General features: G+C 29.8%; 49 protein-coding genes and 5 pseudogenes (2 of these 54 running past the window's edge). 22 read left to right on the top strand and 32 right to left on the bottom strand.

The annotated features are described in order from the left end of the window. Nucleotides 1-1,470 carry the 3' portion of a ClC family H(+)/Cl(-) exchange transporter gene (locus H9L18_RS01540; protein ID WP_126795700.1) on the top strand. Its footprint begins 72 nt before the window's first position, so the window shows 1,470 of its 1,542 coding nt (coding positions 73-1,542); the start codon falls outside the window, past its left edge; the stop codon is at nucleotides 1,468-1,470. A 41-nt stretch (nucleotides 1,471-1,511) separates the two neighbouring features. Here the strand turns inward: H9L18_RS01540 and H9L18_RS01535 are convergent, their stop codons facing one another. Further along, on the bottom strand, nucleotides 1,512-3,290 hold the full coding sequence (locus tag H9L18_RS01535) for a glycerophosphoryl diester phosphodiesterase membrane domain-containing protein (RefSeq protein ID WP_126795698.1): 1,779 nt from the start codon (nucleotides 3,288-3,290) through the stop codon (nucleotides 1,512-1,514). 108 nt (nucleotides 3,291-3,398) lie between these two features. Beyond that, a complete protein-coding gene (locus H9L18_RS01530; protein ID WP_126795696.1) occupies nucleotides 3,399-4,025 on the bottom strand; it encodes a Crp/Fnr family transcriptional regulator in 627 nt (208 codons plus the stop codon). Between the two features lie 114 nt (nucleotides 4,026-4,139). Between H9L18_RS01530 and H9L18_RS01525 the strand changes: the two genes are divergently transcribed. After that, nucleotides 4,140-5,081: a nucleoside hydrolase gene (locus H9L18_RS01525; protein ID WP_126795694.1), complete on the top strand. Its 942-nt coding sequence runs from the start codon at nucleotides 4,140-4,142 to the stop codon at nucleotides 5,079-5,081. A gap of 52 nt (nucleotides 5,082-5,133) precedes the next feature. Here H9L18_RS01525 and H9L18_RS01520 read toward each other — a convergent pair whose 3' ends face one another. Genes H9L18_RS01520 through H9L18_RS01500 form a run of 5 tightly spaced genes read right to left on the bottom strand, consistent with a single transcriptional unit; the run spans nucleotide 5,134 to nucleotide 8,685 of the window. Then, nucleotides 5,134-5,733 (bottom strand): alpha/beta hydrolase, encoded by a 600-nt coding sequence (locus H9L18_RS01520; protein ID WP_126795692.1) that lies wholly within the window; start codon nucleotides 5,731-5,733, stop codon nucleotides 5,134-5,136. Nucleotides 5,734-5,746: 13 nt separating this feature from the next. Further along, the gene (locus tag H9L18_RS01515) at nucleotides 5,747-6,355 is read right to left on the bottom strand and encodes a flavin reductase family protein (RefSeq protein ID WP_126795690.1); all 609 of its coding nucleotides are present in this window, start codon (nucleotides 6,353-6,355) and stop codon (nucleotides 5,747-5,749) included. Then, entirely contained in the window at nucleotides 6,342-7,259 is a 918-nt protein-coding gene (locus H9L18_RS01510) for a VOC family protein (protein ID WP_126795688.1), read from the bottom strand. Before H9L18_RS01510 ends, H9L18_RS01515 begins: the two co-directional genes overlap by 14 nt. Before the next feature lie 6 nt (nucleotides 7,260-7,265). Next, nucleotides 7,266-8,231, bottom strand: a complete 966-nt coding sequence (locus H9L18_RS01505; RefSeq protein ID WP_126795686.1) for a ring-cleaving dioxygenase — start codon at nucleotides 8,229-8,231, stop codon at nucleotides 7,266-7,268. A 19-nt stretch (nucleotides 8,232-8,250) separates the two neighbouring features. After that, nucleotides 8,251-8,685, bottom strand: a complete 435-nt coding sequence (locus tag H9L18_RS01500) for a MarR family winged helix-turn-helix transcriptional regulator (protein WP_126795684.1) — start codon at nucleotides 8,683-8,685, stop codon at nucleotides 8,251-8,253. Nucleotides 8,686-9,133: 448 nt separating this feature from the next. Here H9L18_RS01500 and H9L18_RS01495 point away from each other — a divergent pair, with 448 nt between their 5' ends. Further along, nucleotides 9,134-9,775: a cyclic nucleotide-binding domain-containing protein gene (locus tag H9L18_RS01495; protein WP_126795682.1), complete on the top strand. Its 642-nt coding sequence runs from the start codon at nucleotides 9,134-9,136 to the stop codon at nucleotides 9,773-9,775. Here H9L18_RS01495 and H9L18_RS01490 read toward each other — a convergent pair whose 3' ends face one another. The 6 genes and pseudogenes from H9L18_RS01490 to H9L18_RS01465 all read right to left on the bottom strand — a co-directional run bounded on the left by H9L18_RS01490 (nucleotide 9,776) and on the right by H9L18_RS01465 (nucleotide 17,214). Next, nucleotides 9,776-10,255, bottom strand: coding sequence for a 2-thiouracil desulfurase family protein (locus H9L18_RS01490; protein ID WP_126795680.1), 480 nt, complete (start codon nucleotides 10,253-10,255; stop codon nucleotides 9,776-9,778). 112 nt (nucleotides 10,256-10,367) lie between these two features. Further along, nucleotides 10,368-13,247 (bottom strand): DEAD/DEAH box helicase, encoded by a 2,880-nt coding sequence (locus H9L18_RS01485; RefSeq protein WP_126795678.1) that lies wholly within the window; start codon nucleotides 13,245-13,247, stop codon nucleotides 10,368-10,370. A gap of 1 nt (nucleotide 13,248) precedes the next feature. Further along, nucleotides 13,249-13,656: a (deoxy)nucleoside triphosphate pyrophosphohydrolase gene (locus H9L18_RS01480; protein WP_126795676.1), complete on the bottom strand. Its 408-nt coding sequence runs from the start codon at nucleotides 13,654-13,656 to the stop codon at nucleotides 13,249-13,251. Between the two features lie 118 nt (nucleotides 13,657-13,774). Beyond that, nucleotides 13,775-14,614, bottom strand: coding sequence for a response regulator transcription factor (locus H9L18_RS01475; RefSeq protein WP_185847525.1), 840 nt, complete (start codon nucleotides 14,612-14,614; stop codon nucleotides 13,775-13,777). Nucleotides 14,615-15,204: 590 nt separating this feature from the next. Further along, nucleotides 15,205-16,602: pseudogene (locus tag H9L18_RS01470) on the bottom strand (IS3 family transposase). A 333-nt stretch (nucleotides 16,603-16,935) separates the two neighbouring features. Next, nucleotides 16,936-17,214 carry a hypothetical protein gene (locus tag H9L18_RS01465; RefSeq protein ID WP_126795672.1) on the bottom strand — a complete coding sequence of 93 codons (279 nt, stop codon included), beginning with the start codon at nucleotides 17,212-17,214 and terminating at the stop codon, nucleotides 16,936-16,938. A gap of 154 nt (nucleotides 17,215-17,368) precedes the next feature. On the opposite strand from H9L18_RS01465, the pseudogene H9L18_RS01460 reads away from it, so the two are divergent. Next, nucleotides 17,369-18,536 (top strand): annotated as a pseudogene (locus H9L18_RS01460) (IS256 family transposase). A gap of 86 nt (nucleotides 18,537-18,622) precedes the next feature. On the opposite strand, the gene H9L18_RS01455 reads toward H9L18_RS01460, so the two are convergent. Both H9L18_RS01455 and H9L18_RS01450 read right to left on the bottom strand, forming a co-directional pair. Continuing rightward, nucleotides 18,623-19,315 carry an MgtC/SapB family protein gene (locus H9L18_RS01455; protein WP_126795670.1) on the bottom strand — a complete coding sequence of 231 codons (693 nt, stop codon included), beginning with the start codon at nucleotides 19,313-19,315 and terminating at the stop codon, nucleotides 18,623-18,625. Nucleotides 19,316-19,418: 103 nt separating this feature from the next. Continuing rightward, entirely contained in the window at nucleotides 19,419-20,177 is a 759-nt protein-coding gene (locus H9L18_RS01450) for a MerR family transcriptional regulator (RefSeq protein ID WP_126795668.1), read from the bottom strand. A gap of 123 nt (nucleotides 20,178-20,300) precedes the next feature. Between H9L18_RS01450 and H9L18_RS01445 the strand changes: the two genes are divergently transcribed. Next, entirely contained in the window at nucleotides 20,301-22,061 is a 1,761-nt protein-coding gene (locus H9L18_RS01445) for an ABC transporter ATP-binding protein (RefSeq protein WP_126795666.1), read from the top strand. After that, nucleotides 22,045-23,820 carry an ABC transporter ATP-binding protein gene (locus H9L18_RS01440; protein ID WP_126795664.1) on the top strand — a complete coding sequence of 592 codons (1,776 nt, stop codon included), beginning with the start codon at nucleotides 22,045-22,047 and terminating at the stop codon, nucleotides 23,818-23,820. Before H9L18_RS01445 ends, H9L18_RS01440 begins: the two co-directional genes overlap by 17 nt. A 2,006-nt stretch (nucleotides 23,821-25,826) precedes the next feature. Here the strand turns inward: H9L18_RS01440 and H9L18_RS01435 are convergent. The 4 genes and pseudogenes from H9L18_RS01435 to H9L18_RS01420 form a co-directional block, all read right to left on the bottom strand. Further along, nucleotides 25,827-26,171 carry an SPASM domain-containing protein gene (locus tag H9L18_RS01435; RefSeq protein ID WP_126795662.1) on the bottom strand — a complete coding sequence of 115 codons (345 nt, stop codon included), beginning with the start codon at nucleotides 26,169-26,171 and terminating at the stop codon, nucleotides 25,827-25,829. Nucleotides 26,172-26,894: 723 nt separating this feature from the next. Continuing rightward, entirely contained in the window at nucleotides 26,895-27,830 is a 936-nt protein-coding gene (locus H9L18_RS01430) for an NAD-dependent epimerase/dehydratase family protein (RefSeq protein WP_126795660.1), read from the bottom strand. Further along, nucleotides 27,831-28,510: pseudogene (locus tag H9L18_RS01425) on the bottom strand (type 1 glutamine amidotransferase domain-containing protein). Then, nucleotides 28,507-28,842: an ArsR/SmtB family transcription factor gene (locus H9L18_RS01420; RefSeq protein ID WP_126795658.1), complete on the bottom strand. Its 336-nt coding sequence runs from the start codon at nucleotides 28,840-28,842 to the stop codon at nucleotides 28,507-28,509. The pseudogene H9L18_RS01425 and the gene H9L18_RS01420 overlap by 4 nt, the downstream one beginning before the upstream one ends. A 710-nt stretch (nucleotides 28,843-29,552) precedes the next feature. Between H9L18_RS01420 and H9L18_RS01415 the strand changes: the two are divergent. From H9L18_RS01415 to H9L18_RS01405, 3 genes and pseudogenes are all read left to right on the top strand, one after another. Next, nucleotides 29,553-30,188 (top strand): annotated as a pseudogene (locus H9L18_RS01415) (ATP-binding cassette domain-containing protein). Next, the gene (locus H9L18_RS01410) at nucleotides 30,185-30,931 is read left to right on the top strand and encodes a lantibiotic immunity ABC transporter MutE/EpiE family permease subunit (protein WP_126795656.1); all 747 of its coding nucleotides are present in this window, start codon (nucleotides 30,185-30,187) and stop codon (nucleotides 30,929-30,931) included. Before H9L18_RS01415 ends, H9L18_RS01410 begins: the two are co-directional and overlap by 4 nt. Nucleotides 30,932-31,440: 509 nt before the next feature. Then, nucleotides 31,441-32,610, top strand: coding sequence for an IS256 family transposase (locus H9L18_RS01405; RefSeq protein WP_104859673.1), 1,170 nt, complete (start codon nucleotides 31,441-31,443; stop codon nucleotides 32,608-32,610). Between the two features lie 647 nt (nucleotides 32,611-33,257). On the opposite strand, the gene H9L18_RS01400 is transcribed toward H9L18_RS01405, so the two are convergent. Continuing rightward, a complete protein-coding gene (locus H9L18_RS01400) occupies nucleotides 33,258-34,064 on the bottom strand; it encodes a helix-turn-helix domain-containing protein (RefSeq protein ID WP_126795907.1) in 807 nt (268 codons plus the stop codon). Between the two features lie 100 nt (nucleotides 34,065-34,164). On the opposite strand from H9L18_RS01400, the gene H9L18_RS15365 reads away from it, so the two are divergent. The 4 genes and pseudogenes from H9L18_RS15365 (at nucleotide 34,165) to H9L18_RS01390 (ending at nucleotide 36,811) form a co-directional block, all read left to right on the top strand. Then, nucleotides 34,165-34,752: a helix-turn-helix domain-containing protein gene (locus H9L18_RS15365; RefSeq protein ID WP_246433302.1), complete on the top strand. Its 588-nt coding sequence runs from the start codon at nucleotides 34,165-34,167 to the stop codon at nucleotides 34,750-34,752. 32 nt (nucleotides 34,753-34,784) lie between these two features. Further along, nucleotides 34,785-35,402 carry a replication initiation factor domain-containing protein gene (locus H9L18_RS15360; protein ID WP_246433301.1) on the top strand — a complete coding sequence of 206 codons (618 nt, stop codon included), beginning with the start codon at nucleotides 34,785-34,787 and terminating at the stop codon, nucleotides 35,400-35,402. Nucleotides 35,403-35,479: 77 nt separating this feature from the next. After that, nucleotides 35,480-35,662: pseudogene (locus tag H9L18_RS15355) on the top strand (DNA-binding protein); the annotation flags it as partial. A gap of 102 nt (nucleotides 35,663-35,764) precedes the next feature. After that, nucleotides 35,765-36,811, top strand: a complete 1,047-nt coding sequence (locus H9L18_RS01390; protein WP_126795909.1) for a site-specific integrase — start codon at nucleotides 35,765-35,767, stop codon at nucleotides 36,809-36,811. A gap of 246 nt (nucleotides 36,812-37,057) precedes the next feature. Here the strand turns inward: H9L18_RS01390 and H9L18_RS01385 are convergent, their stop codons facing one another. From H9L18_RS01385 to H9L18_RS01365, 5 genes are all read right to left on the bottom strand, one after another. Beyond that, nucleotides 37,058-38,038: a hypothetical protein gene (locus H9L18_RS01385; RefSeq protein WP_126795911.1), complete on the bottom strand. Its 981-nt coding sequence runs from the start codon at nucleotides 38,036-38,038 to the stop codon at nucleotides 37,058-37,060. Between the two features lie 5 nt (nucleotides 38,039-38,043). Continuing rightward, nucleotides 38,044-38,748, bottom strand: a complete 705-nt coding sequence (locus tag H9L18_RS01380) for a hypothetical protein (protein ID WP_126795913.1) — start codon at nucleotides 38,746-38,748, stop codon at nucleotides 38,044-38,046. Then, nucleotides 38,745-39,290, bottom strand: coding sequence for a hypothetical protein (locus H9L18_RS01375; RefSeq protein ID WP_126795915.1), 546 nt, complete (start codon nucleotides 39,288-39,290; stop codon nucleotides 38,745-38,747). Before H9L18_RS01375 ends, H9L18_RS01380 begins: the two co-directional genes overlap by 4 nt. Before the next feature lie 150 nt (nucleotides 39,291-39,440). Further along, the gene (locus H9L18_RS01370) at nucleotides 39,441-40,370 is read right to left on the bottom strand and encodes a HEPN/Toprim-associated domain-containing protein (RefSeq protein WP_126795917.1); all 930 of its coding nucleotides are present in this window, start codon (nucleotides 40,368-40,370) and stop codon (nucleotides 39,441-39,443) included. 59 nt (nucleotides 40,371-40,429) lie between these two features. Then, the gene (locus H9L18_RS01365) at nucleotides 40,430-40,753 is read right to left on the bottom strand and encodes a helix-turn-helix domain-containing protein (protein ID WP_126795919.1); all 324 of its coding nucleotides are present in this window, start codon (nucleotides 40,751-40,753) and stop codon (nucleotides 40,430-40,432) included. Nucleotides 40,754-40,886: 133 nt separating this feature from the next. Here H9L18_RS01365 and H9L18_RS15345 point away from each other — a divergent pair, with 133 nt between their 5' ends. Further along, nucleotides 40,887-43,043 carry a LysM peptidoglycan-binding domain-containing protein gene (locus H9L18_RS15345; RefSeq protein ID WP_126795921.1) on the top strand — a complete coding sequence of 719 codons (2,157 nt, stop codon included), beginning with the start codon at nucleotides 40,887-40,889 and terminating at the stop codon, nucleotides 43,041-43,043. A 23-nt stretch (nucleotides 43,044-43,066) separates the two neighbouring features. Further along, on the top strand, nucleotides 43,067-43,339 hold the full coding sequence (locus tag H9L18_RS01355) for a hypothetical protein (RefSeq protein ID WP_126795923.1): 273 nt from the start codon (nucleotides 43,067-43,069) through the stop codon (nucleotides 43,337-43,339). 70 nt (nucleotides 43,340-43,409) lie between these two features. Here the strand turns inward: H9L18_RS01355 and H9L18_RS01350 are convergent, their stop codons facing one another. Beyond that, entirely contained in the window at nucleotides 43,410-44,582 is a 1,173-nt protein-coding gene (locus H9L18_RS01350; protein ID WP_126795925.1) for a hypothetical protein, read from the bottom strand. 200 nt (nucleotides 44,583-44,782) lie between these two features. Between H9L18_RS01350 and H9L18_RS01345 the strand changes: the two genes are divergently transcribed. The 7 genes from H9L18_RS01345 to H9L18_RS01315 all read left to right on the top strand — a co-directional run bounded on the left by H9L18_RS01345 (nucleotide 44,783) and on the right by H9L18_RS01315 (nucleotide 49,846). After that, on the top strand, nucleotides 44,783-45,103 hold the full coding sequence (locus H9L18_RS01345) for a hypothetical protein (protein ID WP_126795927.1): 321 nt from the start codon (nucleotides 44,783-44,785) through the stop codon (nucleotides 45,101-45,103). A gap of 89 nt (nucleotides 45,104-45,192) precedes the next feature. Continuing rightward, nucleotides 45,193-45,870, top strand: coding sequence for an FtsK/SpoIIIE domain-containing protein (locus H9L18_RS01340; protein WP_126795929.1), 678 nt, complete (start codon nucleotides 45,193-45,195; stop codon nucleotides 45,868-45,870). After that, on the top strand, nucleotides 45,867-46,487 hold the full coding sequence (locus H9L18_RS01335) for an AAA family ATPase (protein ID WP_126795931.1): 621 nt from the start codon (nucleotides 45,867-45,869) through the stop codon (nucleotides 46,485-46,487). Before H9L18_RS01340 ends, H9L18_RS01335 begins: the two co-directional genes overlap by 4 nt. Before the next feature lie 31 nt (nucleotides 46,488-46,518). Beyond that, entirely contained in the window at nucleotides 46,519-46,803 is a 285-nt protein-coding gene (locus H9L18_RS01330) for a hypothetical protein (RefSeq protein ID WP_126795933.1), read from the top strand. 354 nt (nucleotides 46,804-47,157) lie between these two features. Then, nucleotides 47,158-48,237: a Rep family protein gene (locus tag H9L18_RS01325; RefSeq protein ID WP_126795935.1), complete on the top strand. Its 1,080-nt coding sequence runs from the start codon at nucleotides 47,158-47,160 to the stop codon at nucleotides 48,235-48,237. Between the two features lie 24 nt (nucleotides 48,238-48,261). After that, nucleotides 48,262-48,537, top strand: coding sequence for a helix-turn-helix transcriptional regulator (locus tag H9L18_RS01320; protein ID WP_126795937.1), 276 nt, complete (start codon nucleotides 48,262-48,264; stop codon nucleotides 48,535-48,537). A gap of 58 nt (nucleotides 48,538-48,595) precedes the next feature. After that, entirely contained in the window at nucleotides 48,596-49,846 is a 1,251-nt protein-coding gene (locus H9L18_RS01315) for a tyrosine-type recombinase/integrase (protein WP_185847530.1), read from the top strand. Nucleotides 49,847-49,955: 109 nt separating this feature from the next. On the opposite strand, the gene rpsI is transcribed toward H9L18_RS01315, so the two are convergent. The 6 genes from rpsI to H9L18_RS01285 form a co-directional block, all read right to left on the bottom strand. Next, nucleotides 49,956-50,114 carry a 30S ribosomal protein S9 gene (rpsI, locus tag H9L18_RS01310; RefSeq protein WP_376716250.1) on the bottom strand — a complete coding sequence of 53 codons (159 nt, stop codon included), beginning with the start codon at nucleotides 50,112-50,114 and terminating at the stop codon, nucleotides 49,956-49,958. A gap of 205 nt (nucleotides 50,115-50,319) precedes the next feature. Continuing rightward, nucleotides 50,320-51,660 (bottom strand): AAA family ATPase, encoded by a 1,341-nt coding sequence (locus tag H9L18_RS01305; protein WP_126795941.1) that lies wholly within the window; start codon nucleotides 51,658-51,660, stop codon nucleotides 50,320-50,322. A 3-nt stretch (nucleotides 51,661-51,663) separates the two neighbouring features. Further along, nucleotides 51,664-53,076, bottom strand: a complete 1,413-nt coding sequence (locus H9L18_RS01300; protein WP_126795943.1) for a hypothetical protein — start codon at nucleotides 53,074-53,076, stop codon at nucleotides 51,664-51,666. 37 nt (nucleotides 53,077-53,113) lie between these two features. Beyond that, nucleotides 53,114-53,464, bottom strand: a complete 351-nt coding sequence (locus H9L18_RS01295) for a hypothetical protein (protein WP_126795945.1) — start codon at nucleotides 53,462-53,464, stop codon at nucleotides 53,114-53,116. 710 nt (nucleotides 53,465-54,174) lie between these two features. Beyond that, a complete protein-coding gene (locus H9L18_RS01290; RefSeq protein WP_246433300.1) occupies nucleotides 54,175-56,034 on the bottom strand; it encodes a hypothetical protein in 1,860 nt (619 codons plus the stop codon). Between the two features lie 990 nt (nucleotides 56,035-57,024). Beyond that, on the bottom strand, nucleotides 57,025-57,671 hold the 3' portion of the coding sequence (locus H9L18_RS01285; RefSeq protein ID WP_126795949.1) for a hypothetical protein. Its footprint extends 826 nt past the window's final position; only the last 647 of its 1,473 coding nucleotides appear in the window; the start codon falls outside the window, past its right edge; the stop codon is at nucleotides 57,025-57,027.

Genomic DNA, 57,671 nt, shown 5'->3' with positions numbered 1-57,671 from the left:
GGACTAGCTGTTGGATTTGTCGTCAGTCTTTTTCGGTTATGTATCGGTTTTATCAGTACAAAAATTGATGCTATCTATCTTTTTTTAAACCAACATTTACTTTTTTTAATTCCTTGGGTTCTATTTAGCTTATTTATAGCTTATTTTATTGGAAAATTAATTCAAAGTGATCCTGACATAAAGGGAAGTGGTATCCCTCAAGTAGAAGGACAACTTCGCGGTCAGATAACTATTAACTGGTTTTCAGTTCTTTGGAAAAAATTTGTTGGGGGGATTTTAGCAATTGGTATGGGTTTGTTTTTAGGTCGTGAAGGTCCTTCCATTCAACTCGGTGCCGTTGTTGCTCAAGGGGTTACTTCAAAAATGAGTCCCACAAAAGCAGAAAAGAAAATCTTTATCTCAAGTGGAGCGAGTGCTGGTCTTTCCGCTGCTTTTAACGCACCTATTGCTGGCCTTTTATTTGTCTTAGAAGAAGTTCATCATTCTTTTTCACCATTAGTTTTACTAACAGCTTTTTCAGCAACTATTGCGAGTAACTTTGTCTCACTTCACTTCTTTGGACTAAAACCAGCTTTATACATTGGTAAAATTGAAAGCTTGCCACTTAAATATTATTGGACTTTAGTTATCCTTGGTATTTTTGTTGGTTTATTAGGTTTAATGTATCAAAAAATTCTATTAAAAACATCCGAATGGTATAGCAAGTTAACTTTTTTACCATCTTACTTTTATGGTGTTATTCCTCTACTTTTAGTTATTCCTATTGGTCTTTTCTTACCACAACTTTTAGGTGGCGGTCATGATGTTATTATCGATTTAACGAAAACGAATTTTAGTATAAATGCCTTAATCATGCTTTTTTTATTTCGCTTTTTATTTTCGATGGTGTCTTATGGATCTGGATTACCTGGGGGAATTTTTTTACCTATTCTAAGTTTGGGAGCTGTTATTGGTGTGTTCTTTGGTGTCGTACTAGTTCAAACAATTGGGCTAGACGAAATTTATGTCAAAAATTTTCTTATTCTTGCTATGGCTGGGTATTTTGCGGCAATTAGTAAAGCTCCATTGACTGCTATGGTTTTGATTACCGAAATGGTTGGTAGCTTTTCTCACTTAATGTCGATTGGCGTTGTCGTTTTGATTAGCTATATTGTCCTTGATTTCTTCAATGGAAAACCTATTTATGAAGCTTTATTAGAGAAATTAGTGACTTCTGACGAATTTGATATTAGTGGTAAAAAGACGATTATTGAGTTTCCTGTTATCATGGAGAGCGCCTTTGATGAGCAAATGGTTCGAGATATTAAGTGGCCAAAAGACATGTTACTTGCTTCCATCAGAAGAGGAGAATCAGAAATTTTACCTCATGGTGATACACTTATTCATGCAGGAGATGTTCTTATTATCTTAACAGATGAGGGTATTTCTCAACACGTGAAAGATTATTTATTGGTTGAAAGTGAGTTTTAAAAAAGAGATGATAAAAGCGAAAACTTTTATCATCTCTTTCTTTAATTTGGCAACACTGAAATGTAATACATAATCCGGTCTGCATAATTAGGCGAATCCCTAAACTCTTTAATTTCTTGTTTTAATAGAGATAATTCATCTGTGATAATACCATCCACATCCATGAACATCATTTTATTCATTGTATCCGTATCATTAACAGTCCATGCAAAAACATGTTTCTTAGTGCCTCGCGCTTTAACAATAAAGGTTTCATTTAACGTTGTCGCCTCCATTGTATAACCATCTGACGGTGTATTAGGAAAGACAAAATTATAAGGTAAAATATAAGAAACAGGAATTTTAGGCGCTTGTTCTTTTAATGTTGAAATCACGTGATAATCCAAAGATTGAACTTCATGATGATGAGCTAAAATATTCTTTTCATAGGTTTTAATAAAATTAGCCATCATCTTTTTTGAGTCCTGCTTAGATGTTTTAATTTCAATTAACAATTTCTGATTCGCTTTATCTGCCACTTCTAAATACTCATCAAAACTAGCCACCTTAGCTGACATCCCATTTTCATGAACGGTCATTTGGGTTAATTCTTCCAAAGTGTAGGATTGAGGTGTGCCCTTATTTCCAGTTAATACTGATAAGTCAGGGTCATGCATCATCACAAATTTGCCATCTTTTGTTTCTTGAATGTCCATCTCAATAAAATCTGGTTTCAATTGAATGGTTTTTTTCAAAGATGGAATCGTATTTTGAACTCCATTTGGATGAGTCAAACTATCCACTCCTCTATGAGAAACTATCTTCGGTTCTCTTTGAGTTAACCCATTTAAAAAGAAAATATTAAAAACTAAAATACTTAAACTAACCATAGCTAAGATAAAGCCATTCAATACATTCAGCCACCTAAGAGAAACCTGAGATGGTTGCCATTCTTTTTCTTCAACATGAGACAAGATAGTCGGATGATACATCAATAAAGACATAAGTAAGACTGATGTCCACGCACCACCAATCACATCAATCACTTGAACTAAAGATAAATTAATCATTCCACCAATTAATGGATAAGGATCACTTAATGTATCTAGCCAAATTTGAGCAAAATAAATACAAACAAAAATAACATACTTCAAACCAACACTGAATAAACTGAATAGAAAAATACGCCATGAAAAATGCCAAAATTTACCTTTCGTTAATGACAAACTTTTTGAAATAGCTTCTTTAGGTGAAATCTGGGTTAAAATAACCAGTGGTAAAATAAAAATCCACCGAATCGCAAGATAGGCAATGACAATACCAAAAAAAGCTAGTAAGAATGCATACAGTAAATTATTACCTAAAAAATCAATGATGAACGTTGGAATAACCACTTTACTTAGTAATTGAGTTTGAAATATTTCTTGAGATACTGGAATAATCAACATGAAATAAAAGAAGAAAAAACCAAACGAACGCCATGTTTGCCTACGAATCTCCTGCCAACTTTCTTTTACTAAACCAATCAAATTAAATTGGCGCCGATAAATCTGCTGAATGCCTAACAGTAAATAAGAAAACTGGAAATAAACCGTCATAATCAAGGTAATAAATAAGAGCAGCAATAAAAAAATCGCCAATGGTTTTTGAACCAGAACAATCAGATTAGTATAAGATAAATACGGAATATGCTGACTCCTTAAAATAAGGGAGGCTGTATAATCAAACAAGGCAATAACCGCGAACAACATCACATTCATACTAAAAAATAAGGTCAAATAACTTAAACAATGGGAGAAAAACTCTTTTGTTATTTTCTTAAAAAGAGAAAAAGTAGACATGTTAACACCTCCAAGTTAATTTTTAGTCTATTTTCTATATACTGTTCACTATATAGGAAAGAATATTCTTAGCGCAAGGGCCCTAGCCAAAGAAATTTCTAGGCCTTTTTACCTAGATACCTCCTCTAAATGAAGTAATAACTTTTCTTTATTAATTATTGTTAACTGTTTATTTTCCCAAGTGAAAATCCCTGCTTCTTGCCCCTTCAGAAATGCTCGATTCAAATTTCTAAGGCTCGTATTTAGCGTGACTGCAAGTTCTGATTTTTTCAATTGAATCTCTTGATTTTCAGGAAATCTCATTAAATAATGTAACAAATGCTCGTATGTCGTTCCCTGATTTTGTTGAACAATATAATTTGAACTATAGATTAATTTATCATTCAATTCTTCAAATAAATACTCCGTCAACTTAAAATCTGCTTGCATCCACTCCTTGACACTCTCTTTAGGAAGGGTTAATAGCGAAACATCTGATAATGCTGTAATTTCATAAGTTCCCCTTCGCTCGGAGAATAACTCCATCTCGCCAAAACAATTCCCCTGATTTAATTCTTTTAAAAAAATATGATCGCCATTTTCTAAATAAGTTCTCACAGCGACTTTACCCGACACAATAAAATACACCCCTTCGTTAAATGTTTCTGCCGCAAGAATTGTTTGATTTTTAGAGATCGTTAATTTTTTAGTTCTTTTAGTTAACAACTCAGGAATGTGGTCTAAAGGTTGATACATTTCATCTCACCTCTTTTATTTTTTTCCAGTATAACTTATTTTAGGACAGGTGTCCTAGAATTAATCACCTCAAGCTTTTATATTAAAGGCATCAAAACAAATGAGGTGACTAATATGAGAAAAATGATTATTGATACAGATACGGGCAGTGATGACGCAGTTGCTTTAGCTTTAGGATTATTAGCAAGCGAGGTTGATATTTTAGGCATTACAACTGTCTCTGGAAATTGTAACGTGGATCAAGCAACTTTAAATGCTTTAATGACCGTTGAAGTTTGCCAAAAAGAGACACCAGTTTTCAAAGGTTGTCGTCTACCTTTATTAAGAGAAGTACCTGTTGATGCAGTAGATGTTCACGGAAAAGACGGCATGGGAGATCTTGAATTAATTCATCCTACTCGCTTACCCGAAACGACTCATGGCGTTGATTTCATCATTGAGACAGTCAAAAAATATCCTGGTGAAGTAGAGATTGCAATCATTGGACCTGCCACCAATATTGCTTTGGCCATCATGAAAGAACCAGTTATCATGAGACAAGTGAAGCATTACTACATCATGGGAACAGGCGGATTTGGCTTAGGGAATGCCTCAACCATGGCAGAATTTAACGTATACGCTGATGCAGAAAGTTACGTTCCTTTATTAAGAAGTTCCGTTCCTAAAACAATTATTGGTTTTGATATTTGTATAGAAAATGCTCTCTTAGAAAAAGAAATTGAAACTTTAAGAAGTAAAAATCCACTAGGAAAATTCTTGATGGATGCTAATGAAACATTAAGACAATACAACATCAAACGAACAGGGGAAGCAATTATTGATTTACCAGATGCCGTTGCACTTGCAGTTGCCTTATGGCCTGAAGAAATTGTTACTAACTCAAAACAAGTTTACGCAACTGTTACTTACAAAGAAGAACAAACTTACGGCCTTGTTATTATGAATGACCCAAATGATGCCCTAGCTGTTATCCAAACGTATCCAGCTACTAATGCAGAAGTGATTACTCAAATTGACACAGCCTTATTTAAAGAAAAAATGCTTACTTTAATATAAAAAATAGGATAACTGTCACAGCATTTTATGCTCTGCGACAGTTATCCTGTTTTTACTTTTGTTTAACTAACCACTGACTAGCAGATTCTATTTCTTCATAGGTTAATTGATGAGAAACAGACCAAACTTCAGTCATTGAAGCTTTTCTTGAACTAAATATATCTGATACACGGTAACTTTCACTCATCGAAACAATCGGATCTGCTTTACCAAAACTAGCGAAAATGGCTGTTTGTTCTAGCGACTTCGTTTCCTTTATGTCAACTGGATACATTGGATGGAACAAGATTCCCTTTTGATAGCTATCAGGATAATCTAGTAATAACCTAATAGCAATATTTGCCCCATTCGAATAGCCCACCAAAACAATTTCTTCATCTAAAAGAGAATGTTCACGGATTAACTCATTGATTGTTTCATGTAGTTGTTTACTCTGCTCAGCTAAATCGACTTCATCAAAAACACCTTCAGTTAATCGTTTGAAATAACGAGGGTAGCCATTTTCTAAAACATTTCCTCTAATGCCAATTTTGGTTGCATCCGAATCTATTAAATTCCCCACTTCTAATAACGATGTTTCATCCCCGCCCGTTCCGTGAAGTAAAATTAAAACGGGATGTTTCTTTTTACCCTGTTGAATAGTGTATTTCATTGATTTCCCTCCCTTAATCTGGTCTTTTTATTGTTCTTTTTTCTCCTAAAGTTGCATAGTCATTTCCTGCCAAACGACTAACAGGATTTAACAAGTCTGGATCTATCCGTCCTTCATGATACAACTCATCAACAATATGATATTTTTTTATTTTAAGTAATAGTAAATCCGCATTGACTTCTTGGTCACTTTTAATTGGCACATGTTGATATAATTCGACTTCCATTTTGATTTTTAATTCTTCAATCAATGGCACACTGACTTCCTCTGAATTTCCTAAAGTAAAATTAGTTAAGGAAAGCTCACTTTCAGTTGCCTTCAAATTAGCAGCCGTTTGATTAATATCTTCTAAAGAAGTTTCATCTGCGATATGAATGACTGCTTCTTTTTTAGTTACTATATTTCTAGCTGTATCTTTCATCTCACCTGATTTTCTCTGAATAGCCAGTGAAACAATCGGAGGATTTGATGTCACAATATTAAAATAGCTAAAAGGAGCAATATTAACAATAGTCTCTTCAGATATACTTGTTACGACAGCTACAGGTCTTGGAATAATGGAACCAATTAAAAACTTATAATTATCTCGCTCACTTAACTCTTCCGGTCTAATCGATACCATTTGTCTTCCCTCTTTCACTAAGAGATGGTAAATGACTTTCCAACTGTGGACGCAATGATTCAAATTGAGGTGGTAGCATTAAGGTTTCTCCTAAATGCTCTAAGGATTCATTAATCGTAAAACCCGGGCCATCTGTAGCCATTTCAAAAACAATATTGCCTTTTTCAATAAAATAGATAGCGTTAAAATATTGCCTATCTTTAATTTCTGTTACGTTGTACTTTTCTTCATACAAATAATCTTGCCATTGACGATGGCTCGTATCATCTGGAACAGACCAAGCAATGTGATGAACCGTTCCAACACCGAAACGCCCTCTAGCTAAACGTTCTTTAGGGACAATTAAGTGGTGCTTTTCTTCACCTACTGTTTCTAAATGATAGGTTTCTTCCGTCTCACTTAATTGAATTAAACCTAAGTCATCCATCAAGGTTTTAACGGTTTGTTTAGGTGAGCTGGATAATAAAGTGGCGCCATGAAATCCAAGAATTTTCTCATCTTTTCCAACGTCATCCCCTTCAACTAAGGCAAGAGATAAACCATGAGGATCAAAAAATTCAATCGTTGGTTTCAAGAATAATTGTGTCACTTGAAACTCGATATTAAAAGAAGTTAGTCGTTCATTCCAATACCCTAAACTTCCCTTAGGAACTCGAAAAGCGATACGGCCAACTTGCCCACTACCTACTCGACCACGACTTGCTGTTGTCCACGGGAAAAAGGTAATCAAAGTTCCTGGCTCTGCTAAATCATTGCCAAAATAAAGATGATACGTTTCTGGGTCATCAAAATTAACGGTTTGCTTCACTAAACGTAACTTTAATACGCCTTCGTAAAACGAAATATTTTCTCTAGGATCTCCTACAATAGCTGAGATATGATGAATTTTTTTAATTGCTTCCATAAGGCATTACTCCTTTATTTTTGTATCAAATGGTTTAATAACACTTTCAATATAGTCACGTTTATTTTCTAGAAATGGTGCTAACGATAAACTTTCTCCTAAAGTTTCATAAGGTTCATCTTGCATAAAACCAGGCTCATCAGTTGCTAACTCCACTAAAATGTGACCGAGTCTCACATAAAGCGATTCAAAATAATAACGATCAACATAACCTGAATTCGGTAAGCCTAACTCTTCAAATAATTCTTGCCAAACTTTCAGTGAATCACTACTCTTCAATCTAAAAGCTAAATGATGTACTTCGCCGTAACCTTGAGCAGCATCTCTGTCTTCTTCATTATCGACTAAAATAATTTGAGCTCCGTTTCCGCCTTCTCCAACCTCCATCAGGTAACGATTTCCTTCATGCTTAATTTCTTTAAATGAAAAAATCGTCTCCATTAAAGTTTTCAACTGATCCAAGTAACTCACACTAATTTCAACAGTTCCTAATCCGTAAATAGCAAACTCTTCTGGTACAGGCCCCTTTTTCCAAGGTGTTCCTGCCGCTACGCCCTTATTCGTTTCATCTGAAATTAATTGATAAGCTTGTTCGTCCTCATCCCAAAAAGATAATACGTTTCGGCCAAACTCTTCTTTAATTTCCTCATGAGTAACCCCAAACTCTTCAAAACGTTTTTTATAATACTGAATAGCAGCATCACTTGGTACTCTGAAACCTGTTCGACTAATCGAGTTAGTTCCTTTTACCCCTTTTGGATTATTTGGAAAATCAAAAAAGGTCATCGTTGTTCCAGGAGAGCCTGTATCATCTGCGTAGTAAGTATGATACGTATAAATATCATCCTGATTAACTGTTTTTTTAACTAATCTCATCCCTAATATCTTAGTAAAAAAATCATAATTCTTTTTAACATCGCTGGTCATAGCTGTTACATGGTGAATTCCTAATGGTTTATCTTGTTCTCTCATTTTTAATTCCTCTTTTCATTTATTGTTTATCTAACTGACGATTTACTTTTGCTAATAATTTTAATAACTGTTCTAGCTCTTCTTTTTCCAAATTACTAAAACAATTTTCGATTGTCTCAGCATGCTGTGGGAAAATATCTTCCATAAGGATTTTGCCTTTTTCTGAAATTTGAACAAAGGTTACTCGCTTATCTTTTTCAGATACGTGTCTTGTCACATAATTTTTCTTTTCTAACTGATCAATCACATAAGTGGTGCTACTACTAGCTATTAATATTTTTTCTTTAATTCCCTGTGTCGTTTGCTGTCCCTTATGAAAAAGTAGCTCAAGTACTGAAAATTCAGTGATATTAAGGTTATAACTAGATACATCTTCTTTAACAATTCTTTCAAATTTATTGCTTCCACGCATTAAGCTAATAAACGAGCCTAAAGCCATCTCTCTACGATTCATTTTAATGACCTCCTTATAATTATCTCGAATTCGAGATAACTACCTAAAAAAATATAATCTCGATTGGATTGATTTCAGTATAATACGTTACTTACTAAAAGTAAACTGATTAGACTTATCCTGTATTCGACCAAAAAAAGACACCTTTTCTTGAAAAGATGTCTAAACAAAATTCTACTAACATTCTAGATTGTTTTTTATTCTATTTCTTGTTAACGTTAAAGCATGATTAGTTATATAAGTATTTTCAACTTGCCTGTATGTGATTAAGCGGCTTATCTCTTGATTTTCTTTCTTAATCAACCTTACTTTAAAAAGACATAGCATTAAAACACATAAGATTATTTCAATCGTTAAAATAAACATCTTCTCACCTCCTACCTACATACTATGATGAAATAGCTTGTAGGTAGGATGACATATGTCACACTTTTAAGGAGAATTCTATATGTTGGATGAACAAAAATTACTGAACCAATACCATCTTGATATTAATCAGTTAAAGCACTATAAATACGTCCATTTTAATCCTCGAGAAACAATTATTCTTGAAGGAATGGAAAATTTTAACCTTCTAATTGTCTCTTCTGGAAAAGCCAAAGTCTGTTCCACTGCTAAAAATGGAAAAAATTTAATTCTTAGTTATTATTTATCCAGCGGTATTATTGGCGATATCGAATTTCTAACAGATGAACCAAAAGCTACCACAACGATTATTGCACTCTCGCCTTTTTCTTGCCTTTTAGTTCCTTTAAAAGAAAATGCGTCCTATTTAAAAGAGAATACACCTTTCATTAAAGCCTTAGGTAAAGGATTAACAGAAAAGTTACAACGAAGTGCCGAAAATTTTTTATCTACTAGTCTATATACTGGTGAGGAGCGATTATGTTCTTACCTACTCAACTGTTCCTATAAAAATTATTTCCAAGATAATTTAAAAGAAGTAGCTGATACATTAGGACTTAGTTATCGTCACTTACTAAGACTGCTTAAACAATTAGTAGAAGATGGATTAATTGAAAAAACAGAGGACGGTTATTTTATTAAAGAAGAACAAGCCTTAAAAAAACGTTCCATCGATTCTTTTTAATTAATTAAAAAAATTAGGATAGTCCATTTTTACTTCCTCTAGCTCTGTATCAGAGTAAACTTTTAATCCCTTGCTCTTAAAAAAGGCAGTTGCCACACCTATTCCACTGATTTTACATCCTGTGAATGTCCCATCATAAATAAACTGACTGCCACATGATGGGCTATTCTCTTTTACAATTAACACATTGATTCCTTTACTTTTTAAGTTATCATAGGCTTTCTCTGCGCCTGCTAAGTAGATCGACGTTACATCTTCACCATCAATATCAAGCACACGAGCTTTTCCCTCTAAAACATTGTAACCATCTCCACCAATTATTTCAGCTGGTTTTCTTGGAATAGGTAATCCGCCAAGTACCTCAGGACAAATCATTTCAGCTTTTTTATTTTCGACAAGTTCAACCAATTCATCTCTACTTTGACTTTTGCCATCATATCGACAAGCAATACCTCCTAGACAAGCACTTATTCCAATCATTTAATTCCTCCTCATTGATTTAGCTTTCTTTGATTATGACAACTTTAATCTATTATTGGGATGTTTACAATATAAAAAGCATCCCTATTAAAAAGGATGCTTTTTCAAGGACTTATTCTTCAATAACTTTTGTTAAAAACTCATACATATTAGATTCAACTGGTGTAACTAAAGAAAAATCCATTTCAACAATATTCTTATATTTCCCATCATTTGTGGGTTTCTGTTTTTGCTCAATGGTTTTCTGAATAGGCGACATTTCCCCCATATAATAAAAATCTGTTTCATTATCTTTTTTATTATATTTTCGCTTGATAAATAGATGAATTTTCCAGTTTTCTGGATTTTTTAACACCTGGACTTCAGGCGAATCAATCGTTCTAGGTGATTTAGTAAACCATCTAAAGGTGCTTTCATTCAAGAATTCATCTTCATAAGCAATTAAAGAAGCATTGAAATCTTTTCCTTTGTCTAAGGTAACAAAAATAGCAAAATGATTGTTACTAAATGTATAGCCACCAATACCTTGCTCGTTTTGTTTGAAATCCATATTCAATAGACGTAACACATCTTTACGACGATACTTTTTATATAAGCCTAAAGGTTCAGTTACCTCATACTGTTTGGTTTTCTCTAGACCCGTTTGAATGACATCAATCATCAATTTATTAAAATAAGGATTTTGCCAAAATTGTTGTAATTGTTCTGTCGCTTCAATCTTTGTATCAGTCACTTCAAATAATTGAGATGCTTGATATCCTCTTCTTGTTACAGTTTCATAAAAAGATAAGTCTAGTACTTTTAGCATAGATTCAAAGATATCTTCTGTATATGGCACATCTAAATTTAAAAATAATTGTTTTACTTCTTCTAAAGTAATTGAAACTTCCTTTGTTTCAAAAAAGAAGTTTAATACCAACAATTCGTGAGGACGTAAACCTGATAAAAATTCAATTGAGACAAATTTTAATGCTAACATCTCAGCTTCACTAATAGTTCCTTCTGTCTCCCCTAATTTAGCTAAAAATTGATAGTAAATTTTCTCTTTACCAATAATAACCAAAGGATCTACACTACCAAATTTTTCAAAATCTAATAGATAAGGAATACGGTTCAATCGATTTTTTAATGTTATAAAACTTTTCTTGAGTTCTGCCATCGAATCCATTTTTACTTGATCAATAGACGTAAAAATACGATCTTTAGCAATTTCCTCAAAATTAATTGCTGATAGACCTGAAATATAGGTTGCATCAATGGTATCTCTTCGTAGATTGTTTTTATTTCTTGAATGATCTCCTGATAAAGCCATTGGTATCATATAATTATTTTTATAATTACCAATAAAATCAATAACTGTCACAAATTCTTTTGATTCATCTTTTCTCAATCCACGACCTAATTGTTGGATAAAGATAATACTTGATTCAGTATTTCGCAGCATAATAATCTGATTTACTTTTGGAATATCAATTCCTTCGTTAAAGATATCAATCGTAAAAATATAATGAATATCGCCATTTTCTAACCGCTCAACTTCTGATTCTCTAAAATCGGATGAATGATCACCTGATAAATAACTACTAGGTATCCCTCGTTCATTAAAGAGTCTAGACAATTCTTTAGCCTCTTCTTTACGACTACAAAAAACTAATCCCTTCGCGTCATTTCCAGAGCAACCATAATACTTAATTTTATTAATCAAAAAGTTGACTCTTTCTTGCGTCGCCAAGTATTTTAAATCTGTCGTTTCATTTATCAATAGACCTTCTTTTTCATAATCGGTCACACCGAAATAATGAAACGGACAGAGTAAATCTTCCTCTAAAGCTTCTTGTAATCTAATTTCATAAGCAACATTATAATCAAATAATTCAAAAATATTAAAACCGTCTGTTCTTTCTGGTGTTGCAGTCATTCCAAGTAAAAATTCCGGTTCAAAGAAATCAATAATCTTTCGATAAGTCTCAGAACCAGCTTTATGAACTTCATCAATTAAGATATAATCAAAGGCTTCTTTTCCAAGTAATTCCTGATAGTCGTCTTTTGCTACCATTATATTCGTAGCAAATAAATACTTGGCTTCTAAATTTTTAGTGCTTCCTGATAAAATGCCATAATCATTCTCTGGACCACCAATTATTTTTTTAAACGACTCCATAGCTTTAGTTAGAATCTGCTCTCTATGGACGATAAACAACATTCGCTTCGGTTTAAAAGCTAAGACATCTAACGCAGCTAGATAGGTTTTCCCTGTTCCTGTAGCTGAAACAACTAAGCCTTTTTTAGCCTTTGTTTCCCTTAATGCAACCAGGCTATCTAACGCCAATCGTTGCATTTTGTTAGGCGTAATATAAAGAGCGTCACTCTCCACAATCATCTCAGGCGTTTCTTTTAGCATTCGACTTGTTACAATTGGTTGATAAGATTTCTTAAATGTATCAATCCATTCAATCGTTAAAGGCTTTGCTTCTTGCCATTCACTTAGTAGATGCTCTTGAATAGTCGAAATCATTTCACCATTATCATATGACGTCAACTTCACATTCCATTCGTAGTTTTGCTTCAAAGCAGCCATCGTTAAATTAGAACTACCAATAATAAAACTCTGATATTCACCCATATCAAATAAATAGCCTTTTGAATGAAACCCTAGTTTCTCAGAGATTCTGACTTCCACATTTGGAATTTGTAACAAAGAATTAAAGACATCTGGATTATTAAACCCAAGATAAGTTGACGTTAGAATTTTACCAGAAATTCCGGCCTTATCTAAATCAGCAAGTTGAGCCTTAATAGCATTCAACCCACTTTGAGTAATAAAGGCAACTGAAATAAAAAAAGTACGACATTGCCTAAAATCATTTTGTAAAGTCGTTAGTAAATAATCGTTTTTCTCAGGATTATTTACAATAAATTTTGGATTCAATGTTTCGCTTGATTCATCTTTATTAATAAAAGCACGTTTCAATGCCTTTTCTAATACATCCATTTTACTCTTCTCCTATTTCCGTTACCTTTAATTTCTCAACTGTTGGAATATCTGCTGGAGCCCACTCTAATGAATCTAATTCTTGTGGTGATAACCACTTAACTTGCAAATGCTCTGTTAATTGTGGCTCTCCTGATTCCAAATAACAAATAAAAGTAGTTAAATTAACAAAACCAAAATCATATTCATAACGCGTAAAATCAAATGTTTCCTCCACCATTGAAACAGTAATTTTTAATTCTTCTCTTAGCTCTCTTTTAAGCGCTTGAACTTTAGTTTCATTTTCTTCAATTTTCCCACCTGGAAATTCCCACAGATTAGCTAAAGCTCTCCCTGGACCTCTTTGACAGCAAAGGATTTTTTTATCTTTAATGATGATAGCTCCCACAACATCTATTTCTTTTTTCATTGATTTCTTACCTCATACTTTTTTCTATTCTCCTCCAGCATCCCATAAAATAACTAAGTGAGCAAGAAGAATATAAAAAAGCATCCCTATTAAAAAAGGATGCTAAAAATTTATTCCATTAAGCCTCATGAACAACAAAACGATACCCTTTATTAGGGACGTTATAGATGAATTTTGTCTGAACCTGATATCTTTCAAGTTTATTCCTAAGTTGAGCCACAATTGAACCTACCATATTCTTTTTATCAATGTCATAATCACCACTCCAAATAGTCGTATAAATCGTTTCGTAGCCAACTATTTCATTTTTATTTTCTAGAAACAACTCTGCCAATTGATACTGTTTATTAGAAAGTGGTACATTCGTTTTATCAAAAATCATCGTTTGGGTTTCACCATCAAGGCTAATTGATATAACTTTTTCTTTTACTTCTTTTTCATTTGAATAATGATGAACATTTCTATTATAACGATCTTTTTTTATGTTACTCTTGGCTGACATTGGTGAAAAAGAAGCTGTTTTATTTGAAGATATATCCTCTGTTCCTTTTAAACTATCCATTCTTTTTAAAAGATTCAACACAGTCAATTCAATTTCTTTCATACTATGACCTTCATAGAAAAAGCCATCTATTCCGATATTTAAAAATACTTCTCTTTCAATGGATGTATATGCAACACTTGTTTTCAACCATATAGGCGCATTAGTTAACATTCTGATATTTAAGATAGTTGCGCATGTTTCAATCGTCGTCTCTTTTTCAACATCAACAACCAAAATGATACCCTTCACTGCTTTCAATTTTTCTGATATCTTTGTCTCACTAAAAAAACGATTATTAACAAATTTTACATCCAATAAACTAGAATCAAATGTTTTTACAAACTTTTCTGAATTATCATCTAGTCCCTCCTGATTTACAACTAATAATTGACCCTTTATCTTCATCCCGTTCATTTGCATGGACCTCTTTCTAATAATATTTCAAGTTGGATTTACTTACAATTACAAAATACCAACTAAATTATTTCTTCATTTATATATATATTTTTTTTGAAATTCCAATTTCCCCTAACTTAATTAACTACTACAAATTTTTTACAAAGTAGATTTAACCAAGAATTGACTCTTATACTTAAATCGGCATTTTCCCATTTAACTAAATACCAGTTCTCTTGAACTCCTTAAATAACAACAGTTCTCATCAAAAAAAGGAAATAAATTCCTTATAATACTGAAACAACCGATTATTTCCTCATATTTTCTAAAATAAGATTACAAAACGCTTTAATTAGCTCTCTCACTAAATGAAATAGTTTAGGTATAAAAAGGAATACTCCTAAAATAACAGAGGTAATAAGCCAAATATTATAAAGTTTTGGCTCTGATTGTAGCAATTTTTTGGTGAGCACTCTTTAATGCCATAAACTATGTTTTATTATTATGAAAACACAAAAAAAGAGAATAGAAAAAATCTACTCTCTCTGTAGTGAACCCTAAAAGTTAGACTTTTTTGGAGTAGAGAAATCTACTCCTTTTTTATTGTTTCATGCAGTCATTTTAAGACGATAATCAACTGGACTTAACCCACCTAATTTCATTTTGATTCGTTTATTGTTGTAATAATACATCCAATCTTCTATAGCTCTTTTTAATGATTCAAAGCTGTGATATGTTTTTCCATAATAAATTTCTTGTTTTAACAGTCCAAAAAAATTTTCAATTAATGAGTTATCTAGACAATTTCCCTTTCGGGACATACTTTGAAAGATTTTATTATCTTTAAGTTGTTTCGAGTAATGATCCATTTGATATGCCCAACCTTGGTCTGAATGAAAAGTTCTTCTGAATGGGCAATCGGATGTCCTTTCTATTGCTTCTAACTGTGCTTTTTTTATAGATTGAGCACTAGGTCTTTCAGAAATAGAGTATGAAATAATTTCACTATTAAACATATCTAAATAAGGATCTAAGTATAGTTTTTTTATTACTAAATTCCCTTATTTATCTACTATATAATATTTAAATTCGGTTGTATCTGTCGTTAATTTTTGATGAGGAACAGAAGTGTAGAATCTTCTATGGATTAAATTTTTAGCTATTTTACCAACAGAACCTTTGTAAGAGTTATATTTTCTAGATTTCCGCGTAAATTTAACTACTTTTAAATTTAATTTAAGCATAATTCTTCTTACTTTTTTATGATTAATAACATAGCCTCTATTCTTTAGTTCTGAAGCAATTCTTCTATATCCGTAGGATTCATTGTTTTCAATAAAAATATGTTTTATTTCCACTTCTAATTTTTTATCAGGATTTTCTCTATTAAATCTTTTTTTGCCAGTACATATAAGTACTTTTAGGAAATTTAATGATCGCAAGAAGGTCGATTAATTTGAATTCTCCTCGGAGGCTAAAGATGACGGACGAGATAATTTCATTCGTTGTTTTTCTTCCTGCTTTCTTAGCTTCCTCAATTCTTTTAAATAAGCATTTTCAATTTGTAATGTTAATAATTGTGCTTCTAATTCTTTAATCTTATTTTTATCTGTTTTAGGTAGATCTGTATTTTTCTTTTTTGACATGATAGGTGGACGCCCTTTCGTTCTAGAAATCCCCTCAATTCTATTATCTTCAAATTGCCGTAACCAATTAGCAATAAGAGAAGGATTGTTCATGCCTAAGGCATTAGCTATATCTTGAAAGGATTTCTTCCTTGTTAAATATAACTCTATAGCATTCAACTTAAATTGAACAGAATAAGTTTTATTTTTCTCACGAGGTAGAAGTCCATCTTCCCCAAAATTCTGATAAGAATTCAGCCAATTATTAATTTGGGCATCACTTTTAATCTTATACTTTTTCCTCAAATAAGAATAACTAACATCCTTATTAATATATTCTTGAACAACCTTAAGCTTAAACTCATAATTATATTTTGTCATAAAAATACACCCCAAAAGTTAGATTTTTTGGTCCAACTTTTGGGGTGCACTACAAAATGAGCTCCATTAATTATACTATCTGGAACTTTTACATTAAACAAGGCATACGTTACTTAAGATTCAGATTATTGAGAACAAATCTCATTTAATTTTATACAAATATTTTCACTGTCTGCTTTAATAAAATGTCTAACTGTTTCAACAGGAATGTTTCTTTAACAAATCTCCTAAAAAACATCATTAACTAAATAATTTTATATCTTTAAACTCTATTCTCTTTTCATTATCTAAAATAAACTGAACTTCTTTAAAATAATTTAGGCTTATTTTTTTTTAAATCGTATCTAATATGATATCGATATAATCAAAATCAATACATGAATCAGACAATAGTTTTAGTACTCTTTTAAAATCATTTTTAAATGAATTATTGTACTTGCTCAATATATTTCTTTTAATACTATATTCAAGTAATTTCAAATGGTCTTCTCTACTTCGTTCCAAAATCTTAGCAGTAGTTTCCTTTGAAAAATTTATGTCAGCATTTAGTTTTAACAACTCTTCTGCGATTGACGAAAAACTATCATAATAATTAATTTCTCTATGAATCAATCTTTTCTCCAAAAGTTGCAAAAATAGTTCTTTGTGTAAATTCAAGGATAGCGTAAAATATTTTGTGTAGATAGAAATTTAGGGTAGAAAAAAAGAAAGTCCATTCTGTAAAATTAAAGTTACCACAACAGAAATTTTATAGGAGGACTTTCTCATGACCGATTTTACTACAGAAATTATGGAAACACTAATCAATAAAGGAGATTTAGATGATTTATTTCGTCGTCATTTAAAATTAGCTATCAATACACTGCTACAGGCTGAATTAACAGCTTTTCTTGATTATGAAAAATATGATCGTGCTGGCTTTAATTCAGGTAATTCTCGAAATGGGAGTTATTCACGGTCATTCAAAACAGAGTATGGTGAATTAAACTTAATGATTCCTAGAGATAGAAATGGGGAGTTTTCTCAACAAACTTTACCTGCCTATAAAAGAAGCAATGATACTCTTGAAACAACTATTATTCAGCTATTTCAAAAAGGAATTACTATGTCTGAAATCTCTGAATTGATTGAAAAAATGTACGGTCATTATTACACACCACAAACTATTTCAAACATGAGTAAAATTGTATCTGAAGATGTTATCGCCTTTAAAGAAAGAAGCTTAGAATCCAAATACTCAGTCATTTTCATGGATGCTACTCACATCCCTCTGAAAAGGCAGACCGTTTCAAAAGAAGTTGTCTACATAGTAATTGGTATTCGATTGGATGGAACCAAAGAGGTTCTAGGCTTTACTATTGCTCCAACTGAATCTGCTTACGTTTGGAAAGAGATACTTCAAGACCTAAAAGATCGTGGTTTAGAAGAGGTTTTATTAGTTGTCACTGACGGTTTAAGTGGTATCAACGATAGTATCCATAGTGTCTGTCCAAATGTTCAATCAACAATGTTGTGTTCATATCTCTAGAAATATCGCTCATAAGGTTCGCGTTAAGGATAGAAAAGAAATCTGTGATGATTTTAAAACTGTCTATCAAGCTACTTCAAAAGAGAAAGCGCTTGAACAAATAACTTTTATGACAGAAAAATGGGAAAAGCAGTATCCAAGAGTCGTTAATTTACTCATGAATCCTGCTATATTAACTTTTTATAATTTTCCTCCGTCAATAAGAAGAACCATTTACTCAACTAATTTGATTGAAGATTTTAATAAACAATTAAAGAAATACACTAAAAGAAAAGAACAATTTCCTAATGAAGAATCTCTTGAGAGATTCCTAGTTACTCAATTTAACAACTACAATCAAAAATTTTTATGCCGAGTTCATAAAGGATTTAAAAATATAGAGGATACATTAGAATCAATGTTTTAGCTTAAATTATAGAATAGGTTTTCCATTTACACATAATTCTTGATGCAACCAATAAATTTTAATATTTTCGAAATTATCACAAAAGACTATAAATTATATAATTTTACTTTCATCATATTTTTATGTATAGAGATATACTCAATTAGTTCCTGTATATTCATATTTTTCGGAACTTCAATTGTATAAATAGTAGTATATATTCGTTGGTTATTTAAAATCTCTACATCCACATCTATATCTTTTATTATTATTTTAGCAGAAGAGAAAGAAGTAATAATAAACTTTTGTGTCTCTTCACGACAAATATATTTTATTTCTAATTTTTTAATTGAAGGGATTACGATTATTTTTTTTAGCAAAGACAAAGTTATCTGAATTACAATAAATCCTATAATAGATAATTGGTAATACCCCATCCCAACAGTTAAACCAAGACAAGCTACAGACCACAAAGATGCAGCAGTCGTTAAACCTTCCACTGCTTTTTTTGTCACCACAATTGTTCCGGCTCCTAAAAACCCTATACCACTAATAACTTGAGCTATCAATCGAGTTTGATCAGAACGTATAATCCCAACAAATTCAGGGTATCGTACAACTTCTTTTATTGTATTTAAATAAATTTCTGTCTGCAATAATGCTACAATAGTTGCACCTACACAAACAAGAATATGTGTTCTCATTCCTGCAGGTCTATTTTTAAATTCTCTATCAAATCCAATTGCCCCTGAAATGATAACTGAAAGTAATAATGCCTGACTAATTTCTAATATTGTCATTAACTCGACTCCTTTTATTTGTTAAAATTTTTTCAGTTTTTTTATAACAAAAGGAAAATATCTTAAGATACCATTAGATGTACCCATTATTGGTAACATTTATCTAACTTATTTCTAACCAGCCTTTATAATAATCAATTCCTTTAGTATTTTCATAATAGGTAGTGGCTAGATATGAAGCAATTACTCTATCAATTTTATAACCTTTTTTTTTTAAATAATCTATATGAATTTTAAGATTATTTTTTTCAAAATCTTCTGAACAACATTCAATTAAGCAAGTTACATAATTTTTTTTTATAGAACTTTGTTCCCATAAAACCTCTTTAGAGTATTGATAACTAGGCATAACACTTATTCCTAAATGAAATGTGTTATCAGATTTTATTTCTTTATACAAAATAAAATTACTCAAATGTTCTAATTGAATTTGAACATCTTCTGATTTTGTCATATCTAAAGGAACAATCTTTTTTATATCTATTTGTTCAAAGCTATATCCCACTTTTTTTAATAAAAAAAGATCTTCCAATTGTTTTTTACGTTTTTCAATTCCTACTAATTGCTTTTTTAAATTAATTAATTCCTTTTCAATATCTTTTTCTGTATTTTTTAATATTGAATAGGTAGATTCTGGTCCTATTTTATTAAAATTTTTCATCTGTTTTATAGGAACGTTTAAATTTCGATAGAAATTTACTTCAAGTAATTCAATAAAAGTTTGAATATTAAATATTCGATAGTCATTACTATTATTTCGTTTAGGTGTAAAAAGTTCTTTTGCTTCCCAATACCTAATTTTTGATGTAGGTAAATTAAAAAGTTTTGCTATTTCTCCAATTGTTAAAAGTTTATCAAACATATACCTATCCTCCAATATTAGTATATCAATTTAAATGTTGACATTCAACCAACTTCAATGTGTATTATATAGCTTATAAAAGTATTATAAGTTAACACATTTATTAATAAAGGAGGAAAAAAAATGATTCACTTTAAAAAATTTTTTCAACAGAACAAATTATTATTTTTTTTAACAGCTATTATACTATCTATCCAGATGATAGGTATATTAGCTATACCATTTCTTATTGGAAAACTAATTGATAAAGGTATTATACCTAGAAATCAAGATGTTGTACTATCTCTAGGTATACAAATGTTAATTATTGCTATTTTAGGATGTTTAATTTCTATTTTAGGAAATATATTATCTGCAAAATTAGCAGCTAATTATGGGTTTGAAACTAGACAGGACTTCTATCAAAAAACACAGGAACTATCATTAAAAAAAATGGATTCTTTTAGTATATCAAGTTTATTAACCAGAATGATGAACGATGTTACTAATGTACAGCGTTCATTAATGATGATATTTCATTTGGTTTTACCAGCTCCAATTATATCTATTTTTGCTGTTTTTATGACTTTTATTAAATCACCAATATTATCACTTATCCCTTTAATTTCTATTGTTGTTTATTTAATTTCTGTCTATTATCTAATGAAAAAAGGCTTACCTTTATCTAATAAAATTCAACAACAATTAGATGCGATGATATCTAAATTAAGAGAATTTTTTAATGGCATCAATATGATTCGAGCATTTGATAATCAGGATATAGAAGAATCTAAAACAAACGAACGATTTCAAAATTATGCTGATAGCATGATAGCTGTTAATAAAATTTTTTCTCTTTTAACTCCGATTGCTTATATAATTATGGGAATTGTTTTTCCATTAATTATTTGGTTAGGAAGCCTTTTAGTAGGTCAAGGACTCTTACAAATCGGTACTATTACATCTGTTATTGAATATTCTACATTAACTCTTTCATATTTAATCTCAGCGGCTATGGTCTTGGTAACCTTACCTCGCTCAATGGCTTCTTTACGAAGAATTGATACTGTTTTAGAGGTGCCTTTCGAAACTTTAGATATCAAAAATTCTACTTTCAATGAGAAAACATTTTTAGTAGCTGAAGATACGTTAGCCACGTTTAATAATGTTACTTTCTCTTATGATGGCGGAGAACCTGTTTTAGAAAATATTAATTTTTCGATTCCAAAAGGAAAAACAACAGCTATTGTTGGTGGAACTGGCTCTGGGAAAAGTACGATTGCAAAGTTATTACTAAACCTATATCAAATTGACAGTGGAGAAATTATACTAAAAAATCGTTCTTTATATACTTGGGAACAAGATAGTATTTTTGAGATAATAAGTTATACACCACAAAAGGCTTTTCTTTTTAGCGGGACTATCGAAAGTAATCTTTTACTTGGAAATCCAAAAGCAACAAAAAAAGATATAAAGAATGCTATAGAAATTTCTCAAGCTAGCTCTTTTATAGTTAATCAAAAAAAAGGCTATCAAACAAAGGTTTCTCAAGGCGGTTCTAATTTTTCTGGAGGTCAAAAACAACGCATTAGTATTGCCAGAACTTTAATTAAACCTGCTGATTTATATATTTTTGACGACAGTTTCTCGGCATTAGACTATCAAACAGATGCCAATTTAAGACAAGCTTTAAAGGTAAAAATGAGCCAACAGACTTTTTTAATTATTGCACAACGATTAAATACTATTCGAGAAGCAGATCAAATTATTGTCCTTGATGAAGGTAAAATTGTTGGAAAAGGAACTCACAAATTATTACTTTCAACCAATAAAATCTATCAAGAGTTTGCTCTTTCTCAGGGGATTCCACTGAAAGGGGAGAATGAAAATGACTCAAGTAAGTAGTAAATCAAGTATCAAACAGTTTTTTATTTTTATCAAACCCGAAAAAAATAAATTTTTCTTACTAATGATATGTAGTATAATTAGCCATATTTTAGTTACAATGATACCTTTTATTATGGGGATTGCCATTGATAATCTATTAAAAACAATACAAATATCTAACAAAAACATCCTAACTCCTGATGTTATTAAAGAGTTAATTCTTGGTCCTATTATTCTTTTAATAACTGTTTCTTTTATCAGCTCATATTTTTCTTATGTTCAAGAAAAAATGATTGCATCATTAAGTGAAGATGTGACACTACGACTTCGTCAAGAAGTTACTCAAAAATTCAAAAAATTACCTATGTCATTTTTTGACAGTCATCAGGTAGGTGATATTTTAAGTCGAACAACGAATGACATTAATCGTATTTCAGAAATGTTATTAACTGGGGTTAATCAATTATTTTCATCTATTGTCAGTATTATTTTAGGAGTTACTATGCTGTTTTATATTAATGTTAAATTAACAAGTATTGTTATTTTTTTAATAGTTCTCTCATCGATCGTTACAACATGGGTAGCAAATAAAAATAAAAAATTAGCTGACAAAAATCAACAGGAACTTGGTGTATTTAATAACCAAGTTGAAGAATATTTTTCTGGCAATTTAGAGATTAAAGTATTTAATCAACAGCAAAATACTGCCTCTAAAATTAATGAGACTAATAAAAGACATCAAAAAGCTTTTGAGCGATCATTATTTTTTGATTTTACAATTTATCCAGTTATTAGATTTTTAAATCAACTTACATTTATTATGAGTGCTATTATTGGAGCTGGTTTAGTTATTCAAGGTACACTAACGATTGGATTAGTACAAGCATACTTACAATATGTAAATCAAATATCAGAACCTATTACTAGTTTTTCTTATGTTATTAATAATATTCAGGGAGCAATGGCTTCTTTTGACCGTATCTTATATATTTTAAATCAAAAAGAAGAAAAGCCAGATCCACAAGTACCATTGAATATTGCTGATTCACAAGGCAATATTCAATTTAAAGAAGTAAAATTTGGTTATACACCAGATAATTTACTTATGACTAATGTTAATTTCACTGCTGAATCTCGTAAAATGATTGCAATCGTCGGTCCCACTGGAGCTGGTAAAACAACATTAGTGAACCTTTTAATGCGTTTTTATGAAATTAATGATGGCGTTATTACTTATGATGGCCAAGATATAACTGCTTTAACAAGAAAGGAGTTAAGATCAAAATTTGGTATGGTATTACAAAATACCTGGTTGTTTGAAGGAACAGTGCTAGAAAATATTGCCTATGGAAATAAAGTAGCCACAAGAAAAGAAATTATTGAAGCAGCTAAGATTGCTCAATGCGATCATTTTATTAGAACGTTACCTAATGGTTATGATAGCGTTATATCTAGCGAGAATAGCACTTTGTCCCAAGGTCAACAACAATTACTAACAATTGCAAGGGTGATTTTAGCTAATCCTCCAGTTGTGATTTTAGATGAGGCAACTTCAAGTGTTGATACACGAACAGAATTAGAAATACAGTCCGCGATGGCAACAGCTACAAAAGGGCGAACCAGCTTTGTCATCGCGCATCGTCTTTCAACTATAGTAAAAGCTGATTTGATTTTAGTTATGGATGCTGGTGATATTGTAGAGCAAGGCACACACCAGGAATTACTTAATGAGAAAGGTTTGTATAGCAAACTTTATAATAGTCAGTTTAAAAATTAATATACATAAATTTATTATTTGAATAGCTTGTATTTAATTAAATAAAAAAGATAAGCTATCTATGTTTGTTGTCTTGGTTATAAAAATAAAATCATTGAAAATAAAGGTATCTTTCAAAAGATTGTATTATCTGATGATTGAATATCTTTATTTTTTTAATTAAAGTAAATAAAAAAATAAATTAAGCTGTGTAATGACTTGTTTTAAGTTTTATGAAATAAAAAGAAATCTAATGAATAGAATCGGATGTGCCAGAGTAAGTAATCAAAAATTAAGTCTACAAATTGAATTGTTGGAAGATGTACTCGAGCTTTTTTTAGATAAAGTGAGAGGGTAGTCAATTAGCTGTTTCTAGAATACTCACTTAATTCAAAACAAAACAATAAAAAAGATCTACCGAACATATGATAAGTTCGATAGATCTCTAGATAAAGATTAGGGATCATTCTATTCCCACGTCCTTCAAAACTTCTAAATTGTACCGTTACATGGAACCTTCATCGTCCATGTCAATTAGCTTTTTCTTCCTCTAGACCTCGGTACACCCTCAATCTAAACAAATAATCAACTAATTGTAGGAATAAGATATCCCAACTCCTGTTAAACAATACGGGCATCTTTAAAGCTTATGCCATTTAATCTCATGAGCATACCAGCTTTAATATCTGCCGCTAACACTTTGAATAAATTAATCATAAGCCATTCCCCCTTTACTTACTTCTAGCCTAGCACATGTATATTATCTTGCAAGTGACAAGGTTGTAAAATTTGAAAAAATATAATGCTTATCTAAAGCTTAAAGTTGTTGTTCTATAATCAGTAAAATATGCTTTTTTTAGTTTTAAAAGAGTTTTTTTCCCCATCCTAATTAGGAATGAATTTCATCTTTTTCTTATTATGCAATAAGCTTCTATAAAAAAAGAAAAAGATCTATCGAATATAAACAGCCTTCCCATATACATCTACCATAAATTTCGATAGATCTCTAGATAAAGATTAGGGATCATTCTATTCCCACGTCTTTCAAAACTTCTAAATTGTACCGTTACATGGAACCTTCATCGTCCATGTCAATTAGCTTTTTCTTCCTCTAGACCTCGGTACACCCTCAATCTAAACAAATAATCAACTAATTGTAGGAATAAGATATCCCAACTTCTGTTAAACAATATGAGCATCTTTAAAGCTTATGCCATTTAATCTCATGAGCATACCAGCTTTAATATCTGCCGCTAACACTTTGAATAAATTAATCATAAGCCATTCCTCCTTTTCTTACTTCTATCGTAACACATGTATATTATCTTGCAAGTGACAAGGTTGTAAAATTTGAAAAAATATAATGCTTATCTAAAGCTTAAAGTTGTTGTTCTATAATCAGTAAAATATGCTTTTTTTAGTTTTAAAAGAGTTTTTTTCCCCATCCTAATTAGGAATGAATTTCATCTTTTTCTTATTATGCAATAAGCTTCTATAAAAAAAGAAAAAGATCTATCGAATATAAACAGCCTTCCCATATACATCTACCATAAATTTCGATAGATCTCTAGATAAAGATTAGGGATCATTCTATTCCCACGTCTTTCAAAACTTCTAAATTGTACCGTTACATGGAACCTTCATCGTCCATGTCAATTAGCTTTTTCTTCCTCTAGACCTCGGTACACCCTCAATCTAAACAAATAATCAACTAATTGTAGGAATAAGATATCCCAACTTCTGTTAAACAATATGAGCATCTTTAAAGCTTATGCCATTTAATCTCATGAGCATACCAGCTTTAATATCTGCCGCTAACACTTTGAATAAATTAATCATAAGCCATTCCTCCTTTTCTTACTTCTATCGTAACACATGTATATTATCTTTCAAGGAATAACGTTAATAAGTTAAAAAAATATAAACATGTCAATCGTAATCACGTTATTTACAATGACGATTACAATTTAATAATTCAAGGTTTACATATAAGCCATTATTCTTTGTTATAAACAAAAAAGATATTCTTATTTTAATGTATAAGTAATTAAATTCTGATAGCTAAGTAACTTTACTGCTTCCATTATTTTAACCTTAGAGACTAAACAAGTCTCCTTTTTTGTAATTCTGTTTAAAGGACACTGACTATTTAAACAACTAGATAATAAAGAACAATCGTGACATTTGTCATCTAGTTTTGAGGATATCCATTTTTGATGTTTACTTTGATTTATCTCCATAGAACCATCTTCCCGTAATGTTCCAATGTCATTTATATCTTCGTAAAGTGCCACTGTACACTTATAAATTTTTCCATCAGAACCAATTGTAAAAGAATTTGATTTTGAAGCATAACATGTAGATCCAGGCATAAGACTCCAAATTATTGGAACTACATTTGCACCTAAGTCAAGTGCTCTTTTTTGTAATTTTATACTTATCGAGTCCTCTATAATATTAGAATCATTCTCACCCCAATTTCCAATATTATGGAAAGAAAGAATAAAACGGGAATCTTTTTCAAAAAGGTTGATCAAAATGCGTATATGTTCATCAATAATTTCATAATTATCTTGACCTACATTTGTTCGTAAAATAAATGTATTATTATCGTCAATTTCTTTTAATTTAATTAGATTATCAATTATTTTATTATATGAACCTCGTCCGTTAGAAAATTTTCTAAATTTGTCATGATATTCTTTAGTACCATCTAGAGTAATTTGGTATAAAGAAACATTGATAGACTGAAGTTTAGTATAAATTTTTTTAGTTAATAAAGAACCGTTAGTTGTTATATCTGAAAAATATTTAATATTATTTTTTGATCATAAGGATTTGATAGATATTCCTAATTCCATAATAATATCCATTGAGAGTAAAGGTTCTCCGCCAAACCATGAAATTATAATGCTCTCAAGATCTAGATTATTTTTAATTTATTTATTTATAAAATTTATAATGCCATTTACTGTTTTTAAATCCATTTTATTTTTTTCAAAAGTTTCATAACAATAAGTACATCTAAAATTACAGTTTTCATGAACTAATAAAATTAATCGCATATTTTTAGAATCATCAGAATGATATTTTTTTTAAATAATTAAATCGATTTTCAATAGTAAAATAGCTGAAATACCTTCTTCAATAGTTGTAATCTCAAAATCAGGAAAATGTTGTTTAAACTTGTCAGATATAAATAGATTATCTTGCCTGTATCGTGGCAGTAACTCATTTAACTCTTGAACATCTTTACTAAATGGCTTAATAAGTTTAAATTGCCATTCAGGAATAACATTATATCTTACTTTCTTCTTTAATAATTTTTCTGCCATGTCAGCCATTTTTCGATAAGTTACAGGATTATCACATGGTAAATGCCAAGTTTGATTATAAGCAGAGGGAGTATTACCAATTAAAGCCATGGCACGACTCGCATCAGGTGTCCATATTAAACTTCTTAAAGCATCTTGGTTAATAGGAATTTTAGCTTTTTTATTTGCTTTAATTTTATTCAGAAACATTGTGTTAGTGATACTTTGTGTTTTATCAGGACCATAAAATTCAGGAGCTCGACAAATAACAACATCTAGATTGCTATTATTGATTTCAGATAAAAATAAATCGGCCATTTTAGCCCGTACGGCAGCTTTTCTTCCAACAGGATTAAAAATGGTTGTTTCTGTTTGACGCTGATTGTTCTTAGGATACATATAGGTGTTGTCAAAGAAAACTAATTTACTTTGAAACAATTTACATGCAGTAATTACATTTTCTGCTATAGTTAAAAAATCAGATTCCCAAAGTTCAGAATTCATTGGTAAACCAACTGTAAAATAAACTATATCACTATTTTTAATTGCTGTTTTAGTGTCCTCAAAATTTAGTAAATCAGCTGTTACTAACTGATCAGAGTCATGAATTTTTTTAGGATTTCTACCGACTAAACGAATCTCCTTTGTATAATTTTTATATAGTTCTTTAGCTACTTCTTGTCCAATTTGACCATTACTACCTAGTATTGTTTGCATCTACTTATTAACCTCCTTAAGAAAAAGCTTGGCAACAGCTCTAACAGAAAATGGATTTTGTCCAGTGATAATACGTCCATCTTGTATAGCAAACTCTTTGAAAAATCTTTTCTTTATGAAATTAGCATTTCTTTGTTCTGCTATTTTTTGATTTAGAAAAGGTACTTTATTTTTCATACCTGATAGTATTTCTTCTGTGGTTGTAAAACCAGTAATTTTTTTTCCTGAAATGAGATATTGTCCACTTCTATCTTTTATATTTAACAATCCAGCAATACCATGACACACAGATAATAGATAACCGTTATTATTATATATTTCTAATGCAATTTCTTGTAGTTCTTTATTGTCTGGAAAATCCCACATAACACCATGACCACCAGTATAATAAATAGCCATGTATTCTGTCGGAACGATATCTTTTGTTTTTTTGTATTAGCTAGTCCGTTCAAAATAAATTCTTTATCATGATAAAGAGACATAATACTTTTATTAACATACTTCATACTTCTCGGATCAATGGGAACAAAACCACCTTTTGGACTAACATAATCAACTTTTATCCCAGCTTTTTGAATTTCTTCTATAAATTCTGTTGATTCACCTAACCATAATCCAGTTGGTTCATCTGTACCTTGATAGTTTTGAATATTTGTTTCCACAATTAGAACTTTTTTCATTCGATTCCCTCCTTATCCATAATAGTTATAACTTCTTCTAAAAATGATTTTAATTTAATTATTTCGGTCATATTATGCTCAAGATAATAAAAATTCTTTTTACCTTCAGAATAATAATTTACAAGTCCAACATCTTTTAAAATTTTCAGATGGTGAGAGATTGCTGGGCGTGATAGATTAGTTGCCTCAATTAAGGAAGTAACTTGCAGCCCACGACAAGCGTTATCTTCAAGCATGTGAATAATAATAGATTGACGTTTTTTTTCACCTATAGCAATTAGAAAATCACTAAGTTCCGAAAAATCTTTTTTTAGTTCCTTGAATGTTTCCATTTATCTAACTCCTTTTTTTACGGTTTTATGGTTTAATGGTTTAAACCATTAAACCATAAAATGACTATTTCTTCAAGAACATCTTGTCTAAGATAGTCCATTTCACGTTGAGCGGTATTCAATTTTTCTTTCAAATAAAATGAATCTAAGTTTGCTTTATCAGTTATATAAAAAACACCGTCCTTGCCAATTCTCCAAAAAAGAAGTCTAACTTAAAAAATCCTTTTTAAAAACCTTCAACCAATCCTTTTTTTGAATTTCTGATAATGAATCCTTTTCTTTATTTTGTTGCTGAGCATAAAAAACTGTTTCATGAGCTCCAATCTTTAAACCTAAATTTTATCTTTTACAACCCATTTTTCTTCTTGAGAAAGTTCGCCCTTGTACTCAATGTCAAACACTTTTTTGCGTAAGTTTTCTTGCTCACCTTTAGAAAAATCATCAGCATTTTCATGTTCTGCTTTAAAAGCAAATTGATAACCAATAACTGTCTTACCTCTTCTTTTGCCATATTTTTTCTTAATAAATAAGTTCTTTAAAAAGTGGAGTGAGTTCCTCTTTTACTGGTTTTAAAACTTTCTTATAAATTTATTCTTTTTATTTATTACTAAACTGAAAATGTTCAATTAAGAAAGGGGTATGAAAGATATGAACTATTATTAAAAACAGAGGATTTAACAAAAAAGTTTGGCAAGCAAGTTGTTGTTAATTTGCTCTCTATAAATGTAAAAAAAAATTCTATCTATGGATTAGTTAGTCCGAATGGAGCCGGGAAATCAACCACTTAAAAAATGCTAACTGGCAGTTTAAAACCAACTAGCGGAGATATACTATTTACTAAAGAAAGAAACAGTGGTCCTACGATTGGTTCATTAATTGAAGATCCCGCATTGTATAAAAACTTAACAGCTGAAGAAAATCTCTTAGTTTTAATAAAACTTTTTGGGTTAAAAAAACAAGTTTAGGACGTTTTACATCTAGTAGACTTAGAAAACACTGTAAAAAAGACTGTTGCTAAATTTTCTTTAGGAATGAAACAACGGATTAGTGTTGCTGCAGCATTAATAAGACAACCTGACTTACTTATTTTAGATGAGCCTACCAACGGTCTAGACCCTGTTGGTATTAAAGAATTACGTGATCTAATTAAATCATTTCCTGAACTCGGAATTACGGTTATAGTCTCCAGTCATAATTTAAATGAAATCCAACATATGACTAACTATGTTGGAATAATGAACAATGGCATTTTGAAGTATGAAGGTATGATACCTGAAAATACTAACTTAGAAGATTTCTTTCTAGATACAGTCAATTCAGATAAGAGTGAAGGAAAAATAAAATGAAAAATTATATAACTGCTGAATATATCAAAGGTAAACGATCTTTTAGTCACTTTTTCTTTATGTGGTTTCCACCATTAGTAACGTTCATCTGTATTCCATTTTCTCAGTTTATGTATTTCGATATAAACTTTTTTGTTCCTCTTGTTTATAATTGGTGGCCAACACTTTTTTTACCTATGGGGTTAGCGGTTTTAGCCTACCAATCAATACAGAGAGAAAATGAAAGCCATACTCAGAATTATTATTATTTGTTGAATCAAAATATGTTTTGGAAAACAAAAATAATTACTCTATCTGGATACTCCTTGATAGCAAACAGTTTGATAGCCCTTTTGACTATACTTTTAGAATACATCATGTATAATTCATCAAATGTAATCATTATGAATGTAATAGTAGCTTCACTAATTCTTTGGGTCACTACATTGTTTATTATTCCACTTTCAATTTTACTAGCTCAATTAACAACACCAATCTGTTCTATTATTGTAAATCTTTTTGGTATTATAGCAGGAGTTTTTACAGCTGTTGAAAATCACTGGTATATAAATCCTTGGGGATGGTCTCTACGTTTGATGACTCCTATCATTAAGACAAATCCAAATGGTACATTACTACAGGAAAACCATCCATTAAACACTCCTTCGATAGTGTATCCTGGGCTTGGGCTTGCACTATTCTTTTTCATTGTTCTCTATATTAGTGTCCCACCAATCTTATCTAGAACTAGGGAGAGTGATTAAATAATGATTTTTTCATTTAGTGCAGAGTGGCTTAAAACAAAGAAAACATTTTTTAGAACTACCTTATATTGCTCTCCAATTTTGTTTAATTTACTGATTTTTGGATACATCATTTTGACAAATCAAAAGTATCAGCGAGCAGTTTTTACGTTAATTACTTTTCTATCCTCAATTTTTTATTGCCATTTACTGTAAGCTTTATACTAGGTTTGATGAACAATTATGAAAGAGAAGCAGGAAACTTTAAAAATATTTTTGGATTGAACCGCCACTATTATTTTTTATTATCACTGAAATTGATTTTTTCATATTTAGTAATTAATCTTGTCTTTTTATTTAACTCATTGTTGACAATTGTATTACTTAAATATACATTTAATATATCTTCCACTATTTTCTACGATAGCGTAAAATATTTTGTGTAAATAGAAATTTTAGGTAGATAAAAAGAAAGTCCATTCTGTAAAATTAAAGTTACCACAACCGAAATTTTATAGGAGGACTTTCTCATGACTAATTTTACTACAGAAATTATGGAAACACTAATCAATAAAGGTGATTTGGATGACTTATTCCGTCGTCATCTAGAATTAGCTATCAATACACTGCTACAAGCTGAATTAACGGCTTTTCTTGATTATGAGAAATATGATCGCACTGGTTTTAATTCAGGTAATTCCCGAAATGGGAATTATTCTCGTTCATTTAAAACAGAGTATGGAGAATTAAATTTGGCAATTCCTAGAGATAGAAATGGAGAGTTTTCTCAACAAACGTTGCCTGCTTATAAAAGAAGTAACGACTCTTTAGAAACCACCATTATCCAATTATTTCAAAAAGGAATCACTATGTCTGAAATCTCTGAGTTGATTGAAAAAATGTATGGTCATTACTATACACCACAAACCATTTCCAATATCACTCAAATAGTATCTGAAGATGTTGTTGCTTTTAAAGAAAGGTCCTTAGAATCCCAATACTCAATCATTTTTATGGATGCTACTCACATTCCTTTAAAAAGACAAACTGTCTCAAAAGAAGCTGTATATATTGTCATAGGTATCCGACTGGATGGGACCAAAGAGGTTCTTGGGTTTAGTATTGCTCCAACTGAGTCTTCGTATGTTTGGAAAGAAATACTTCAAGACCTAAAAGACCGTGGTTTAGAAGAGGTTTTATTAGTCGTAACTGATGGTTTAAGCGGCATTGACGATAGTATCCATAGTATTTATCCAAATGCTCAATTTCAACAATGTTGTGTCCATATCTCTAGAAATATTGCTCATAAGGTTCGTGTTAGTGATCGACAAGAAGTCTGTAATGATTTTAAATTGGTTTATCAAGCAGCTTCAAAAGAAGAAGCTATGAATCAAATAAGTTTTATGATAGATAAATGGAAAAAGCAGTATCCACGAGTAGTTAAATTACTCATGAATCCTGCTATATTAACCTTTTATAATTTTCCTCCATCAATCAGAAGAACCATTTATTCAACTAACTTGATTGAAGGTTTTAACAAACAATTAAAGAAATATACAAAAAGAAAAGAACAATTCCCTAATGAAGAATCTCTAGAGAGATTCTTAGTTTCTCAATTCAACAACTATAATCAGAAATTTTTGTGTCGGATTCATAAAGGTTTTAAAGAAATACAAGATACATTAGAATCAATGTTTTAACTTAACCGACAGAATGGTTTTTTCCATTTACACATAATTCTTGACGCAACCTTTTCTACTTTCATTTTATATACGGTTTTACTTTAACATGGATATCCTTTATAACATCGTTTATCATATACTTTTTTTTGAGTATTATTTGCGGTTTTATAGCGACTCTTTTCATTGGATTAGCCTCATCATTATTGACTGCTATTATCGGTCTCACAGCATTGGGAAATGAGATTTGGTTATTTTTTCCATTTACATGGGGCAGTCGTCTTATTACAATAGACACCAACAATAGTTCATTAATTAATTTTTTTATGAACACACAGACTTAGGCTCTATACTTTTATTATGCCCTGTAATTTTCTTTTTTGTATTAATTATTGTTTGCACATCTTTATTTAGAAAATAATGAAACAATTTATTAAGGAACAGTATTATGACATTTCTCCTAAATAAATAGTTACAAAAAAATAGTAGATGTTATTTATACTAAGTATGTCTGAGTACTTTCTTTCAATTAAGTTATATGTCCTTATAGCCCCTATTCTAACAGGGGGCTAACAAGTAACAAGAAACTGTCTCAACTACCCTATTGGGGCTGATATGTCAACGTTCTTGTTGTCACATTCCACAAGGAATGGTCACACGTTTCTTCTTTATTTTTCCGGGTATTCTTTATTGAGTAAACAATTCTTTTCAACCTCTTTGGCGAATGGCAAATATAACTGTCCATCAAGAAGTTCAAGGTTACTTTCTTTGAATCCATACGCCTTAGATGATTTATCATACGTTAACGGATAGAGTTTGGCATCATTGCTTTCTGACGAAACAATGTATAAAACGATGGGTTGTTCTAAAAATTCCGTATTCAACTCTTTGGTAAAGTAAGGGAGTGATTCTTCATTCGCTAAAAAGGCCAATAAACGATCCATACTGAAGGTAGAAAAAGTAGAGGATACAATATGCAGAATGTTTATTTCAGCATCATGATGAAGATACAACTGAGCTTGTTTTCCAAAATGTGTGAAGCCAAGATAGATTTTTTTCTCCTCATCAATCAATTGAAAAGTAAAAGAATCTTGTTCACTTGGCGGAATAAGATTGGCTACGAAAAAATCTATCACCCGATTTAACTGGTTATCATCTGCTATCTGTTCTTTTTTTATCTCTTCAATAATCAATTGTTCTATCGCTGGATTGGTTGCTCCAGCTTTTTTCTTTAGGAGGTTTAAAATATATTGATTTTCGTCATCCCCATATAATAAGTATTCTTCCGTGATATGACCAACATCTGCAATACGTTCCCTTGTTTCCTTTTTAGGAAGATTAATTCCTCTCTCCCAATTATTCACAGTACTTCTTGGCAAATCCCCAATTAATTGACCAAATTTCTCCATACTTAGATTCAATGAATTTCGGATAGTACGTATTCTTTGACCAACCTCTTTTTTGTCAACTTCCATTACGAACCTCCTTCAAACACTTATTTTTACTCATTATAGACTTGTACTTAAATAAAGTACGTCATTCTTTGACAACTAAATAACTCAAAAGGAGGGTACTATGAATGAAATTGATTTAAAAAAAGTAGGGCAATCGGCAAAACTTACAAGAGAGCAACATGGTTGGACTCAAAAAGATGTAGCAGAAAAAATAGGTGTCTCTCGTTCGCTATTAGCCAAGTTTGAATGTGGTACAAGAAACTTATCTGAAGACACCTTAAATCGTTTGTTAGACTTCTTACAAATACCCACAGAAGAAGAACCGACTCACCAAGTCATTATTGATTACCTCACCATTCATTTCTTTTCATGCAACTATCAAAAATTTATTGAAGACATTCTAGGCATCGCAATGAAACACTTAGAGTTTTATGAATCAGCCCCATTAGGCTATATCGGACGCTATACGTGGAATAACGTTATTAATATCCTCATTTCAGCAAATGATCCAAACAAAGGAACACTGATTGAACTGTCTGGTCAAGGTTGCCGTCGTTTATCTATGTTAATAAAAGTAAGAAAAAGAAACTGGAAAAATTTTATCCAACAAGTCTTTGATTATCAAGGAAATTTTACTCGAATTGATTTCACTTTGGATGATTATGTTGGCATGCTCGATATTCCAACATTAGCAAAAAAATCGATTTAGGACATGTTCAAACCAATTTTCGTAATAGTGATTTGATTCGCTCCAAAAATATTGCAGGCAATGATTCAAATGGGACAACACTTTATCTCGGCTCTAAAAAAAGTTTATGCCACTTTTGTTGGTACCAAAAAAATTATGAACAAAGAAGGCGAAGAGGGATCCCTTTAGAAGAAGCTGAAATTATAAATCGATATGAACTACGCTATCGAAAAGAAAAGGCGCAACGACTTGCAGAGCAAATTCTAAATTACTCAGATTTCACCACACTCTTCTTTGAACTAGTTAACGCCGCTATTTGTTTTTATGATCGTTCCCCAGAAGAACCAAACGCTAAAATTGATACCGCATGGGCTACTTTTATTAATAAGCACAACAAAATAGCCTTAACCTTAGAAACATCGCCACAGACTTTTGAGAAAAGTATAAGTTGGCTACTATATGGTGTTGCACCCACACTCTCATTTATTCATGCAGTAGATCAAACCTTCCATTCCTCTCATTTAAATAGCATTATTGAAAATGCCACGATGAAGCCTCGACAAAAAAAGATTCTTGAAAATATGGAATCAGAACCACAATTCTACCAAGAAGAAATTGCATATTATTCTCATCAAATACAAGAAGTCCTAGAAGGAAAAGCAAAACAATAAAAAAATACTACTTACACAACTAAATATACACACCAAAGTAAAATTGACGAAAGGATATACACACTAAGAAAGACACCATTATTACTCAAGAACTTCCCTATTTACTTACTAGAGAACAAGCTTCTAAGTTTCTTGGAATCGATCCAAAGTCATTTGATAAATTTATTCGTGCCAACGATGATTTAGAACGCTTTATGATTGGAAGACAAGAACGTTACACTATTTCCTCTCTTTCAACTTTTGTCAAAACTCATTCTATTCAAAATTGTATGATGGTTGATAGTATGCTAATTTCCAGATACAATATTTATGTATTCAACTAGCATCTATCAACCATCTTTCACTGAAAGGAATTGATAGGAATGGTAAGTATCGTAAAAAGAGGAAGTACATACCGTGCTCAGATTTCACTATACAAACACGGAGAACACAAAAAATTAACAAAATCATTTACATCAAAAAAAGAAGCACAACGTTGGGCTTTAGAAAATGAATTAGAAAAAGGAAATGGTAAGCAATTGGCAGAGCGTAACACCACTTTTGCTGATTTTTTTGAAAACTGGATGTATGTTATAAAGAAAAATGATGTTAAAGAAACAACATTCCAAAATTATATAAGAACATCAAAAATAGTAAGAAATTTGTTTCAAGATATTCAGTTAAAAGATCTCAATGATATTGTGATTCAACGTAAAATTGATGAATATGCTAAGACACATTCAAAGAAAACAACTCATGAAGTTTTGTTGAAAATAAAAACTGCTTTAAGAGATGCTTATTTTAGAGGTTACTTAACAAATGATTTTGCTGGATTAGTCAAAACAAGAGGAAAAGAACTTCCTAAACGGAATAAAGCTTTATCTATTATGGACTTTAAAAAGCTTCGTACATACGTTTTAGAGCATTCTGACAGAGAGTTTAACTTACTGGTGTTAGTTGCATTAGAAACTGGGATGAGACGTGGAGAACTACTGGGAATTAGAAAAGAAGATTTATTTGAATACGGCATCAAAGTAAGACGATCAATTAGTCCGACTTCTACTGACACTTCACTAAAAACAAAAAATTCTAAACGTGATGTTTCAATTAATAAAGAAGTCTATGATTTACTTAATCAGTTAGTCGCTAAAGATAATGGCTATCTATTTGATCCTGACGGCTTTCAACAGTCGGCTAAACTCAGTAAACTTCTGAAAAAATTAGATATCGATAGAACCACTTTTCATGGTTTAAGAGATACTCATGCTTCATTCCTTTTTTCTCAAGAAATCGATATAGCTTATGTCTCTCAAAGACTTGGACACATTAATATTCAAACAACTCAAAACTATTATCTGCAATTAATGCCAGAAAAAAAGCACCAGCAAGATGCCGATGCTTTAAACCTTTTAAATTCTTTGTCCAGTTGATTTGAACCAACTTGAACCAAAAAACTCTTGTAAACGTTGATACAATAATGAATTGATTAACGTTTTGAGAATTGTGATGCTTTACGAGCTTTTTTAAGACCTGGTTCTTAATTCAGCTGTTTCACCATATGTAAATAGCTTTTAAAATAAGCAATACATTACTTTTTCTTTCATTCAGTTTCATTAAGTTTCAAAAAAACCGTACCACAAACGTACCACACAATAATTGGAGCATGTGCTTATTCATCATTTTATATCTGTAACTAATATATCATTCTTAGCCATTATAGTTTTTATTACTTCTAAGCCAATTTCTGATAAAAATTTATTTTTTGCATTTGAAAGAAAATTGCCTTCATCTACTTTATATAGATTTATTACCTCTGGAATTAAATAGAAAAAAACATATATAGGAATAATATATTCAACATCTTCACTATTCATCATATTGTTGATACTTGAATTTTTTTGAATAACTATTTTCAATTCTTTTCCGTCAGACACTTCATTCAGATAAAAACTCATTGTTCCAATTTCCATTTGCAAATCTATTTTTATAGAAGTAATAGGATATCCATTTGTTATGAATGCTTTAGTTATAATAAGTTCTGCAGTTTGAATACTTGTTCCTTCAAATTGATCTTCTTCACTAACAATTGTTCCAGTAAATCCATTTATATTATCTAAAACAATATCTTCATTTAAGTTTACTTCTTCTTTAATACTTTTATAAAATAACCAATGAAAGAGTTCAGAATCTGTTTGATGGATAGCTGAAAGCGGCTCAATTACATGCTCACCAATCAGTCTTTTTACTCTTCTTAAATCATAAAAATCTGACGAAAATACAATTGCATAAATATCATTGTCAGACTCAACAAAAATCACTTCAACACTTGATGTATTTAAGCGGTCTTCTTTAGGTAATAAAGTTCCTGTATTTTGATCAAAAACTCTTCTGGTACTAAACTCACAAAACGCTGTAACTTTTTGATATGCAAATTTTGTTTCTATACCTTCAAAAGTAATTTCTTCTATTTCAGATTTATTTGTCCACTTATAATAAAATGTTTTTTCTTCTTCTGATAAATCTTTTGGTAAATTTTTTATTGTTAATGATTCTTCATAAATTTTACTTAATAATTTTTCTTCAATGTGCTCCATTTTTGAAAAATCTTTATTTAGCTTTAAAAGTGTATGTCTTTGATTTTTTTGTAAATAATTCATTTTAATTACCTCGTTCCTTCTATCTTAAATTCTTCTATTTTAAATTTACAGTAGTCTTCCAAAAATATTAATCTTGATAATTTACAGCCAGTTATATCTAATTTTATTTTGAACTCTGCATCCGCTTTCAAAGTACGCAAAATATTTAATTCTATATCTATTGGATTATACTTTTTAGACGGGCTATACATTGTAAATATATCGCAATATATAGTTCCGTTACTTTTATCCATGCTATAAACATCATCTGTAGCTATGTACCCATCTGCTAACTCAATAGAGCACATTCTCGGATTTACTAATATAACTAATTTTGCCCTTAGTAATTTACAAATAATCCAAAGTTGAAGTCTATTAAATTTAGAATTAATTTTAATATTTACATACTCTGGCTCATCACTTGTTATATCTAAAGATGTAATTAGTCTACCTTTCTCGTTTATAAAACTCACTTTTATCATAGGTCTAAAAAAGTAGGTAACAATCTTTGAAAGTAAGTTAAAAATAACAAGAACTAATACATAGCCTATAGCTACAAATAAAGCAAAAATAAAAGCACTTAATTTCTCTTGTGTTTTCACTGATAATTTTAAAGCACTAAAAAAGGCCAATATATTAGTCATTACTTTGTCAGAAAAAAATAACGCTAATATACTGCCTATGAAAGTTGCTACTGCGTCTAATGATTTAGACTTTATCTTTTCACTCATTTTCTCAATTCTCCTGTAAATAAAAATGTTACTATTTTCATAAAAATAGAATTCTTATTTATATCAAGTGATGGAGAAACATATATAGCTCCAGTTGAACTTATTCTAATTTTATTATTCGATTCTTTTAAATCTATGTATTGAATTTTTTGACTATTTTCTTTCAAGAAATTAGAAATATCAATTATTGGATCTTTTTCCGTAAGCATGCTCTGAACATAGTCTTTTTCACTCATGGATTCTTCGCTGTTTTCTTTAAACGAAAAATCAATAAAATCTATGCCATCTATTTGAGAAACTACGAGTATCAAAGCCAGCATTTTATAATTAGTTACAACCAGAGGAGATACATATCCTATACTAAAATAATTACTTATTTTATCTTCATTCAATAAATACGTATCTGGGGTCACACCAATACACATAAACTGACCACTATCATCTTTCATAAAATTACTTTTACTCGAATGCAAAGATGCAAAACTCTTCTCATCAGAATAAAAAGAATCGTTTAATATTTGATAAGCTTTATAAGTTTTCACAATCTTCACCTCTTTCATTTTATATCAATCAACTCAATTATAAGTTATTATTCATAGAATTACTATTACTTTATAGAGTTAACTTATTACTTATATTTAATTTAACAAAATTAATATTATCTACTTTAAGTATTAGATTAAAATTTTTTCTTAATACTTAATAATTTTAAGCATCATATTTATAGATGACATTAAATCTTCATCTGAGAACGTATTTCTTTCATTCTCTGGGTGATGGATGATGTTTCTTATAAATGTTGGTAATGTATAGTTAATTATAGTTGTATTTCCAGTAAAACTCTCTTTTATATACTCAATATTTCTATTCAAGCCTTTATATTCAAGCCATTGATCCATTGCTGTTACTGATCCCAATATATTCTCTGCGGTTACTGCATGTTTTTGTAATCTGCCATACAATTTATTATGCTGGATTATAAAATTTTTATCATCAAAATAATTTATATCTTCTATTGTAACCCAACCACTTTCTATAAGATCATAACAAAACCAATTTAAATCATACTTTAAATTCGATTCATTTTCACAAAATAATCTTAAAATTATATATCTATCCATTTTTATAAGAATAAAGTCTTCCAATCCATCATAAAACTCATCTTTGTTCTTTTCATTATCATTTAAATACTTCCTTTTTATACTAATATAATCTTCATTTGCTTTGATATCATTTGCTAACCATGAATAAAAATTATCATTATATCTATTTTCCCAATCTTCCGAAAGGAATCTATCAGTAATTTTATCTAAATCAATATTCATTACTATGCTTTTTAATAATTCAAAAGTTAGTATACAGTCATGATTTTTGGACCAAATATTCAACTGATGATTAAACTTACTTTCTACTTCATTCAAAGAATATCCTAAATTATTAAGCCTAAATTTTACATCTATTAATTTTTCTGATATTGCTAATCCACCTTCATAATAATTATAATCATCATATTTTTTTTGAAACTCTTTACTTTCATATAACCAAGAATGAGCATTGTAAAAGTAATTTTTTCCCCAGTCAATACATAAATTATTAATACTTAGATTTATTATTGTTCCCATATCCAAAAATCTCCTTAAATCAAGTATAAACATTTAGTATTTAAATTAAATATAAATTCTTAATTCTTATTTTCTTTATCTAATTTAATTATTCCATTAATCAAGTTTAATACTTGTTCTTTATCATTTGCAATCGATATATCATATTGTATTTTTTTAAGATCATCATCCGAACTTTCAAAACTAAAAAATTCATCATAACTTACTCCTAAGCCACTGATAATCTTATCCAAAAGCTCTAATGAAATATTATTTTTTTGGCCCCTCTCAATTTTTCCTAAATAAGATAAATCTATTCCTGCCCTATTCGATAAAATTTCCTGAGTTATCTCTTTCTTTATGCGTAATTCCCTTATCCGCTTTGATACTTCATCATTTAACATTAGGTTCTCCTCACCTTATTCATTCTTCCTTTAAGCATATATTTTTTCTACTTATTTTTTTAGGTCTCAAAAACCTTTTAAAGATGTTAAAATAAGGAATATATTACCTATACATAACTAAAAGGAGGAAATTATGAAGAATAGAGATTTTTCAACTGTTCAATCATCTAAACAGATTGAAAAAAAAGTAATGAAGAAAGCAAAAAAACAATGGGTGGTAAAAGGATTATTATTTTCTACAATTTTAGGAAGTAGCCTACTTTTATCAAATGTTGAAACTTTTGCTCAAGAAATACAAAAAGAATGGAAACCTCGAACATCAGAACAAATTAAGGAAGAAATCAAAGGAAACGAATACATTATTAAATGGGGAGATACTCTTTCTGCCATCTCTGTCGCTACTGATATTTCAATTAATCGTCTTGCTGAAATTAATCAGATTACTAACATAGATTTAATTTATGCAGGTAACAAGTTAGTATTCGGAGGAGAGATAAACTCAAAAACTGGTGAAGATAATCGTGTAGTTGCAGTTCAAGATAGCAAGGGTAAAACATCAGTTGTTATCAATACTGATGAAAACAAACCTTTAGTGAACCAAAAAGAAACTAATAAAGCTAAAGAAACAGAAAACAACGGTGGGACGTATACACCACCTAAAACAGATAATAATGGGAGTAAACCTCTGCCAGAAGTTCCAACTGTTCCTAAGCCTAAACCAGAAGAACCTGTTCCACCTGTAAAACCAGTAGATCCAGTAAAACCAACTGATCCTGAGCCACCTGTCGATCCTGTTAATCCAGGAAAAACTGAGGCAGATAAAACTCAGTTAACTGCTTTATATAATTCAACGATTGATTATAAATCAACTGATTATGAAGAAAATTCATGGCTTCAATTCAAGAATACAAGAAATGAAGCTAAGACTGTCTTGGATAACAAAGAAGCGACTCAATCTGAAATAGATAATATGACTGTTAAATTACAAAGTGCCATTAATGGTCTTGTTCCTATCGCAACTCCTGAAATAGTTGATAAAACAAACTTGCTTAATCTCGTTGAAGAGGTAAAAGATTATCAAGAAAGTGATTATACGACTGAGAGTTGGTCTGTATTCTATGATAGTTTTGTTTCTGGAACGGATGTATTAGCTAATGAAAGTGCCACTCAAGAAGAAGTTGATAGTGCTTATAAAAACTTAAGTCAATCCATCTCTTCTTTAGAAAAAGTAAAAGAGGTTAATAAACAAGATTTAATTGTTTTATATGACTCTACTGCTTCTTTAAACCCTGATGACTATACTGAAAAATCTTATAATGACTTCATATTAGCGAAATCTGATGCTAAGTCTGTGATTGATAATCCTAATGCTACAGTCGATGATGTTAATAAAGCTCAACAGTCTTTACAACAAGCTATTGATTCATTAGAAAAAATCGTTGTAGTAGATAAAACTAAACTTATTGAATTATATGATTCTACTGCTTCTTTAAACCCTGATGACTATACAGAAAAATCTTATAATGACTTCATATTAGCAAAATCTGATGCTAAGTCTGTAATTGATAATCCTAAAGCTACAGATGATGAGGTTAATAAAGCTCAACAGTCTTTACAACAAGCTATTGATTCATTAGAAAAAGTAGTTATAGCGGATAAAACTAAACTTATTGAACTGTACGACTCTACTGCTTCTTTAAATCCTAACGACTATACAGAAGAGTCATGGAACAGTTTTATCATTGTGAAAGCTGATGCAAAATCGGTTATTGATAACCCTAATGCAACTCAAGAAGAAGCCGACTCTATTAATCAATTATTATTAGAAAAAGTAGAGAATCTTGAGAAAAAAGCAGAAGAAAGTGACTTTTCAAAATTAGCTGAAAAAACACCGACATACTCACTATCAATGACTGAAAAAATAGAAGCATCTATCAATGCTTTTAGGATACAAAATGGTGAAAAATCACTTCCTATAAGCCAACGTTCAAGGGAGTTATCAGATGCAGATGCAAAGCAGAATGTAAGTGATGACTACATGAACTGGTCAGCAGATCACAACGAAAACGCAATTGGAACAACATTTTCTATAATTGGCGCTACTAATGAAGATGAAGCAGTACAAAAAGCCATGACTAACTGGATCAACTCACAAGGACATCACGACGCAATGCTATGGGACGATAATGGAGACATTGGTGCATCTGTGTATGTTATGAAAACAACAAAAAATGGAACAGTTATTTATACTTTTGAATTCATTGCAACCATGTATCCTGACTGGATGTAAAATAAGGAGGAGGTCTAAAAAATATGTGGGCTTGTATTTTTACAGTGATAATTTTATGGGGAGCTACAACAGGTGTTAACATCATGTTTCCCCACTTTTCAAATTTAATAAGAGTTGCAATTTATATTTTAACGTCTATAATGTTATACTTTTTCGGAAATGAATTGGTGATTCTTCTGACGGTTATGCATAATATTATTTTCACTATCATTTTTGGTAAACGAACACTGTTGAATGGTATGCATACTATCGGAGAAAAAAATAGACAAAAACATAATGATAAAAATAATCAATAATTTCTTTTATTTTAACTAATACAATAAAAACTCGTAACAAATCTTCTAATGTTGATTTGCTACGAGTTTTTTATATTTTATATGGCTTTTTTTTCATTGCTCTTACTTGAATACTTTTTAATTTATTACATGTAGATTCATACACCTCTACCAACTCGTTACTTACTTCTTTTTCTACATTTAATTTTTCAAGACTCCATTTATATTCTTGCTCTGTATTTTTTAGTAATTTTTCTTTTTTCATCTGCTTATATTTTTCATTATTAGCAACATGCTCTTTTAACAATCTAACGTTATCCTCTACTGTAAATTCTCTTTCTTCAACACCTACTCCAAAAAAGGTTTCGATATTTCCTTCCATCAGATTTATTTCAAAATCCTCTTCAAAATACTTCATTTCTTTTTCTGAAAACAACGTATGTTTTCTTTCGACAATATCTTCTATTGTTGTTGTTAATTCATGAATCTTGTAACCCATGTTATAAATTGTGTCATCTACAAAAATTTTGTATATTTCTTCTAAAATAGCAAAAAGTTCATTCTTAATCCAGTTATTCACAATTTTATCTATTTTAATTAATGAGCATTTAAAATTACCATCATTGTCTATAAATAAATCATTAAAACTCCAAATAAACTCATGCTTATATTTCTTCCAAATGTAATCTAACGGTTTCTGATACTTTTCTAAATATAAATTCTCTTCACATGATGAGGCTAAAAAATCCATCATTTTTACATGATGTAAATAAGTTACAAAAGTTGCATCATATAAAAAAAGTTTTTCTAATAAGTTTAATTCTTTTTCAAATTGAGGATAATCATATTCTTTTTCAATATAAAAAAAACTTACTTTTTTTATATGAACACTACAAGCAAAACTATAAAAAATGAACTTTACTAATTCTTCCTGCTCTTCTTCAGTACCAAAAAAAACTTCCTCAACATCCATGTTCAATCCTTTTGCTATTTTTAATCCAACATTATTCGGCAAGAAATTTTTATATTTTATTTTTCTGTTTTCCTGTTTTTTCTTTTTTTCTTCTTCTGTCATGTTTTCATCACTTTTTGACAACTTTTCATCACTAACTTTTATAAGACGATTATTCTCAATAGCAGAAATGTATAAATTACTTCCAAAAATAATCTGCGATTGTTTAAGTCCTGCAACTTCTCTCTTCTCTTTTACTCTACTTGAAATTCTTTCTCTTAAATATTTATATACTTCTATTTTATCTTCCATTTTCTCACAACCTCCACTTATATGTATACATACCATTTTACTTCTTTTTACCCACCTAATCAACTGTTTTGGTATTCGTTTAAATCATATACTTAGCTCATCAGTTAAAGAGAGATGACCAACTCTTGACTGAAGATGACTATCGGTAAAAACACTGGTCATGTATTTATTGATAGTTAGAAAAATAGGAGGTATACAAAATGATTTTCTTCAAAAAGAAGAAAAAAACTGCTGTAAAAGAAATTGTTCAGTCTGGTAATTTTTCAGATGATACTGACATTCAAGGTTTTCATTGGTGTGAAATTAAATCAATTCAGCAAATACCTTTACCAGAAGATTATAAATCTTACAATTTCATACTAAAAGATGGAAAAATTGGAAGAATTGCTTCAATAACACAAGCAAAGAAATCTACTTCTATTCAATTTGATGTCATTCTTAACAATCCTAATAGTCAAAATGCAGAATTTAGAACATATTTTAATGACAATTTATTGTTATTAATTAAAGAGTTTTTATAAAAATAGAAATTCTTCTTGAAGAGCCATAGAAACGCTGTAACAGCGTTTCTCCTCTTTAAGTAATAACTTTTAGAAAGAGAGATCAAGTGATGAAAACAATCAAAAAAAATATTAAATATGCCTGTTCAGCTCAATATTTTGGATTAGATAAATTTACTGTTTCACTTCTATTTTCTACTCCTGTGCTGCTATTTCTATTAATTTTGAATTTAACATTTGGATTCAATAAACAAAGTCTATCTTTGATACTCATAATTCTTATGATAAATGGAGTTTTATTCATTAACAAAAAAAACAAAATTAATTTTCTGTGGAATTTAAAATTCTCTAAGTTTATTAAGAACAACAAATTAGGTGACTTTCAAACAATTGATGGAAAACAAATTTTCAAAAACTCAGCAACTATTTACTACTTTTTAGACAGTGATTCCTATCTTCATATTCAGATTTACACTAAAGGAAATCATTACACTAAGAAAGCTCAAAACCTCGATGCTGAATTAATGTCTCTTGTAAAAAAAGAGCTAACAAACAAATTAATCTTTGCTGAATACACTGAGTATATTTTCTATCTATCAAATAATAAACGCTATTCAATGAGTGAAGAATTACTCCATTTAAATTCTAATAGAGATGAATTATCTTTCAATCACTCTGTAAACTGGAATCTCTACAAGGAACCCCATTTATTAGTTGTAGGTGGTACAGGATCAGGGAAAACATTCTTCTTACAGGAGCTGATTTTAAAAGCCTATAAGAAAAAATGATAATTAACATTATTGACCCTAAGAAAGCAGATTTATATCAAATCGGAGTTAATTTTTTTAATGAAAATACTGCCGATTCAACTGAATCTATCATAGACCTATTAACTCGAAACATTCAAATCATGAATGAAAGATATGAGCTTATTAGAAATGGAATCGGGACAACTGCAAAAGATCATGAATTATCTCCGATTCTAATTTTTTTCGATGAAGTTTCTGCAGCTATCGCAAGTTGTAGTTCTAAAGATAAAAAATCCATTCACAGCCTTCTCGCTACTCTAATTTTAAAAGGTAGACAAGCAGGGATCTTCATCATTTTAGCAACACAACGTCCAGATACAGATGCAATCCCTGGAAACATAAGGGATCAACTGTCGGTGAAGATTGCCTTTGGTAATTTATCACAAGATGGATTGCGAATGACTTTTGGTTCATTAAATCAAGAACTAACTTCGATAGATAATACTGAAAAAGGACATGGATACATTCAATTTTCAAGTAACACAGGGAATCCTCAAAAATTTGTTTCAAGTTATTGGGAGACAAATTTTAATTATATAAAAGAATTAAAAAACGTCCAGAGCTCTGAAAGACGAGAAACGCTGAAGCTTAACTAATCAAATGGTTAGAAATGAAAGGAAAATTACTATGAAATACAAATTAAATTTAAATAACCTATTATCAACTGCAACAGAACCTACAACAAAATTCATTTATGAAAATGGAGAAAAAACTGAAAAGATTTCTGGCTATGCTTATCGCCTATTAGACTTAGAGTTTGGTGAACCAGTTATCGTTGTATTACCAAAATTAAAAGAAATTCCTGTCTCAACTTATGTCAATGTTGTGAATGCAATTGGTACTCCTTATAAGAATCAAAATGGAGCTGTTTTAATGAGTATCAAAGCTGATGATATTCGCAAAGCAAATTAGGTTGTCTCAGCTTTTGAATGATAGTTTGCTTGTCTTGATTATGTCTCTGACATAATCAAACAGACAAGCGAATCAAACTATCATCTCTCTTAAATTTTGTGTCAAAATACTCATTTCCCTTTAGCTACTTGGGCGGAGGGCTTGTTATCCGCCCAAATTATATTTGTGTCAGTGTCAGAATAAAATTCACTAATTAATCTTTTCTCGACTACTACAGACTTATAAAGCTTGCTCTTTAAAGGTTTTAACAAATTTATATGAAAAAAATTACAAATAGGAATTAGCACTTAAAAATGATAATTGGTTTTAACCTTTTCTTCTCTGTGCTAAGAAAAAATACTGGAGGATTACACTATGTCTACAAAACGAAAAAGAGAACGTAATATGATGTACGTTCAGAAATTTAAATATTTACCTTTTGAAAATCTTGAGGAAGTAATTAAATGTATAGAAACTAAGATTAAGCCAACTGAGTTTGCGGCAATCATCCATGATAAGGATGAAAAAGATGACGGTTCCCTAAAAGATGAACATATACATGTCATGCTTCATTTTGAAAATGCTCGTAGTATAGAAAATATTGCAAAGTTGCTTAAAGATAAGCCACAATCTATCCAAAAATGGGATAAAAAATTAGAAACTGGCTACTCATATTTAATTCACGAAACCGAAAACTCAAAACATCAGCATCAATACGATCCAAAAGAAGTAACTGCCAACTTTAATTACTTAAAACGTATAGAAAAAATTAGAAAATCAATTGAAAATAACAATTCAAAAAAGAAAAAAGAAAAAATCAAAATCGATGAACTTTTAGATCTCTTATTAAAAGGAAAGATTAGTAAAGATAAATTAGAAGCATCACTAAATGGATCAGAATTGGCTAAATATCATAGACAGATTGAAGTTGTCGACAAAAAAAGAGAACAGAGACGATCCGACAGATGGATAAAAGCAAGGGAAACTGAAGGGGCACAAAGTAAAACGATATGGGTATTTGGATCTGCGGGAACTGGCAAAACTCAATTAGCTAAAAAAAGAGCTGAAAAAGAAAGTGGTTCTTATTATATTGGTGGTTCAAGTAATGATCCCTTTCAAAATTATATTGATGAAAACATTGTCATTCTTGATGAGTTAAGACCAAACGATTTTGAATACAGTGATTTACTACGAATGTTTGACCCACACAATTTTAGAATTTGTGCACCTTCGCGATACCAGAATAAAAATTTAACAGTTCATACATTCATTGTCACTACACCATATAGTCCAAAAGATTTTTTCAAAAAAATCATCAAAATTAAAGGTAAAAATTTTGATTCAGAAATTGATACCTTCTTTCAATTAGCAAGAAGATTGGATGAAGTGATTCATATTACGCAAAAAGAAAATCGAAAATTAACTTATGATAAAAAATTAGATGATTTTATTTAAATCAATAGAAAGGAACTGATTGGAATGAATGAAGTAATAATAAATGATTTTTTGGAAATGTTAAGCATAAAAATTAGTAAAAAGCTCATAGAACAATCTTCTATAGCAGATAGCCATTATTTTACTAAAACAGAAAATAGATATATGAATAAAACAGAAACTTGTAAGTACGTTAATGTTAGTAATAACACATTAAACAAATGGATTCAAAATGGATTTCCTGAGATAGTGTGTGGTGGTATCACTCGTTATTCAAAAGATGAAATTGACCTATGGATGAAGCAACATTTGAAAAAATAAATAAAAGACGATATTATAAGGAGCATAGCACATGCTCCTTTTTAAAGGAGATAATTTTATGTCAATTACACAATTAAAAAGCGGAAGTTTTCGGGCAGAAGTATACTGTCCAAAAGAATTTAGAAAAGAATTTGGATTAACTGGAGAACGTTTTAGAGGAACACGTATTACAGAAAAGGAAGCTAAAGATTTAGAAGAATTATTTAATTCATATATTAAATTCGCAAAATCTGGGCATATTATTCCTATAGAGAAAAAGAATAAACAAGAATCCCAATCTAATGACTTTCTATTCAAAGATTTTTACAAACATTATTGGTTAAGTGAGTACAAAAATGGTCGTACTGCAAAATGTTCTAACAGAGTTCCTACAAGAGCTACCGTATTACAAACTGAGAACATTTTCAAATGTCAGATTTTACCAATTTTTGGAGACTACACAATTTCTTATCTTAATGAGAATAAACAATTAGTAGTAAGAAAATTAAATGAAATTGCCGAAGAATACGCTAATATCAAAACTGTAAAATCTTATTTTAATCAAATTTTTGATTTGGCAGAATTTGAGGAAGTAATTGAAGTTAATAAAATAGAGAAAGCTTTACGAAGAGTAACAGATGTAAAAAAACAAAAAATAAAAGCTCAGAAAAACTTTAAAGAGGAAGCTCTTTCCGTTGATGAATTAAATGAATGGATACAAGCCTTTGAATCAGAATTAATTAATGGTTCGCTGATTTTTATGGACTATCTTTTATTTCATCTCACTTTAAAAACTGGTATTCGAAAAAGTGAAGCCTATGCTTTCCAATGGAAACATGTTGATTTCAAAAACAATTTTTTGTATTTAGTACAAAGTTTGGATAAAGAAGGAAACATAAAAAATACTAAAGGAAATAAAAAAAGTAAAATCCCACTACCATCTGAGTTATCTGATCTTCTTTTAAAATGGAAAAATTCTCAATTAATTGAGTTAAAAAATATGGGTATTACATTTAATGATGAACAATTTATTTTTACGTATACAAATGATGATGGAAAAGTAAATTCAAAAGTTCATATTGATTATTTAAACTACCGTTTAAATACTATGAAACGAAAATATCCTAATTTAGCAAAACTTAATCCTCATAAATTAAGACATACTTTTGCAACTTTAGCTTGTGAAGGTGGAGCAAATATAGATACTATTCAAAAAGCTTTAACTCATAGTGACACTGCAACTACAAGTGTTTATATCAATACTAATATGTATAAGGTTGATCCTACAGCATACGAAAGTTTTGAGAAAAGAATGAAAGAAACAGAATGATTCAATATATTGTTCGTACCAATTCTCGTACCACGAAATAAATAAGAACAAAAAAAGACACCTTCCAAACAAATGAAAGATGTCTTGAAACGTTGATATATAAGCAATATTAACGCTTAGAGAATTGTGATGCTTTACGAGCTTTTTTAAGACCTGGTTTTTTACGTTCAACCATACGAGCGTCACGAGTTAACAATCCTGCACGTTTAAGAGCTGGACGGAAATACCTATTTGACAGTCTTTTTAAGGTGTTAGAAACTTGCTCAATATTTTAGAGAATTCATAAAAAAAGTAAATAATTAACAATTAAATCAATAAATGGTGGCAATTTGGTGGCAACTTTTATGTTATTTAATGCGAGCTAGTTCAATATTTATAACATATTAATCTTACTCAGATAACGTCATCTTATTTTTCTTCAAAAACGTTTAGATTGATATCTTATCTACACTACTCTCCACCTACTTCATTCTTTAATTAAATTCAAACCTATTATCATCTTCACCAATTATTTTTCTTGAAAGTTGCTCATATTTCCAATTATTTTCTTCAAAACAAAATGATGCAATATACGGTTTAAAAAAATTATCTCCACTCAATTTATTTTTATTTATCCCACTATCATCAGAAAAATCATCTAAAATTTGATTTACTTCATAATCTTGTTCTAAATCTTTGCTTTGACTTACAATTAATTTTACTCGTGTATCTTCAAGATATTTTTGTTTCAAATAACAAGTTAGTTTATATACAAATTTAGAGCTCCCATTAGTTTCATTAGAAGGCGCTTCATCTGAATCAAACATAGCAACTACATCTAATCCAAAAAATTTAAACAATTCAATATAGAATGGAAAATGGATTTTTCCATTTGAAAAATAAAAATTTTGATAATCTAAATCATTTAGTGGGACTTTTTGGAGAATTAACTTTTCAGTTAAACCTTCAACAATGATTACTTTCCTATATAACAAGGTTTGATAAAATTCAAAAGATTCTATGATTGTATTTAAGTATAACTCTAATACCTTACCTTCTGATATAAAAATACCTTCATGATGTTCATTTAGTTCACCACGATTTAGCAAATTTATTTTTTTAAACATATCAGCATGCTTGATAGTGTGTCCATTCTTAATTACATCATTCTCTATATTATCGCGTATATTAGTATATAATTTTTTTATATCTTCCATTGTTCGATTCGTAACCTTGTAATCTATATTTCCTTCATTTAAAGAAATTGAACAAACAAATAATTCGTCAATCCTCACTGAGGATAATTCCAGAAATCTAGCACTATGTGTTGCAATAAAAATTTGGATGTTTGCTTTATTAAATGAATCCAGTAAATCTACAATATACTTTAAATTGGTTTCATCTAAAAAATTTTCAGGTTCATCAAATATAACAATTTCAATTGAATTTAAATTCATAGTCAACAACACATCTAAAATTCTTTTTAATTTTGTTATACCAGAAGAATTACTTTTTAAAATAATATTTGATTGAATATCTCTAATTTTTTTTATAATAGAAAGACTGTTTTCATTTATTACCTCAGTATTCGGTAATTCAGCTGTTTCTTGCCCTCGTGATTGTTCATTAGAATATACATAGATATTATTATCAATCTGCACTTTATTTCTACTTTTTAAAAAAGAATATTCACCAATCTCATCAAAAAATAAAGTTGTATCTTCATTCCGTTCAAAAACTTCTTTTAGGGTATGAGTTTTCCCTGAAGAATTGGGACCAATTAAATAATTTCTTCTTTGATTTAAAATCTCTAATTTGTCAGCAATAGTTTCCATAAACTAACCTCTTACCTTACTTAATATCGCATAACAATATTTCTGCATTAACATATTTATTTCATTACTTGTTAGTTGAACATCTTTATTTTCATAAATATCCTTTAAATTCTTTATATCTTCAGAAGGACCATCAAAGTTTCTAGGCGAAATTTCATAAATTAATTCTAACTTTTCCATCAATAACTTTAACTCTTGTGAAGTATCACATTGCCAAAAATTAATTTTATATTCAAAGGCTATATCTTGGTAATTTTCATAAGTGTAATCACCTAATTTTTGATTAGGTAATGCCTTGTCTAAGTAATTAAAGTCTACTGCTAATTGCCAAGCAAACATCATATCAGAAATAATATGAGAAGTTCTATCTTTTAGATTATATGGTTCTATTTCCAACATAACTTCTCTAGGTAATTTATTAAATTCACCTTCCCAAAAAACAATGATATCTTCCAATTCATCAATTAGTAACCCTCTTTGACTTTCTCTTTTTGGAATTAGAGTTGTTCCTGTATATAAATATTCTTCCCTTAATATAGGTATTATTTTTTTATCAAACACAATTAAACCTGCATTAGTATCATCATTATAATTAGACGGGTTTAAATCTCTAATTTTCATATCATCAAGATTTACTACCTTAATATCAATTTCTTTTTCGTTATTTTGAATTTCAATATTTTCAAAATCTAATACTATTGTTCCCCTACAGCTAGTTGATGTGTAATCCCTAAATGCATTTCTTCCATCCCCATCTATATTAACTATATCTAAATATCCTCCTAAAATTGCTTTTGAAGAAGGTATAACACCTTCATAGTCTTCAATATTTAGTAACTTGTCCTTGAATCGTAGCTCAAATTCTAATGCTATTTTACTTTCTTTTATTACATGTGGAGTCATTTCAAATGGGATTTCATCCGCTAAGGCTTCTTTATTAATCAGTAAATATTTACTAGATATAGTTTCATTTGTTTTTTCTTGTTTAGAGTATTTAAATAATGGTAGTTCTTCAAATCCATTATGATTTTCAATGTATTGATTCACATGAACATCGTTAGTGATACTCTTTTCCCAAATCATATTGTTATTAACAAGTATTGGATTCATTTCATATAAATCTTTGTGATTATAGTTTCTTTGAGTAATCACATTAAATGCTTTTTCCTTTTCTTCCTTTAAAGTATATAACGAAACACCAGTCAAATTATTAACAAGCCATGTAGAGTCAACCTCGACTTTCTCATCAACCACTACTATTTTAGAATAAAAATCGATTTTTTCATCTTTAGAAATATAATTTCCTATTTCAATTATCGCTGGAATATAATTCCCTTCAATCTGTTCAATATAATATGAAACTATTAGATTAACTAAATCTTCTTTATTTTTGATTCCCTTTAACCTACCAAACAAGAAGCATACCTCCCATTTCTATATTAAACTTATTATATCACTGTAAAGATAAATGATATATGATACTTAGTGCATGAACAGCCACATGACTATTAGCCTTTCTGATATAGAATGTATCTTCATTGATATTATAATGATTATCTACACAATCATCTTTAGTTTTCGTTTTGACTATAAATTTAATAGCACCAGAATAAAATTTATGTATGTATTCAATTGGAGTTAATATTTCATTTTTTGTTCTTCTGTATACGTCAAACTCGTTGCTTATTTGAGTAATATCAATTAATTTGTTAATCGAGAATAACTCCATTTCAATTCCATTCACTTCTAAATCCTCTGCTAATAATTGTAATTCTCCAAACGTAATTTTTTCTTCATTGCACATGCAACAACACCTTCCTATAATTTATTTGTATTTACTGCTTATTTTTAATCAATTAAACTTTTTTACTTTTCAAAAACACTCCTCAGACAAAATGTTATGGATAATTCCCCACAAGATTTTCTAACTTGCACGAGAAAGTGGTTTTTTAAAATTTAAGTGCCTTTAGCCCTTTAAAATTAAATAAAATAATAATTTAGTCAACAATAAAAATACGTTGATTTTATTGGTTATTTTCAGTGTGATTTTTTAAGTCACTTTTTTTATTTTTTGAGAGATAATTTTCTAAGCCTAATATTTATTATAGTCATCTTTCATAATGGATATTTTAGAAATAATCTTAGAAATCAATAATTTTATACTGACACCTATTCCAAATAATAAATTATGATAAATTCAGAACATAATATGATTCTTAGTTAGCTTTCTTATTTAGATGAAGCAACGACTCTCGTTGCTATTACTGACTATTATTAGAAATCTATCTTATAGACAGATGTTTATGGAATTGTTTAAAACTATAATTACTACCAGTTGTTATACTTAAAAAAGTTAAGTTCTTCAAATCCCCCCTAAAGAAGAATATATATATAATTCTTCTTTGGGGGCGATTTCAACAAGGTCAATTATTAAACCTATTTTAGATTACTTTTTAATGAATTACACAAATTCATAAATTCATGTCTAAGAACTAAATTAAACTTTCTTATTACCTAATTATTTCTAACATAAACAATACTTTGTCTCACTATATCTTCAGAAATATTATACATCTCTCTATTTTCCTTATTCACATTAATAAGTAATAAATCATAGGTATTACAGATATTCATTCGACATTGCTTAATTAAATCTCCAGCATCTAGTTTAGTCTTTTTCTTTAAATACCTAGTAATATAAAATATAATTTCCTTTTCAGAAACATAATTTTGTTTTTCTATCTTAGTCAACATGTACTTCGCTATTTTTTGCTCAGTATCTTTTAGGTTCTTTGATAATAAATCTTCATCAACATTAATCTTCTGAGAAATCACTGTAGTTTCTCTTTGATTAAAAATTTTATTCGCTTTTTCTAAACCTATGATTCTACTAATTCCTTCAAAATTTAAAGAGCTAAGAGTAAAATTATTATCATATAAATCTGTTGATATTTTCTCTGAATTATTTAAATCTACATTTTTTATCTCTAAGAAATTAGTATGATGGCGTTGTTTTTTAGCTATTTTATCAGTAAAGGTCTCTGTATAACATGTATATAAATACGTTGGAATATTAGCTTGCTCTAACTTTTCAATATTTTCAGTGATAGCCAACTTATTAATCACTCGTTGAATTCTTTTACTATCATACTTAGTCTTCAATAAACGATTTATTTCACTTGCAATATTTTTACTAGTCAAGCACAGTAAGTGCCTAATTTCTCCTGTTTCAAAATCTTCATAAATATAGTCCGTCATCATATCTAATAAAGATATGGCGATTAATAAATCATTCCCTATAAATTTAGAAAACTTAGGGTACTCTGTATCGAATTTCTTATCTTTTAGAACTCTTCTCAAATAATTAATATCATCAATTTGTTCTGATGCTTTACAATTTCTATCCAGCTTACTATTAGTTAAATACATGATTAAATCAATCGCATGATAATGAGCTTTAGCCCCTGATTCATTGATTAACATAGCGATAACTCGAATAATATCTAGATTAGCAAACGTACTTGTATTAAAGCGATGATAAATTTGAGTCCCATCACTCCACTGAATGACACTAGCACTTGGTTTATCGTCCTTTTCTAAAATATCAGTAAAGGGTTCTCCATCAGGTAATTCTAGAAATTCTCTTATATCTATTGATTGTCGAAGAACGACTCTAGCGTTAGTGTAGCTTGGAAAGACTCTTGAGATTTCTTTATCAAATTTTTTCATGATTATTTCTCTAGCTGCTTCGTTGGATTCTATAGTATTTTCTTTAATTAATTCCCAAACTCTTTTTCGATTAATGATTTCAGTACTATTCTGAGCTACTACTTTAGATATTTTATTTAGAGTTGTAACTTTAGCAGATTTTAACAATACAATATCGCTTGTAAATTCACTTGTGGTTAACACATTACTAAAGTTTATTTTCGTAAAACCACTTGTTGTTCCAAAAAACAATCGATTCGGATTAGAACATTTTTTATCAGCTGTTGGAAACATTCTAAATAGTTTTTTATAGATATTTTCAATTAGTAAATAATCATCTTCTGATTTATCTAATACAAAAACTACTCTAAATTTGTCATATTCACTCTCTTTATCTGAAAAGGTTCTATACATAAAACTAGCATGACTTTGAATAAACAAATGATTTCTAATTGATTCAAAACTAGTTACTCCATGTCTCTCAATGTCTTTAATCGAGTTATCAAAATCTAACATAATGACTTGTTGTTGCTCAAAATTAATTAAATGAATTCGTTCTTCAAAATTCTCGGTTTTGTTAAATGTAGCTAACATACACGTATTGCCATTAATTGCTAATGAATTCGCAAATGCTGGTATACTTATTTCTTCAATTTGTTGAAACATTGTATTTTGAATATTTCCTATTTCATAACCTACTGGTTTCTCAATTCTTCCTTTCTTTTCAATACATACTTTTATTTTCAGAAACTTACACTCCTTCTAATTCACTTAATTTTTGTTTTTCTCATAATAATAATATAACACACACCAACTTTTTTATAAACATATTTATACTACTTTTTTTATTTTTTTGACTATTATTGACAACTTGATGAACACGTGTCGTTTCTTGTATTCAAATTAACCTATTTTAAAAACTACCTCTAAAAACAATAATTTTCGTTGATTTAACAGTATATATTCTGTATTCACTGTAATAAATAAAATAAAAAAACTTTCTCAAACAAATTATTATGGAGAATCACCCATAACATTTTCTAACTTGTTTCTTATAGGGGTTTTTGTAATAAAATAACAAACAATCCTTTATAAATTAATCAATTGATTAATTTAGTCAACAAGAAAATAACCAGTAAATTCAATGATTTTTTAATACGATTTTCAAGTTACTTTTTATAATTTTTGAGAGGTAAACATTCTACCTTCAGGTAATTATTCCTAAGTGAGTAAATTCCATTGTTCTACTAAACCACTGATTAACTATTTTCTAGTTAGATAAAGTAACGATTCTCGTTACTATTACTGACTATTGTTAGGAATTTATCTTATGAACAGATATTTATGGAATTGTTTAAAACTATAATTACTACCAGTTGTTATACTTAAAAAAGTTAAGTTCTTCAAATCGCCCCCAAAGAAGAATTATATATATATTCTTCTTTAGGGGTGATTTCAACAAGGTCAATTATTAAACCTATTTTAGATTACTTTTTAATGAATTACACAAATCCATAAATTCATGTCTAGTAATTCATATTAGTTACTGTATGTCATTATACAAGGATAGCTATCATTCTCAGTTCTTCAATTTATCAGATAAAATAAAAAGAGACATGATTCAATCATATCTCTACTTCTATTTTTCTAATCTTACTACTTAACAACAATCTTCAATATTCCCAAATCTGCATTTTCATATTCACGATACGTTCCTGTATTATCATTAGTTAACGGTGAAATAAAAAGATAATCTGTTTCTTCTATAACCTCACCTTTTTCATTGACGATACTAGCTTTAGAATTGTTAGATAACGAAGATAAGCCATTTTCATTGAATGGAACAATATTATCTGCAAATGGTTCTTTTATAACCTCTCCTGTATTCACATTTATCAGACCGAACTGTCCCTCTGTTTCTAATTGATATGGAGCGACACCGTTACTATTTGGTTTTAGAATTTGTTGAGCGAAAGGTTCTCTAATAATTCTTCCATCCTTAGAAATAATGCCTTGTTTCATTGGCAAGTAATCAGTATTTGAAGGAGTTGTATCATTTGGTTTCAATCCTTCACTTTTATCAAAATAAATCAAGTTGTCAGCCATTCCTATTTCACCTAGTGTTCCATCAGTGAATTCTTGTAAACTACTATTATAGAATCTAACGATTTCAATATGACTTGGAAAATTAAAACTTGTATCTGTATCTAAATCGTAAAACGTCCAAATACTTGGGTCATCTACAAGCCCTGTCGTGAATTGTTGCATAACCATCTGATTTTTATCATTTAGATTAGAAGCTG

Source organism: Vagococcus carniphilus, assembly GCF_014397115.1.
GTDB lineage: Bacteria > Bacillota > Bacilli > Lactobacillales > Vagococcaceae > Vagococcus > Vagococcus carniphilus.
The sequence above is the reverse complement of the archived record's forward strand: the minus strand, read 5'-3'. Positions and strand labels throughout refer to the sequence as shown.

Excerpts from the sequence above, each read along its gene's own strand:
- H9L18_RS01535 (WP_126795698.1), bottom strand. The coding sequence starts at position 3,290 with ATGTCTACTTTTTCTCTTTTTAAGAAAATAACAAAAGAGTTTTTCTCC.
- H9L18_RS01530 (WP_126795696.1), bottom strand. The coding sequence starts at position 4,025 with ATGTATCAACCTTTAGACCACATTCCTGAGTTGTTAACTAAAAGAACT.
- H9L18_RS01525 (WP_126795694.1), top strand. The coding sequence starts at position 4,140 with ATGAGAAAAATGATTATTGATACAGATACGGGCAGTGATGACGCAGTT.
- H9L18_RS01520 (WP_126795692.1), bottom strand. The coding sequence starts at position 5,733 with ATGAAATACACTATTCAACAGGGTAAAAAGAAACATCCCGTTTTAATT.
- H9L18_RS01515 (WP_126795690.1), bottom strand. The coding sequence starts at position 6,355 with ATGGTATCGATTAGACCGGAAGAGTTAAGTGAGCGAGATAATTATAAG.
- H9L18_RS01510 (WP_126795688.1), bottom strand. The coding sequence starts at position 7,259 with ATGGAAGCAATTAAAAAAATTCATCATATCTCAGCTATTGTAGGAGAT.
- H9L18_RS01505 (WP_126795686.1), bottom strand. The coding sequence starts at position 8,231 with ATGAGAGAACAAGATAAACCATTAGGAATTCACCATGTAACAGCTATG.
- H9L18_RS01500 (WP_126795684.1), bottom strand. The coding sequence starts at position 8,685 with ATGAATCGTAGAGAGATGGCTTTAGGCTCGTTTATTAGCTTAATGCGT.
- H9L18_RS01495 (WP_126795682.1), top strand. The coding sequence starts at position 9,134 with ATGTTGGATGAACAAAAATTACTGAACCAATACCATCTTGATATTAAT.
- H9L18_RS01490 (WP_126795680.1), bottom strand. The coding sequence starts at position 10,255 with ATGATTGGAATAAGTGCTTGTCTAGGAGGTATTGCTTGTCGATATGAT.
- H9L18_RS01485 (WP_126795678.1), bottom strand. The coding sequence starts at position 13,247 with ATGGATGTATTAGAAAAGGCATTGAAACGTGCTTTTATTAATAAAGAT.
- H9L18_RS01480 (WP_126795676.1), bottom strand. The coding sequence starts at position 13,656 with ATGAAAAAAGAAATAGATGTTGTGGGAGCTATCATCATTAAAGATAAA.
- H9L18_RS01475 (WP_185847525.1), bottom strand. The coding sequence starts at position 14,614 with ATGAACGGGATGAAGATAAAGGGTCAATTATTAGTTGTAAATCAGGAG.
- H9L18_RS01455 (WP_126795670.1), bottom strand. The coding sequence starts at position 19,315 with ATGACAATATTAGAAATTAGTCAGGCATTATTACTTTCAGTTATCATT.
- H9L18_RS01450 (WP_126795668.1), bottom strand. The coding sequence starts at position 20,177 with ATGTTTGATAAACTTTTAACAATTGGAGAAATAGCAAAACTTTTTAAT.
- H9L18_RS01445 (WP_126795666.1), top strand. The coding sequence starts at position 20,301 with ATGATTCACTTTAAAAAATTTTTTCAACAGAACAAATTATTATTTTTT.
- H9L18_RS01440 (WP_126795664.1), top strand. The coding sequence starts at position 22,045 with ATGACTCAAGTAAGTAGTAAATCAAGTATCAAACAGTTTTTTATTTTT.
- H9L18_RS01435 (WP_126795662.1), bottom strand. The coding sequence starts at position 26,171 with ATGCCTGGATCTACATGTTATGCTTCAAAATCAAATTCTTTTACAATT.
- H9L18_RS01430 (WP_126795660.1), bottom strand. The coding sequence starts at position 27,830 with ATGCAAACAATACTAGGTAGTAATGGTCAAATTGGACAAGAAGTAGCT.
- H9L18_RS01420 (WP_126795658.1), bottom strand. The coding sequence starts at position 28,842 with ATGGAAACATTCAAGGAACTAAAAAAAGATTTTTCGGAACTTAGTGAT.
- H9L18_RS01410 (WP_126795656.1), top strand. The coding sequence starts at position 30,185 with ATGAAAAATTATATAACTGCTGAATATATCAAAGGTAAACGATCTTTT.
- H9L18_RS01405 (WP_104859673.1), top strand. The coding sequence starts at position 31,441 with ATGACTAATTTTACTACAGAAATTATGGAAACACTAATCAATAAAGGT.
- H9L18_RS01400 (WP_126795907.1), bottom strand. The coding sequence starts at position 34,064 with ATGGAAGTTGACAAAAAAGAGGTTGGTCAAAGAATACGTACTATCCGA.
- H9L18_RS15365 (WP_246433302.1), top strand. The coding sequence starts at position 34,165 with ATGAATGAAATTGATTTAAAAAAAGTAGGGCAATCGGCAAAACTTACA.
- H9L18_RS01390 (WP_126795909.1), top strand. The coding sequence starts at position 35,765 with ATGGTAAGTATCGTAAAAAGAGGAAGTACATACCGTGCTCAGATTTCA.
- H9L18_RS01385 (WP_126795911.1), bottom strand. The coding sequence starts at position 38,038 with ATGAATTATTTACAAAAAAATCAAAGACATACACTTTTAAAGCTAAAT.
- H9L18_RS01380 (WP_126795913.1), bottom strand. The coding sequence starts at position 38,748 with ATGAGTGAAAAGATAAAGTCTAAATCATTAGACGCAGTAGCAACTTTC.
- H9L18_RS01370 (WP_126795917.1), bottom strand. The coding sequence starts at position 40,370 with ATGGGAACAATAATAAATCTAAGTATTAATAATTTATGTATTGACTGG.
- H9L18_RS01365 (WP_126795919.1), bottom strand. The coding sequence starts at position 40,753 with ATGTTAAATGATGAAGTATCAAAGCGGATAAGGGAATTACGCATAAAG.
- H9L18_RS15345 (WP_126795921.1), top strand. The coding sequence starts at position 40,887 with ATGAAGAATAGAGATTTTTCAACTGTTCAATCATCTAAACAGATTGAA.
- H9L18_RS01355 (WP_126795923.1), top strand. The coding sequence starts at position 43,067 with ATGTGGGCTTGTATTTTTACAGTGATAATTTTATGGGGAGCTACAACA.
- H9L18_RS01350 (WP_126795925.1), bottom strand. The coding sequence starts at position 44,582 with ATGGAAGATAAAATAGAAGTATATAAATATTTAAGAGAAAGAATTTCA.
- H9L18_RS01345 (WP_126795927.1), top strand. The coding sequence starts at position 44,783 with ATGATTTTCTTCAAAAAGAAGAAAAAAACTGCTGTAAAAGAAATTGTT.
- H9L18_RS01340 (WP_126795929.1), top strand. The coding sequence starts at position 45,193 with ATGAAAACAATCAAAAAAAATATTAAATATGCCTGTTCAGCTCAATAT.
- H9L18_RS01335 (WP_126795931.1), top strand. The coding sequence starts at position 45,867 with ATGATAATTAACATTATTGACCCTAAGAAAGCAGATTTATATCAAATC.
- H9L18_RS01330 (WP_126795933.1), top strand. The coding sequence starts at position 46,519 with ATGAAATACAAATTAAATTTAAATAACCTATTATCAACTGCAACAGAA.
- H9L18_RS01325 (WP_126795935.1), top strand. The coding sequence starts at position 47,158 with ATGTCTACAAAACGAAAAAGAGAACGTAATATGATGTACGTTCAGAAA.
- H9L18_RS01320 (WP_126795937.1), top strand. The coding sequence starts at position 48,262 with ATGAATGAAGTAATAATAAATGATTTTTTGGAAATGTTAAGCATAAAA.
- H9L18_RS01315 (WP_185847530.1), top strand. The coding sequence starts at position 48,596 with ATGTCAATTACACAATTAAAAAGCGGAAGTTTTCGGGCAGAAGTATAC.
- H9L18_RS01305 (WP_126795941.1), bottom strand. The coding sequence starts at position 51,660 with ATGGAAACTATTGCTGACAAATTAGAGATTTTAAATCAAAGAAGAAAT.
- H9L18_RS01295 (WP_126795945.1), bottom strand. The coding sequence starts at position 53,464 with ATGTGCAATGAAGAAAAAATTACGTTTGGAGAATTACAATTATTAGCA.
- H9L18_RS01290 (WP_246433300.1), bottom strand. The coding sequence starts at position 56,034 with ATGTTTCAACAAATTGAAGAAATAAGTATACCAGCATTTGCGAATTCA.